Origin of the sequence: Microbispora siamensis (assembly GCF_016863095.1) — a bacterium.
In the GTDB taxonomy this organism is placed as follows: domain Bacteria; phylum Actinomycetota; class Actinomycetes; order Streptosporangiales; family Streptosporangiaceae; genus Microbispora; species Microbispora siamensis.
Genome location: NZ_BOOF01000031.1, coordinates 113,583 through 164,769 on the forward strand (window position 1 = coordinate 113,583; position 51,187 = coordinate 164,769).

Genomic DNA, 51,187 nt, shown 5'->3' on the forward strand with positions numbered 1-51,187 from the left:
TGATGGGCGCCATGTCGACACGGCGCTCTCCCCTGGCCACGGCCGTGCTCGCCCTGGTCTGCGAGTCGCCGATGCACGCGTACCGGATGCAGCAGCTGATCAAGGAGCGGCACCAGGACGACGTGGTCAACGTCGCGCAGCGCAACAGCGTCTACCAGACGATCGAGCGCCTGGTCCGCGACGGGCTGCTGGCGGTCCGCGAGACCACCCGCGAGGAGAACCGGCCGGAGCGGACCGTCTACGAGGCCACCGAGACGGGCCGGGAGACGCTCAAGCAGTGGATGCGCACCATGCTGTCCACCCCGGCCAGGGAGTTCCCCGAGTTCCCCGCCGCGCTCGCCTTCCTGCCCGTGCTGACGCCGGAGGAGGCGCTGGCGGCGCTGCGGCAGCGGATCGCCGCACTGGAGGCACGGCTGTCCGCGATCGACACCGAGATGGCCGACAGCCTGAGCTTCGTGCCCCGCCTCTTCCTCGTGGAGTCGGAGTATCAGCGGGCCCAGGTCGCCACGGAGCTGGAGTTCGTGCGCGGCATCGCCGACGACCTGAGCGAGGGCCGCCTCACCTGGGACTTCCACATCTGACGCGTGCCGGAACTCGCCTGGAGTCCACTCCAGGTACCTAGGGTGGAGGGCATGGAATACGGACACCTTGGCCGCACCGGCCTGCTGGTCAGCAAGCTCTGCCTGGGGACCATGAACTTCGGTCCGCAGACCACGGAAGAGGACTCCTTCGCGATCATGGATCGCGCCCACGAGCTCGGGATCAACTTCTTCGACACCGCCAACGTGTACGGCTGGGTGAAGGGCGAGGGGATCACCGAGAACATCATCGGCCGCTGGTTCGCCCAGGGCGGCGGCCGTCGTGAGCGTACGGTCATCGCCACCAAGCTGTACGGCTCGATGGGCGACTGGCCGAACGACGAGAAGCTGTCCGCGCTGAACATCAGGCGGGCGGCGGAGGCCTCGCTGCGCCGGATGCAGACCGACTACATCGACGTCTACCAGGCGCACCACATCGACCGGGACACCCCGTTCGAGGAGTTCTGGGAGGCCATGGACATCCTCAAGCAGCAGGGCAAGATCCTGTACGTCGGCTCGTCGAACTTCGCCGGCTGGCACATCGCCAAGGCCCAGGAGTCGGCCCGCCGCCGGAACACCCTCGGCCTGGTCAGCGAGCAGTCCCACTACAACCTGATCGTCCGCGCGCCCGAGCTGGAAGTCATCCCGGCCTGCGAGGACTACGGGCTCGGGCTGATCCCGTGGAGCCCGCTGGCGGGCGGCCTGCTCGGCGGCATCCTCCGCAAGATCGACAAGGGCCGCTCGGCGGCCGACCACATCGTCGCCCAGCTCGACAAGCACCGCGACAAGATCGAGCGGTACGAGGCGTTCTGCGACGAGCTCGGCGAGGACCCGGCCAACGTGGGGCTGGCGTGGCTGCTGCACCAGCGGGCGGTCACCGCGCCGATCATCGGCCCCCGTACGGTCGAGCAGCTCGACGGCACGATCCGGGCACTGGAGATCGAGCTGGACGACAAGGCGCTCGCCCGGCTCGACGAGATCTTCCCCGGCTTCAAGACCGCCCCGGAGGAGTACGCCTGGTGATCAGGCGTTGTTGAGGAGTGCGCCGACGATCACGATGAGCACGAGCAGCGCGAGCACCGTGGGCAACAGCCAGCGACGAGGACGATCCACGTCATGGAGCCTAGTCGCGGACTGCCAATGGGTAAGCCTCGACCTGCTCGTAGCGCACGCTCGCCCCGGTGTGGCTGCGCACGAGGTGCACCGACGACACCTCCCAGCGCCGCCCGCCGAAGGCGCTCAGGGCGCCGACCAGGGGGCGCAGGTCGTCGCCGTGGCGTGACCGGGTCCTGGAGCGGGCCAGGGTGAGGTGGGGATGGAACCGCTTGCGGTCCGTCTCCGCCGCCCCGGCCCGCCGGGCGCCGGCCGCCACCGACCCGGCGAGCCTCGTCAGCGCCGGCCCGGCGTCGAGGCCGACCCAGAAGATGCGTCCCCGTGAGGCGGAGGGGAAGGCCCCGGCGCCGCCGAACGACACCGTCTCGGGGGAGTATCGTGCGGCCGCGCGGGCCAGCCGTACGCGCAGCTCGGGCAGGACCTCGTCGGGCACCTCGCCGAGGAAGGCCACGGTCACGTGCCACAGCGCCGGATCGACCCAGCGCAGCTCCGACCACTCGGCGCGTACGGGATCGACCGCCGTGGCGATCTCCGCCAGCGCCTCAGGCGGCGGCAGCAGCGCCACGAACAATCTGCTCACGTGCCGATTCTTCCCTGCGCGCCACGCGTGCCGCGACCATCCGGGTCACCAGCACCGCCAGGCAGACGCCGCACATGCTCAGCACGCCGGCGGCCACGACCGAGACCCGGGGACCGGCCAGTTCGGCGAGCCAGCCCACGAGCGGCGCCCCGATCGGCGCTCCGCCGGTGAAGACCAGCACGTAGATCCCCATGACCCGGCCGCGCATCTCGGGCGAGGCGCCGAGCTGCACCATCGTGTTCGCGGTCGTGTTGACCGTGATCATCGCCATGCCCGCGGGGACGAGCATCAGCAGGAACGCGGCGTACGCGGGCGCGAGCCCGGCGACGACCTGGAACAGCCCGAAGCACAGCGCCCCGGCGATCAGGAACCTGCGGCTCGGCTTGACCCGGCGCGCGGCCAGCAGCGCCCCGCCGAACGCCCCGACGGCGAACGCGCTGGACGCCACGCCGAAGGAGGACGCGCCCGCGCCGAACGCCTGCTTGGCCATCAGCGCGATGCTGGTCGAGAAGCTCTGGGCGAAGATCGCCATGAACGCCACGAGCAGCAGCGGCAGCAGCAGGTCGGGCCGCCCGCCGACGTAGCGCAGGCCCTCCCGCAACTGGCCCTTGCCCCGCGGCACGGGCTCGGGCGAGCGCAGCTCGGACACCCGCATGAGCGCGAGCCCGGTGATCACGGCGGCGAACGACGCGGCGTTCAGCACGAAGATCGGGCCGGTGCCCATCCACGAGATCAGCAGACCGGCCACCGCCGGGCCGACGACCCGGGCGAGGTTGAAGGTCGAGCTGTTCAGCGCGATGGCGTTCGGCAGGTCCCGCCTGCCCACCATCTCGACCACGAACGACTGCCGCGTCGGCACCTCGACACAGGACACCAGGCCGAGCGTGAACGCCATGGCGTACACGTGCCAGACCTGGGCCGTCCCCGTGAGGACCAGCACGCCCATGGTGAGCGCCAGCAGCCCCATGAGCGTCTGGGCCACCATGAGGATCCGGCGCTTGGGGTAGCGGTCCGCGATCACCCCGCCGAACATCCCGAACAGCATCGTCGGCAGGAACTGCAGCGCCACGGTGACCCCGAGCGCCGAGCCGCGGCCGTGCGCGAGGTCGAGGACCAGCCAGTCCTGGGCGGTGCGCTGCATCCACGTGCCGACGTTGGAGATCACGCCGCCGGAGGCGAACAGGCGGTAGTTGTAGTTCCGCAGCGAGCGGAACATGCCGCCTACATCGTGGACAGCTTCTCCAGGATCGGCGCCGCCGCTCGCAGCGTCGCCCTCTCCTCCGGCGTCAGGTCCTTGAGCCGCTGCGCCAGCCAGGCTTCCTTGGTTCGGCGCTCCTCCTTGAGCAGCGCCGCTCCCTGCGGCGTCACGCTCACCGTCACCTGACGACGGTCGGTCGGATGAGGTTGGCGCTCCAGCAGACCTCGGGCCTCCAGCTTGGCGATCACGCGGGTCATCGAGGGCGGCTGCACCTTCTCGTGCTCCGCGAGCTCGCCGGGGGTCATCGCGGTGTGGCGCTCGACGGCGACGAGCGTCGCGAGCTGAGTGGGCGTCAGTGAGTGGTGCGCGGCCTGCTTGCGCATCCGTCGCGTCAGCCGGGCGAGGGACACGCGCAAGGCGGACGCGAGAGCGGCGTCGCTGCGCAAGTTCTGGGCGTTCGTTAGCATGACTCATTACCTTTGCTAACTATATGGCGCATGTCCGCATTCCTCCAAATCGTCCGGCTCTGCAGGCTGATCGCGACACACCGTACCGGCGCGTGGCCGATGACGATCGGGACGCCGGCACGGGGCGCGGAAAGCAGGAGAGGAAGCGTGGGCGACGGCGTACGACCACCTAAATTGGGATCATGTATTCGACAAAACGGGGGCGATGACCATGGCGACGTTCGTGCTCATCCCCGGGGCGGGCGGCGACGCCTCCTACTGGCACCGGCTCGTCCCGGAGTTGCGCGGCCGGGGTCACGAGGCCATACCCGTGGAACTGCCGGCCGCGGACGACTCCGCGGGGTTCGAGGAGTACGCCGACGCGGTGGTGAAGGCCGTCGGGAACACTCCCCGGCCGGTCCTGATCGCCCAGTCGATGGGCGGCTACACCGCGCCGCTGGTGTGCCTGCGGATGCCGGTCACCATGGTGGTGCTGCTGAACGCCATGACTCCGCGCCCGGGGGAGACGGCCGGAGAGTGGTGGGGCGCCACGGGGCAGGCGGAGGCGATGGCGAGGCAGGCCGCACGCGAGGGGCGCCCCGCGAGCGACGGCGTCGACCCGCTGATCCACTTCTTCCACGACGTGCCACCGGAGGTGACCCGGAAGATCCTGGCCGACGGGGAGACCGTCCAGTCCGGCACGCCGTTCACGCGCCCGTGGCCACTGGACAGGTGGCCGGACGTGCCGACGCGCTTCCTCCAGGGCCGCGACGACCGCCTGTTCCCGCTGGAGTTCCAGCGCCGGGTGGTCCGCGAACGGCTCGGCATCGAGGTGGACGAGATGCCCGGCGGTCACCTGGTCGCCCTCAGCCGCCCCGCCGAGCTCGCCGACAGGCTGGTGTCCTACCTCTGACCCCTCTGCGTACGGGAGGCCCGGCCCCCACGGTGGGGACCGGGCCTCCCGTACGCACATCGCGTCAGGCGAAGTCCTCCGGCGTGAACTCCTTCGGCTCGACCAGGACGAGCCAGTTGCCCTGGTTGTCGCGGATCACCGCCTCCACCCCGTACGGCCGATCCGAGGGCTCCTGAAGGATCGTCACGCCCTTGGCCGTGAGCTCCTGGCAGGTCTTGCGGCAGTCGTCCACGCGCAGCCCCAGGCCGCCCGCCTGGCCCTTGTCGAGTTGCCTGCGGTAGAAGTCGGTGCCCTCGTCGTCGAGCGGCGGCCCCGGCTTCATGAGCGTGATCTCGAGTTCCGGTTGGTTCGGGTGGTTGATGGTGACCCAGCGGAACCCGTCCATCTGGACGTCGGTATTGGGGACGAAGCCGAGGACGTCCACGTAGAAGTCCCGGGCCTCGTCCTGATCCTTGCAGTAGAGCGTGATCAAGGAAACGTTTTCAATCATGCGGAAGAAGCTACTTCTACCCCTCTGACCTGGGCTTCTCCAAAATTGCACAATCGTCGTCCCGCTTCGGCGCGCCACCCAGGGTGAGCACTCCGTTCATGAACAGGTAGCAGCCGGGGACGCGGGGGCCGCCGCGCGCCGCCCACCGGTCGCGGTACTCGCTCGGGCTCTCCCCCACCATCCGGCGGAATTTGGCCGAGAACGAGCCCAGGCTGCTGAACCCCACGGCCATGCAGATCTCGGTCACGGTCAGGTTGGCGAACCGCAGCAGGTCCTGGGCCCGCTCCAGCCGTCGCCGGGTGAGGTAGCGCATCGGCGTCTCGCCGTACGCCGCCTCGAAGCAGCGGACGAAGTAGAACTTGGAGACCCCGGCGACGGCCGCGAGCCCGTCGAGATCGAGCTCGCTCTGGTAGTCGCGGTCCATGCGGTCCCTGGCCAGGCGCAGCCGCGGCAGCAACTCCACGGGCACCGTCCGCCGTCCCCTCAATGCCACATCACGACCCTAACCTGGAAAAACGAGGAGGCCGCCACGGCGTGTCGCCGCGGCGGCCTCCGGGAAAGCGCGGGTCAGCCCAGGCCGAGCAGGCTCTTGATGGGCTCCAGCGCGAAATACACGACGAACAGCGCGCCCACCAGCCACATCAGCGGGTGGAGGTCGCGCGCCCTGCCGCGGAACACCTTGATGGCGATGTAGCTCACGAAGCCCGCGCCGATCCCGGCGGTGATCGAGTACGTGAACGGCATGAGCACGATGGTCAGGAACGCGGGGATCGCGGTCTCGAAGTCGCTGAAGTCGATCTCCTTGACCTGGGTCATCATCAGGAAGCCGACGACCACGAGGGCCGGGGTCGCCGCCTCGAACGGCACGATCTCCGTCAGCGGGGCGAAGAACATGGCCAGCAGGAACAGCACGCCGGTGACGATGCTCGCCAGACCGGTACGCGCGCCTTCGCCGACACCGGCCGCCGACTCGATGTAGGTGGTGTTGGACGAGACGCTGGCCGCGCCGCCGGCCGCCGCCGCGAGCGAGTCGACGAGCAGGATCTCCTTGGTGCGCTCGACGGTCCCGTCCTCCTGGACCAGGTTCGCCTGGCGGCCCACGCCGACGATCGTGCCCATGGTGTCGAAGAAGTCGGCGAGCATGAGGGTGAAGACGAACATCACGGCCGCCAGGCCGCCGATCTTGGCGAAGCTGCCGAACAGGCTGAACTGGCCGAGCAGCGACAGGTCGGGCAGTTCGATGAAGTTCTTCGGCCACGCGGGCACGTTGAGCGACCAGCCGTTGGGGTTGCTCCCGTCGGGGGTCTGCGCCCCGATCTTGCCGATCGCCTCGACGATCATGGCGAGCACGGTGGTGCCGACGATCCCGAGCAGGATGGCGCCCTTGACCCTGCGGGCGACGAGGAAGGCCGTCACCAGCAGGCCGACGACGAAGACGAGCGTCGGCCACCCGGTCAGCGAGCCGTTGCCCAGCGCGCCGAGCTTGACCGGGACCGTGGTGCCGCTCGCGTCCGGCATGCGCCGGACGAACCCGGCGTCCACGAACCCGATCAGCGCGATGAACAGGCCGATGCCGACGCTGATCGCGGTCTTGAGCTGTGCCGGGATCGCGTGGAACACCGCCACCCGGAAGCCCGTCACCACGAGGATCGCGATGACGATGCCCTCCAGCACCACCAGGCCCATCGCGTCCTCCCACGACATCTGGCTGGCGATGCCGAAGGCGAGGAAGGCGTTCAGTCCGAGGCCGGTGGCCAGGGCGAACGGCACCCGGCCGAAGACGCCCATGATGATCGTGAGGATGCCGGCGGCGAACGCGGTGGCCGCGGCGACCAGCGCGATGTTGGGGTTCTTCCCGTCGCCGAGGAACTGGCCCGTCTTGTCGGCGACGGTGCCGATGATGAGCGGGTTGAGCACCACGATGTAGGCCATCGTGAAGAAGGTGGCGAAGCCGCCGCGGACCTCCTGTCCGACGGAGGATCCACGGGCTGAGATGGAGAAGTATCGATCGAGGAAATTAGGGGTGTTCATGGGGTTCGCATTCACGCGCGCAGAGTCGCAGGCCCTTACCATCCGCGGAAAGAGCCAGGGGAGCAGCGTTGTCCTTTCGTGACCGGTTTGTCATGAAGATACCGGCTCACTGCCGCGACCTTCTAAGCTGGCTGGCGTGAGCGAGCGCCGGCCGGACCCCATGCCTCTCAGGACGAGGGACACCCTCACGATCCTGGTCGGGACGGCCCTGTGGGTGATCGCCCTGGCCGTCGTGCTGCTGGTGGTCAGACCGGCCGACCCGCGGCCGGTCTGGGTCTGCGTCGCGGGGATCGGCCTCGGCCTGTTCGGGGTCCTGTACATCCGCCGCCGCGACGCCCGGCTGCGCGACTCCGTCCCCGCCGCCGACGTCGGCGAGTCAGAACCCCGCCGCCCCTGAATTCGAAGCGGCCGAGCTCACAGTGACGCCGTGGGGTCGAGGTCGGCCTCGGCGAGCAGCAGGGGGACCCGGGCGGGATCGCGCAGGAGCGCGGCCACGGCGAGGCGGTCGCCCCACTGGCCGGCCGCCCACGCGAGACCCCTGGCCAGGCCGTCGACGCCGGTCGCGTGCACCGCGCCCTCGAAGAACCGCCACGGCACCGGCTTGCCGTCCACCAGCAACTCGTCGTGCTCGACGTACGTCGCGGGGGCGCCGGGCAGCAGCGAGCGCACCTCGGGCGGCACGGGCCTTTCGGTCCCGGCCGAGGTGACCGCCCCGGTGACCACCTCACCGGCGAGCGGCAGGTCGAGCACCTCGGACAGCGCCTCGGCGAGGTCGAACGGCGCGAGCACGAGCGGCCGGTCCTCGACCAGGGCGAGCAGGTCGGGCGCCTCCACCACCACCGGGCCGTCCCCAACGTCCGCGACCGTGACCGTGCCCTTCAGCACGGCCCGTACGGCCTCGGGCGGGCTCACCCGGGCGGGATCGACGGCCGCCAGCGCGATCCACAGGGACCGCAGCTGGGCCCGGTCGACCTCGAGCGACGAGTCGGCCAGCAGGTCGAGCAGCTCCTCCGGACCGCCGTGCGAGTCGAGCAGGTCGGCGAGGGTGGACCGGACGCCGATCATCTTCAGCGCGTCCTCGTCGATCCCCGCAGGCGCCTCGCCGTACAGGCCGAACAGCAGCGGGTCGCCCGTGGGGAGCCGCAGCTCCGTCGGCCGGCGCCCGCCGAGCACCGGATGCCGCGACAGCCACCAGGCCGTGTACGACGGCACCTCGACGGTTTCCCCCGCCGCGAGCACCCGCATGGGCCGCAGGGCGGCGCGCAGCGGAGGCCGCGACAGCAGCGCGAGCGCGCTCGGCCAGTCGGCGACGTACTCCAGGTCGCGTACGGCCGTGAACTCCCGGACCACCGGCGGCACGTCGAGGTCGGGTATCAGGTCGAGCACGGCTTCCAGCCACTCGTCCTCGAGGTCGAGGTCGTGGTCGCACTCGGCGGGGTCGAGCAGCACGTCGGAGTCGTTGACCACGGCGAAGCCGTCGAGCACCCCGGCCGCGGCCAGCACGTGCGGGCCGAACTTCTCCACCAGGTCGGGGGCGGCGACGCCGAACGGCACCTCGGGGTCGATCAGACCGGCCAGCGAGCCCTCGGCCAGCAGCAGCTCACCCGCCGCGTAAAGCTCGCCGTCGGCGCCGCGCAGCGCCAGGTCGGCCAGCCACGGGGCCTCCCCCGCGGTCAGGCCCGCCGCGTCGACCAGGGCCAGCACGGCCTGGGCCACCGGCTCGGGGTCGGCGCTGTTCAGCGACTCCGACACGGCCGCGTGGGTGAGCGGGTCCTCCAGCACCGTACGCGGGGTCGCCTCGGCCGCGCCCAGCCGCAGCAGCAGCGGGTGGGCGGCGTCCGGGTGGACGATCCGCAGCCCGAGCGGCGCCAGCGAGGCAGGATCGAAGGTCTCCGACTCCTGCGACAGCACGAGCGTGCCGCGCGGGCCGCGCACGAGGCGGCCGTCGGCCAGGGGCACCGCGATCGCGCCGACCGCCTCCAGGTCGTCGGCGGGCAGCACCTCGTAGAGCGACCGCCACCATGCCGGGTCCTTGTCCTCCACCGCCTCGCCGGACAGCATGTCCACGACGTCGGCCAGGTCGACCCGGCGTACGCCGAGCGTGGTCAGAGCCGGGTGCCGGGAGGCCCAGCCCGCCGGCAGCAGCCCGGGGACGATGCCGGCGATCTTCGCCAGGAACTCGGCCGACCCCTCGACCGCCCGCGCCTGGTTGCCAGGAACGACGCCTTCGGAGATCGTCGGCAGCAGCGGCGTCTCCGGCAGCGCCCTGACGATCTCCCGCCGGATCGCCGCGTCGAGCGCACCCTTGCCCATCAGGCCGGGCACGAGGTCGAGCAGGTCCGGGGTCGCCGGGAGCTCCCCCAGCAGCCGTACGTACGCCTCGGCGGCCCTGGCGACCAGGAAGTCGGTGAGCGGCCCGGGGGCGACGTGCCGCCGGTCGGTGGTCATCGGGAACGACGCGATCAGCAGGGCGGGCAGGTCGAGCGGCTCGTCGCTCGGCGTCGGCGCGTGCACCACCCTGTGCACAACCCCGCGGACGTCGCCGCGGCGGTCGCCGGGGACGGCCCAGCGGACCTCCCAGTAGGGCCGGGCCCGCTCCTCGGTCGGCCGGTCGGCGAACAGCTCGGCCACCTGCTCGGGAGTGAAGGTGCCGGACTCGGCGACCACGTGCCAGCCCTCGGCCGAGATCGTGCGGGTCCGCCCGTCCACCTCGATCTCGACGGTCTCCAGCGCCGGCATCGACAGCGGCAGCGCGGGCCCCGCCTCCTCGAGCATCCGCCGTACGGCCTGCTCGGCCGCCTGGTCGCGCAGCGGGAGCCGGACGAGAGTGTCGAATCCCTCGGGGACCTCGAGCGAGTCGTCGGAGAACGGCAGCCGCAGCAGCGGGACGTGTCCCTCGCGGCCCTCCAGCTCGGCGGCGAGCTCCGGCCGGGCGGCGACCAGCGCGGCGGTCTCCTCCCGGGACCAGCGCACTCCTCCGGTCGCTCTGGAGGCGATCGAGGGCGCGTCGGTGACCGACACCACGGCGGCGAAGCCGACGCCGAACCGGCCGGCCGCACCCGCCTCGTCCTTCTTGCCCGAGACGCGGAGGGTGGACAGACCCTCGATGCCGGTCTGGTCGAGCGGCGCGCCGACGTTGGCGGCCAGCAGCACGCCGTCGGCGAGCGTCAGCCGCAGGCGTCCCGGCACGCCGGCCCGCAGCGCGGCGTCGGCGGCGTTCTGGGCGAGCTCCACGACCAGCCGGTCGCGGTAGCCGCCGAGGGCGAAGTCCTCCTCGGCGTTGGCGTCCTCGCGGAAGCGGGCAGGCGAGGCCGTCCAGGCCGCGAGAACGGTGTCACGCAGGCGCGCGGTGTCAAACATGATCAGGCGTGACCCAGGGGTTCGGAGCCGGCCTCGTCCACGGAGCCCGACTCGATGATGTCGTATCCCATGTCGTCCAGGATCGGGGGCGCCGGGTCCATGACCATCGAGGGCACGGTGGTCGCCTCGGAGTGCGCCCCGCAACCGTGGTCGGCGGACACCACGCGGCCGTCGTCCGGCGCGTACTCGTTGGTGCAGACGCCGAAGCCGAGGCCCAGCGCTCCGGCGAGCGGCCAGTAGAAGCCGCAGGTGGAGCACTGCGCCGGGGCGGCGTGCGCGATCGGGGTGTGCGGTCCTGCCTCGCCGGCCCGCCAGCGCCGCGCGGCGAGGTCGCGGCCGAGCGCCGACAGGACGCGGGCGCGTCCCAGGCCCAGCTCGAAGATCGCCTGCTTGTCGATGTCCTCCTCGGCGGAGGCGAACCCGGGCACGAGCCGGTCGTCGTCGGCCTCGGCAGGCAGCAGGTCGCCCACGCCGAGATCACCCGGGCGCAGCCGCTCGTTCCACGGCACCCAGGCAGGAGCGAGCAGCGCGCCCGAGCCGGGCAGCAACACGGTCTCGCTCACGGTGACGATACGGGCGCGGGAAGCGCGGGTGACGGTGACCGCCCAGCGCCAGCCGCGGTAGGCGCGGTCGAGGCACTCGAAGTAATGGGTGACGACCCGGTCGCCCTCGTTGTCGAAGCCCAGGTGCTCTCCCACCTCCCCGGGGCGCGCGATCTCCTCCGCGGCCCGGCGGGCGAGGTCGACCGCCGCCGCACAGGCCTGGTCGACTGGAGTGCTACGGATTCGGGTACGACTCACACTCCATTTTCACCCACGCCGCGAGCGGACCGCACCGGCTCGATGGGCAAATCGTGGAAGGACCCTCGGTGCCTATGGTGAAGATTTGGGCGAAAGTTACGCGTGTTGTGAGAGCACCGGCGCGGGCGACGCGCCGGCTCACGCACGCCCAGGGAGCGGGGCGCACCGGCCTCGGCCGCCTCATCGAGTTGACGGCGGCGCATTCGGCCGGGGACGCGCTGGTCACCGTGGCCCTCGCCGGGGCGCTGCTGTTCGGGCTCCCGGTCGGCCAGGCCCGCGGCCAGGTCGCGGCCTACCTGCTGATCACCATGCTGCCGTTCGCGGTGGTGGCGCCCTTCGTCGGGCCGGTGCTCGACCGGCTCCGCTCGGGCCGCCGCTACATCATGGCCGGCACCCTGCTCGCGCGGGGCCTGCTGTGCTGGGGGATGGCCGGCGCCGTCCACACCTCCGACGCCGTCACGCTGTTCCCTTCGGCGCTCGCCGTGCTGGTCCTGTCGAAGGCCTACAACGTGTCCCGGGCGGCGATCATGCCGAGCGTGCTGCCCGCCGACATCCCACTGGTGACGGCCAACGCCAGGGTCGCGTTGTTCGCGCTGGTGTCGGCGGGCGTCGGCGCCGGCGTGGCCACCGGCCTGTCGGCCGCCGCCGGAGCCGACTGGGTGCTGCGCTGCGCCGTGCCGCTGTTCCTGCTGTCCGGGGTGTTCGCCGTACGGCTGCCGCGGCACGTGGACGCGCCCGACCTGGAGGACGCCGAGCCGCGCCCTCGATGGCGCACCGTGCTCAACCTGGGCCCGGTGGTGGGCGAGGCCATGGGCGCCAACGCCGCGATCCGGGTCCAGTCGGGCTTCCTTGTGTTCTTCCTGCTGTTCCTCGTGCAGGACGGCCACCTGCGCGGCGTGGACCCGAAGGTCGCGCTGGCGCTGCTGGCCGCCGCCGCGGGCGCGGGCGGCCTGGCCGGGGCCGCTGCCGGCTCCTGGTCCCGCTCCCGATCGCCGCACCTGACCGTCATGGCCACGCTCGCGCTGGCCACGGTCGCCACCGTCGCCGCCGCCTTCTTCTTCACCGTCTGGACAGCCGCCGTCGTGGCCCTCGTGGGCGCGTTCGCCCAGGGCCTCGGCAAGCTCGCGTTCGACGCCATCGTGCAGCGCGAGATCGGCGAGGAGGTGCGCTCCTCGGCGTTCGGGGTCGCCGAGACGCTGCTCCAGATCGCCTGGGTGCTCGGCGGCCTGCTGGGCCTGGTGATGTCGCTGTTCGTGGCCGGTCCGGCCGGGCTCGGCGTGATGTCCGCCGCCCTCGCGCTCTCCTTCGGCCGCCTCGTCATGCTCCGCCGCCGCAGGCTCGCCGCCCGCGCCGCCGCGGTCACCTGAACTTCCGAGGCCCGCCTCACCACACGGCACCCGCCGCCCGCCCCGGTTTGTCCGAGCGGGCGGGCGGGGACGCGCGATCAGGCGTCGAGGTCGTCTGCCACGGCGCGCAGCACGGTCGCGATCTTCTTGGCGTGCGCCGCGTCCGGGTGCTTGCCCCGCTGGTAGGAGTTCGAGATGTCGTCGAGCAGCTTGATCAGATCCTCGACGATCACGACCATCTCGTCGGGCTTCTTCCGCTTCGCCTTGCCCTTGACGGCCTTGGCCAGCGTCGGGGGCTGGTCGATCACCCGCACCGAGAGCGCCTGCTGACCGCGGCGGCTCTCGGCGACACCGAACTCGACCTTCTGCCCTGGCTTGAGCGCCTCGACCCCCTTGGGCAGGGCGGAGGAATGCACGAAGACCTCACCGCCGTCGTCGCGGGTGAGGAAGCCGAAACCCTTGTCGGCGTCGTACCACTTGACCTTGCCACTCGGCACAGGGGTGACCTCGTTCAGACTGTCGTGAAGGTGATGGATGTAGGTTATGCCCACAGACAGGCCCCGTGGACCCACCCGGAGGCGATTGAAGCGTCCCATGACCAGATTCGTGTGGATCTTCCGCCGCGGCGCCGCGCGAACGCGCGAAACCCCTGCCGTACGGGCGCTCCGGCGGCCGGATAACCTCTCCGCCCTACCATGGAGAGAATGACGGGCACGGACTTCAGCGAGTGGCTTCGCGGCCGTTCCGACGAGCGACTGCGGGCGCTCGTGGCGGCGCGGCCCGAACTCGTGACGCCCGTCCCCGCGCACATCGACGGTCTGGCCGCCCGCGCCTGCAGCCCTTCGGCCATCGGCCGGGCGCTCGACCGGCTCGACCGGTTCTCGCTCGCCGTGCTGGAGACGCTGGCCCTGCGGCCCGGCCCCGCCGATCGTGAGACGTTGCTGTCCCTGCTCCGCCGCGCCGTTCCCGATGATCGGGACGGCCAGGCGGTCGGGCCCGCCCTCGACGCCGCGCTCGACCTGCTGACCACCCGCGCCCTGGTCTACGGGACCGAGGACGCGCTGCTGCCCGCGCCGGGCGTGGCCGAGGCGCTCGAACCCCCGGCCGCCCTGGGGCCGCCGGCCGCCGAGGTGTTCCGCCACCATCCGCCGGAACGGCTCGACGTGCTCCTGCGCGACATCGACCCGGCGTACGAGGGCGGCGGCCGGACGGACGGTGAACGGCCGGACGGCGGACGGCCGGCCAGGGAGCGGCTCGCGGCGCTGCTGGCCGACACCGCGACGGTCGCCCGTCTCGTCGGCGAGGTGTCCCCGCAGGCGAGGGCGGCCCTCGACGAACTCGTGTGGGGCCCGGCCAGCGGACGGCTGCCGAACGCCCGCCGCGAGGTGGACGCGGCGAGCGCCCAGTCGCCCATCGAGCAACTGCTGGCCCGCGGGCTGCTCGGCGCGACCGGGGAGGAGACCGTCGCGCTTCCCCGCGAGGTCGCCCTCGTGCTGCGCGACGGCCGCGTGCACCGCGACCTGTCCCCCGGCCCGCCCGCCCTGGAGGGGCCCGTACGCGACCAGGACCTGGCCGACCGCACGGCCGCTGGGCAGGCGTTCACGTTCGTGCGCACGGTCGAGGAGCTGTGCGAGGTGTGGAGTGTGGACCCGCCGGGCGTGCTGCGCGCGGGCGGCCTCGCCGTACGCGACCTCAGGCGGACGGCCCAGCTCCTCGACCTGCCGGAGTGGGCGGCGGGGCTGGTCGTCGAGGTCGCGCACGCGGCCGGGCTGGTCGCGGCGGGCGAGGGGGAATGGCTGCCGACGGGCGGCTACGACGGCTGGCGGATCAAGGCCACCGAGGACCGCTGGGCGGTGCTCGCCGACGCGTGGGCCGTGATGGAACGCGCCCCCGGGCTGATCGGCGAGCGGGACGATCGCGACCGCCCGCTGAACGCCCTCCATCCCGATCTGCGCAGGCCGGGGGCCGCCCAGACGCGGGCGCGCACGCTCGCCGTGCTGGAGTCGGCCCCGCCCGGCCTCGCGCCGACGCCCGAGTCCGTGCTGGCCCGGCTCGCCTGGGAGCAGCCCCGCCGCCGTCCCGCGCTGCGCGACCGGCTCGTACGCTTCGCGCTGCGCGAGGCCGAGCACATCGGGGTGACCGGGCTCGGCGTGCCGTCCTCACACGGCCGGGCCGTGGCCCGGGGCGACGGCGCGGCGGCCGGGCTGCTCGGCCCGCTGCTGCCCGAGGCGGTCGACCACGTGCTGCTGCAGGCCGACCTCACGGCCGTGGCGCCGGGCCCGCTGACCACCGAACTCGGCCGCAGGCTCGCGCTCATGGCCGACGTGGAGAGCAAGGGCGGGGCGACGGTGTACCGCTTCTCCGAGCAGTCGGTCCGCCGGGCGCTCGACGCGGGGCATTCGGCCGACGACCTGCTCGCCGTGCTGGAACGCCACTCGGCGACCCCGGTCCCGCAGCCGCTGAGGTATCTGGTCACCGATGTCGCCCGCCGCCACGGGCGGATCCGGGTCGGCTCGGCGTCGGCCTACGTCCGGTGTGACGACCCGGCCCTGCTCGACGAGGTGCTCGCCGACAAGCGGGCCCACCTGCTGCGGTTTCGGCGGCTCGCGCCGACCGTGCTGGCTTCCAAGACGTCCCGGGCCGCGCTGGTCGACTCGCTGCGGGCGATGGGGTACGCGCCGGTGGCCGAGTCGCTGGAGGGCGACGTGGTCGTCGCGCGGGCCGACGCCCGGCGGACCGAGGGACAGCTCACCGCCCGGGTGTCGGCGAGCACCGCGCCCGACCCCGAGGTGGTCGCCGCGGCCGTGCGGGCGATGCGGGCGGGGGACGACCGGCGGCGGCCCGTGGAGGCGCCGGAGGGCCAGGTGCCCCGCTCCCCCGCGACCGCCACGATCAGCGCGCTCCAGGAGGCCATCCGGCAGGGGTCGCGGGTGTGGATCGGCTACCTCGACTCCCAGGGTCACGCCACCAGCCGCATCCTCGAACCGGCCCGTATGGAGGGCGGCTACCTCACCGCGTACGACGAGACCCGGGCGACGGTCCACCGCTTCGCCCTGCACCGCATCACCGGCATCGCCGAGATCGGCCGATGACTCATCCGTGGTAAACCTTGAGGTCCCCCGTAGTAAAGGATTTCAGGGTGACGACTCCAGAGCAGCCGGGGCAGGGACCCCAGGATTGGCAGACCCCCCCGTCCAACCCCTATGGGCCGCCGTCCGGTGCCAACCCCTACGGCCAGCAGCAGTACGGGCCGTACGGCCCGCCGCCGGGACCCGACCCCAACCAGCAGTACGGGCAATACGGTCAGCACGGCCAGGCGGGGCAGTACGGACAGCCGGGGCAGTACGGGCAGCCGGGGCAGTACGGGCAGCCGGGGCCGAATCCGTACCAGCAGCAGTACGGCTACTACCCGCCCGGCGGTTATCCGCCCAGGCAGGAGGGCCCGCGCACGCACGCGATCGTGGCCCTCGTCATCAGCCTCGTGCTGGCGTTGAGCTGCTACATCTCCCTGGGCGGCATCACCGGGGCGATCCTGTCCGGGATCGCGCTCAGCAAGGTGGACACCCAGCCGGACCAGTCCCGCAAGCTGCTGAAGTGGACGTGGATCGCCATCGGCATCAACGTCGTCCTGTTCGTGGCCGGGATCGGCGTGGTCATCTGGGCCGGGGTCAACGGCTACCTCGACGACTGATTCCCGCGACTGGGACTGATTCGGCCCGGCCTCGTGTTTGATATGCGGTAGCCGTACGAGGGGGAGCAGGCATTGAGTGACGGGCCGCTGATCGTCCAGTCCGACAAGACGCTGCTGCTGGAGGTCGACCACCCCAGGGCGGACGAGTGCCGCAAGGCCATCGCGCCGTTCGCCGAACTCGAACGCGCCCCCGAGCACGTCCACACCTACCGGGTCACCCCGCTCGCGCTGTGGAACGCCCGGGCCGCCGGGCACGACGCCGAGCAGGTGGTCGACGCGCTGATCGGCTTCAGCCGCTATCCCGTGCCGCACGCGCTGCTCGTGGACGTCGCCGACACCATGGCGCGGTACGGCAGGCTGCGGCTGGAGAAGCACCCCATCCACGGCCTGGTGCTCACCAGCACCGACCGCGCCGTGCTGGAGGAGGTGCTGCGCTCCAAGAAGATCCAGCCGCTGGTCGGGGAGCGCTTCGGCGCCGACATCGTGGCCGTGCACCCCTCGGAGCGCGGCAACATCAAGCAGACGCTGCTCAAGCTCGGCTGGCCGGCCGAGGACCTGGCCGGATACGTCGACGGCGAGCACCACCCCATCGACCTGCGCGAGGACGGCTGGTCGCTGCGGCCGTACCAGAAGGAGGCGGCCGACGCGTTCTGGCACGGCGGCTCCGGCGTCGTGGTGCTGCCGTGCGGCGCGGGCAAGACGATCGTCGGCGCGGCGGCGATGGCGCACGCCCGGGCGACCACGCTGATCCTGGTCACCAACACGGTCTCGGCCCACCAGTGGAAGCAGGAGCTGCTCAGGCGCACCTCGCTGACCGAGGACGAGATCGGCGAGTACACCGGCACCAAGAAGGAGATCCGCCCGGTCACGATCGCCACCTACCAGGTCATGACGACCCGGCGGCAGGGCACCTATCGGCACCTCGAGCTGTTCGACGCCCGCGACTGGGGGCTCGTCGTCTACGACGAGGTCCACCTGCTGCCCGCGCCGATCTTCCGGATGACCGCGGACCTGCAGGCCCGCCGGCGCATCGGCCTCACCGCCACGCTCGTACGCGAGGACGGCCGGGAGGGCGACGTCTTCTCGCTCATCGGGCCGAAGCGGTACGACGCGCCCTGGAAGGAGATGGAGAACCAGGGCTACATCGCCCCCGCCGAGTGCGTCGAGGTGCGGGTGACGCTGAGCGACGACGAGCGGCTGGCCTACGCCATGGCCGAGAGCGACGAGCGCTACCGGTTCTGCTCGACCACCCCCGCCAAGACGAGGGTGACCGAGGCCCTGGTGCGGCGGCACGCGGACGAGCAGGTGCTGGTCATCGGGCAGTACATCGACCAGCTCGACGAGCTGGGCGAGCACCTGAACGCGCCGGTCATCAAGGGCGAGACCAAGGTCAAGGAGCGCGAGCGCCTGTTCCAGGCGTTCCGCGACAAGGAGATCCGGGTGCTGGTGGTCTCGAAGGTCGCCAACTTCTCCATCGACCTGCCCGAGGCGGCGGTGGCGATCCAGGTCTCCGGCACGTTCGGCTCGCGCCAGGAGGAGGCCCAGCGGCTCGGCCGGGTGCTGCGCCCCAAGGCGGACGGCGGCGGCGCGCGGTTCTACTCGGTGGTCAGCCGCGACACGGTCGACCAGGAGTTCGCCGCGCACCGGCAGCGGTTCCTCGCCGAGCAGGGGTACGCCTACCACATCATCGACGCCGACGACGTGGGCGAGGAGGACCCGGCGCGCTGACCTCCTCCGGTCACGTACGGCGCCGGGCGCGGTAGGCGCTGGCCTTGGCCCGGTTCTGACAGGACAGATCGCAGAAGCGGCGCGAGGCGTTGCGCGTGGTGTCGAAGAAGACCAGGGAACACGACGCGGCCTGGCACGCGCCGAGCCGCGCCCCCTGGCCCACCCCGATGACCATGGCCAGCGCGGTGCCCATGTCGGCGGCCCAGGCGTCCACGAGCGTCGCGCCCGGCCGGTGGAAGGCCAGCTGGAGCGGCTTTCCCGGGTCGCCGTACAGGGTGGGCACGGCGCCGTGCCGCGCCAGGAGGTCGTTGAGCCGTTCGGCCGCCTCGGGCAGGCGGTCCCCCGCGCCGTACAGCGGGCGCAGCTCGGCGGCGACCTCCGCGAGCCGATCGGCGTCGGCCGCCGTGAGCCCGCTCGGAGGGCGACCGGCGGCGGCGAGGCCCGCGTGGATCGCGGCGAGCCGTTCGCCGCCTGTCTGCGGCGGTGTGACAGGGCGTCCGTGCACCGACTCGGCGGCGAGGGCGTTCACCAGGAGGACGGCGAGTTCCACCCTGCTCCCGACATAACTGTCTATCTCGGATTGACCAGTGATGCGCCATGGCTCTATCGTCACTGTCGTAGCTTAACTAGACAGTGAGGTTTGAGGCATGTCCGTACGCCTGGCCCGCACCATGTGGCATCAGATCGAGCCGGTCCACGCCACGCTCTACTTCAGCCCGGAGGCCTTCGAGGAGGCCGCCGCGCTCGGCTACGACGTCACGACGCGCTGGCCGAGCTACTTCGCCTGGCGCACCGCGCCGCTGGGCGCGGCGGGACCCGCCCTGGTGGCCGCCACCTACTACAGCTTCAGCCCGAGCATGATCGCCGAGCACGTGCCGGGCGTCTGGGAGACCGCGACGCCCGCACAGGTGCTGGAGGCGCGGCTGCGGGCGATGGACCGGACGTTGCGCGGGCTCCTCGGCGACCGGATCGACGACGGCGTCAAGGAGGCGGCCGAGCTGGCGATCAGGGCGGCGGAGAGCGTGGACGTCGCCCACCGGCCGCTCGCCGCGGCCAACCTCGACCTCCCCTGGGCGGAGGAACCGCACGTGGCGCTGTGGCAGGCGTACACGGTGCTGCGCGAGCACCGCGGCGACGGGCACCTGACGGCCCTGCACGCCGCCGGCCTGGACGCCTGCGAGGCCCTGGTCTCCTTCGCCGCCGTCGGGGCGGCCCCGGCCGAGAACTTCGCCGGCCGCGGCTGGAGCGACGAGGAATGGGCCGCCGCCCGCGACCGGCTCGCCGGACGCGGGCTGATCGACGGCGAGGGGACGGCCACCCCGGCGGGGCGGGCGCTGCGCGACCAGGTCGAGCGCATGACCGACGAGCTGGCGGCGGGCCCGTGGCGGGCGCTCGGCGAGGCGGGGGCCGAGCGGCTGGCCGAGCTCAACCTGCCGTTGCTCGGGGCCGTGTTCGAGGCGGGCCTGCTGCCCACCGTCACCACACTCGGCATCGGCAAGATCCAGGCCCCCGAGTGATCCCTTCCGCCGGTCTTCGTCAGGACCGGCGGCGTCACTAGGTCCAGGAGATGCCCTTGGGCCTTGTCACCACATCACCCCCTCGCGCCTTACCCGTCCATGATGCAGTCGTGATGGCGGCAATACCCAGCAGACAAGGCGAATCACGCAATATGCGCATTTTTCGTCTTGCTCCTGGTTTCTCGCTGCCCGCTACCTCGCCCTTGAGCACGCACGGCTCACATAAAGCGCCATATCGGGACAAATCACCCCACCACTGCATGTCGTTTCCCCGGCGGCCTGACCATGGAGCGCTCCATCGTCAGGTCGCCGGAAAGCTTTCCGTGCCGATCATCGGGGACGCGGTCATTGGGCGGCCAGGCCGCCGACGAACAGCACCACGAGCGCGACGACCCAGGCCCCCACGGCGACGCCGTACAGGGACTCGCGCCTGGCGAGCCAGGCGACCCCAGTGGCGCACGCCGCGACCACCGCGACCATCACGGACAGCGCGATCACCGAGGCGATCCGGTCCGCGCAGTCCGGCGACGGCCCCATGCTCGTCACGCAGAAGGCCTGCCTGCTCCAGTCGCCGAAGACCGCGAACCCCCACAGCGTGGCGAGCAGCAGGCTCGCCGCCGCCTGGATCGCCGGAGGAACCACGGTGCGCGTCACCCGGGTACAGATACCCGCCCCGGGAAACGGCGACACGCGAGAGAAATACCGTTTCGGCATTGCGGTGCCCATCGCTAAGCTCTTGTGCTTCCCGCTTCCACCAGTCCTGTCCCCGTCATGCCCGGAGGAGCTTCCGCATGCCCGGAAATGTGCTCGAAGCCGAGCGCGCCCATCTCGCGGCCTCCCGCGCCGCGCTGCGAGCGATGCGTGAGCACGCGCAGTCGCTGTCGGCGGACGCCGCCGGCGACTGGGTGTCCCAGCAGGTCCTGCAGGGCCTGCTCGACCAGCGGGTGGCCGCACTGGCCGACCACCCCGACGCGCCGCTGTTCTTCGGCCGGTTGGACCGCGCGGCCGGCGACGACCTGCCGAGCACGGTCTACGTCGGCCGCAGGCACGTCCACGACGAGAGCAGCCGGCCCCTCGTGATCGACTGGCGCGCCCCGATCTCGCGCGCCTTCTACCAGGCCAGTCCCGCCGACCCCATGGGGATCGCGCTGCGCCGCAGGTTCGGCTACCAGGGCGGCGACCTCACCGCGTACGAGGACGAACCGCTCGACGGCAGGGCGCTCGGGCAGAGCAGGCTGCTGACCGAGGAGATCGAGCGGCCCCGCACCGGCCCGATGCGCGACATCGTGGCGACCATCCAGCCCGACCAGGACGAGATCGTCCGCGCCGACCTCGGCGTGACCGTCTGCGTGCAGGGCGCGCCGGGCACCGGCAAGACGGCCGTGGGCCTGCACCGCGCGGCCTACCTGCTGTTCACCCACCGGGAGAAGCTGTCGCGCTCCGGCGTGACGATCGTCGGGCCCAACCGGGCCTTCCTCTCCTACATCTCCTCGGTGCTGCCCGCGCTCGGCGAGGTGAAGGTCGACCAGACGACGGTGGCCGGCGTCCTGGGCGGCCACGCCCATCCCGAGGACCCCGCGGTGGCGGCCGTGAAGGGCGACGCCCGCATGGCCGAGGTCGTCAAGCGGGCGCTGTGGCTGCACGTCACCAAGCCGTCCGAAGGGGTGCTGTTCACCAAGGGCATCAACCGCTACCGGGTGGCCGATCACGAGGTGCGTGAGATCGTCGCCTCGCTGCGCGGCACGACGAGGTACGGCCCGGGCCGCGCCACCCTGGCCCAGCGGCTCGCCCACGCCGTGCTCGTGCAGATGGAACGGCGCGGCGAGTCGCCCGACGACCGCGTGCAGGACGCGGTGGCCCGGTCGAAGCCGGTCAAGGCCGTGCTGGACGCCGTCTGGCCGAAGCTCACCCCCGAGCAGGTGCTGTTCCGGCTGCTGTCGGACCCCGAGTTCCTGGCCAAGGCGGCCCGGTCCGACCTCTCCCCGGAGGAGCAGCAGCTCATCGTGTGGCGCAAGCCGTACAAGTCGCACCGGTCGGCCAAGTGGACGGCCGCCGACGCGGCGCTGCTGGACGAACTCGGCGACCTGATCGAGCGGACGCCGTCGCAGGGACACCTCGTGGTGGACGAGGCGCAGGACCTGTCGGCGATGCAGTTGCGCGCGCTCGGACGCCGCTGCCGCACCGGCTCGGCGACCGTGCTCGGCGACCTCGCGCAGGGCACCACGCCCTGGTCGGCGCGTTCGTGGAAGACCGTGCTCGACCACCTCGGCCAGCCCTCGGGCGAGGTCACCGAGCTCACGCTCGGCTTCCGCGTGCCCCGCGAGGTCCTCGACTTCGCCGCGCGGCTGCTGCCCTCCGTGGCGCCGGATCTCGCCCCGCCGCGCTCGCTGCGTCCCGGCGCCGGCTCCCTGTCCGTACGCCGCGAGACCGACGTCGCCGCCGCCCTCCCCGAGGCCGTACGGCAGGCCCTCGCGCAGGAGGGCTCCATCGGCGTCATCGCGGCCGACTCCGGCCTTCCCGCGCTCTCGGCGGCCCTGGAGGCCGCCGCGGTGCCGCACACGGTGCTCGGCCCCGACTCGACGGGCGACGACCGGGTGCTGCTGGTGCCGGCGACGCTCGCCAAGGGCCTGGAATACGACCACGTGATCGTCGCCGAGCCGGCCGCGATCGCGGAGGCCGAGGAGCGCGGCCTCGCCCGCCTCTACGTGGTCCTCACCCGGGCGGTAACGTCACTGACCGTCCTACACAGCCGCGACCTGCCCGAGGAACTGCGATGAACCCGCCCGATGTACGCATCCGCCACGGAGCGCTCGACGACGTCCCCGCCGTGCTTCGGTTCTGGCTGGACGCCGCGGAGAACACCGACAGGCACGACGACGCCGGCAAGGTCGTGGCTCTGATCGAGCGCGACCCCGAGGCGCTGCTCATCGCCGAGATCGACGGCCGGATCGCCGGCACGCTCATCGCCGGGTGGGACGGCTGGCGCGCCCACCTCTACCGGCTCGCCGTGGACCCGGCCCACCGGCGCATGGGCATCGGATCGCGGCTGATCCGGGCCGCCGAGGAGCGGTTCAGGAAGTTCGGCGCGTTCCGCGCGGACGCGATGGTCCTGCACGACAACGCCCTGGCGCACCACGCCTGGACGGCGGCGGGATACGCGATGCAGACCGACTGCGCCCGCTGGGTCAGGCGCCTCACCTGAGGCGTACAACGGGAAAGGGCGGCTCCCCCGAGGGGGAACCGCCCTTCCGTTGAGACGAAGCAGGCAGATGGATCAGAAGTCCATGTCGCCGCCGCCGGGCATGGCGGGGGCCTTCTCCTTCTCGGGCTTCTCGGCGATGACGGCCTCGGTCGTCAGGAACAGCGCCGCGATGGACGCCGCGTTCTGCAGCGCCGAGCGGGTGACCTTGGCCGGGTCGATGATGCCGGACTCGAACATGTTGACGTACTCGCCGGTCGCGGCGTTGAGGCCCTCACCAGCCGGGAGGTTGCGGACCTTCTCCACCACGACGCCGCCCTCGAGGCCGGCGTTGACGGCGATCTGCTTCAGCGGCTCCTCGAGCGCCTTGCGGACGATCGCGGCACCGGTGGCCTCGTCGCCGTTGACCTCGAGCTTGTCGAACGCGTTGGCGCCGGCCTGCAGCAGGGCCACGCCACCGCCGGGGACGATGCCCTCCTCGACCGCGGCCTTCGCGTTGCGGACGGCGTCCTCGATGCGGTGCTTACGCTCCTTGAGCTCGACCTCGGTGGCCGCGCCGGCCTTGATGACGGCGACGCCGCCGGCCAGCTTGGCGAGGCGCTCCTGGAGCTTCTCGCGGTCGTAGTCGGAGTCGGTGCGCTCGATCTCGGCGCGGATCTCGTTGACCCGGCCGGCGATCTGCTCGGCGTCACCGGCGCCGTCGACGATCGTGGTCTCGTCCTTGGTGACGACGACCTTGCGGGCGCGGCCGAGCAGGTCGAGGGTGGCGTTCTCGAGCTTGAGACCGACCTCCTCGGAGATGACCTGGCCACCGGTGAGGATGGCGATGTCACCCAGCATGGCCTTGCGGCGGTCGCCGAAGCCCGGAGCCTTGACGGCCACGGACTTGAACAGGCCGCGGATCTTGTTGACGACCAGGGTGGCCAGGGCCTCGCCCTCGACGTCCTCGGCGATGATGACCAGCGGCTTGCCGGACTGCACGACCTTGTCGAGCAGCGGGAGCAGGTCCTTGTTCGCCGAGACCTTGGAGTTGACGATCAGGATGTACGGGTCCTCGAAGACCGCCTCCATGCGCTCGGGGTCGGTCACGAAGTAGCCGGACACGTAGCCCTTGTCGAAGCGCATGCCCTCGGTGAGCTCCAGCTCCAGGCCGAAGGTGTTGCTCTCCTCGACGGTGATGACGCCTTCCTTGCCCACCTTGTCCATCGCCTCGGCGATGAGGGCGCCGATCTCGGTGTCGGCGGCGGAGATGGAGGCGGTGGAGGCGATCTGCTCCTTGGTCTCCACGTCCTTGGCGAGCTTCGACAGCTCCTCGCTGACGCGCTCGACGGCGGCCTCGATGCCCTTCTTCAGCGCCATCGGGTTGGCACCGGCGGCCACGTTGCGCAGACCCTCGCGGACCAGCGCCTGGGCGAGCACGGTGGCCGTCGTGGTGCCGTCACCGGCGACGTCGTCGGTCTTCTTCGCGACTTCCTTGACGAGCTCGGCGCCGATCTTCTCCCACGGGTCCTCGAGCTCGATCTCCTTGGCGATGGAGACACCGTCGTTGGTGATCGTGGGGGCGCCCCACTTCTTCTCCAGCACGACGTTGCGGCCCTTGGGGCCGAGGGTCACCTTCACGGCGTCGGCGAGCTGGTTCATACCGCGCTCGAGACCGCGCCGGGCGTCCTCGTCAAACGCGATCATCTTGGCTGCCATTAGGCTAGACCTCCCAGTAGCAGGGTGTCTTCAACGGACCGAGCCGACGCCCGCGACGGCTTGGACCCGCTATCCCTGCGCGGGCCCCATCGCCCCGATCCCGGTTGTTGTCACTCTCGACCTCAGAGTGCCAAACAAGTATTTAGCACTCTACCCCTGAGAGTGCAAGCGGAAGCCGTTCTGACCAGCTTGGACGGTATGCCCAGACCAGTGCGAAGCGGGAGACACCGAGCGAGCCGTCGAGCGAAGCGGGAGACACGCGGAAGGCCCGGCACGCGGTGTCCGCGCGCCGGGCCTTCCAAGGTCGATGACGGGATCAGACGGCCCGTACGGCTTCCGCCTGCGGGCCCTTCTGACCCTGCGTGATGTCGAACTCAACCCGCTGACCCTGCTCGAGGGCCTTGTAGCCGTCCATCAGGATTGCCGAGTAATGGACGAACACGTCCTTACCACCGTCTACCGCGATGAAGCCGTAGCCCTTGTCCGCGTTAAACCATTTGACGGTGCCCTGCGCCACTTCCGACTCCTCTTGCTGGGCTGGGGACCACACCCAAGAAGCCCCCGGTTTTGTCGATCGTCCTCGACCATACCCGTGTCAAGGCGTAGGACAACAGAGTCAATCCGCAAACTACTACTTGGCGTTCGCTCAAAGCGGGATCGAAGAATATTCACTTTGCTGTTGAATAGTTGAGAGCTGCACCATTTGCCATGGCACCGCATGACTTCTTCACCGACAGAAGTGCATGTCAGGTGCTCGGCCCCGGCGCGGCGGCTCAGCCTCCGGCGACGGCAGGGATGACCGAAATCTGCACCCCGTCCGGCGTGGCGGTGTCCAGACCGTCGGCGAATCGGACATCCTCTTCCCCGACGTAGACGTTGACAAAACGCCGGATCTTACCCGTCTCATCCAGGATGCGCCCGCCGATGCCGGGGTAGTCCGCGTCCAGCTTCTGCAGGACCTCCCGGAGCGTTCCCCCCTCCCCGCTCACCTCCGCGGCTCCGTTGGTGTACGTCCGGAGAATCGTCGGAATCCGCACGGAAACGCTCATTGTTCGCTCGCTTTCTTACTACCGATGGGCCTGTTGAAACGCTTTCAGTTGGCGAATGCCGCACGGAACGCGTCGAGAGAGGGACGGATGACGGCGGCGGGACGGGCGTGCTCGGACACCGCGTCGAGTGTCTTCAGCCCGTCGCCGGTGTTCAGCACCACGGTCTCGGCATCGGGGTCGAGACGGCCCTCGCGCACCAGCTTGCGGAGCACGCCGACCGTGACGCCGCCCGCGGTCTCGGCGAAGACGCCCTCGGTCCTGGCCAGCAGGCGGATGGCCTCGACCACTTCCTGGTCGTTCACGTCCTCCACCGCGCCGCCCGTCCGCCGCGCGATGTCGAGCACGTACGGCCCGTCCGCCGGGTTGCCGATCGCCAGGGACTTGGCGATGGTGTCGGGCCGCACCGGCTGCACCACGTCCTGCCCGGCCTTGAACGCCCGGGAGACCGGCGAGCAGCCCTCGGCCTGCGCCCCGAAGATCCGGTAGGGCCGCTCCTCGACCAGCCCCAGCTTGATCAGCTCACGGAAGCCCTTGTCGATCTTGGTGAGCTGAGAGCCGGAGGCCACCGGGATGACGATCTGGTCGGGCAGCCGCCAGCCGAGCTGCTCGGCGATCTCGTACGCCAGCGTCTTGGAGCCCTCGGCGTAGAAGGGCCGGAGGTTGACGTTGACGAAGCCCCACTTCTCGCCCAGCTCGTCACCGATGAGCTCGGAGCAGAAGCGGTTGACCTCGTCGTAGTTGCCGTCGATGGCGACCAGGCGGCCACCGTACACGGCGGCCATGGTGACCTTGGCCGGCTCCAGGTCGGCGGGGATGAACACGCAGGAGTCCAGCCCGGCCCGGGCGGCGGCCGCGCTCACCGCGCCGGCGAGGTTGCCGGTGGAGGAGCACGACAGGGTGTGGAAGCCGAAGTTGCGCGCGGCCTCAAGCGCGATCGCGACGACCCGGTCCTTGAAGGAGTGGGTCGGGTTGCCGGAGTCGTCCTTGACGTGAAGCGACCGCAGGCCCAGCTCGGCCGCCAGCCTGTCGGCCTTCACGAGCTTGGTCCAGCCGGGCTGGAGGTTGGGCTTGGCCGCCACGCCGGCGGGAACGGGGAGCAGGGAGCGGTACCGCCAGATGTTCGCCGGGCCGGACTCGATGTCCTCCCGGCGAACCTCGCCGAAGTCGTACGCCACCTCAAGGGGGCCGAAACACTCCGTACAGGCGAAAATCGGACCGAGGTCGTAAAGAGCGCCACATTCGCGACACGAAAGGCCGGTGGCGGGGCCGAACTCGACGGTGTTCGCGGCAGTGTTAGCGGCAGTGCTGGTGTGCGCCATGAAGCGAGGCCTTTCCCTCATCTTCGCTCGCGACCACCTTGGCCGCGAGCCGGAATTGGCACCTGTCCCGGCCGGGCCTCGTGGGCACGAGTTCGACACCGGGGAGGTTGCCGGGGCTTCGCAGGGCCGGTCCCTCCACCCCTCTGGATGAGCATGTTCAGTTGTAGGACCTTCCGAGAAAGGTCTCTAGCACTGTACCCCGGCGTCCCCGGTGTCCGTTCCGACGTCTCACATGGCGAGACGTTTCGTATCAGCCGTACGCCTCGCCGAGCGCGCTCTGCACGTACTTGCGCGCCTGGTGGATACGGGACTTGACCGTTCCGAGGGGGATCTTGAGCTGGTCGGCGACCTCCGCGTAGTCGAGCTGGCAGATGTCGCGCAGCACGAGCGCCTGGGCGAGGTCGGGCCGCTCGGCCTCCAGCGCCTCCATCGCGTCGAGCAGGTCGAGCCGCGACCCGGCGATGACGCTCACCCGCCGGGGATCGGGCCGCTGCTCGGGCAGTTCCTCCGCCTGCTCCGACGAGCGCCGCTTGAGCGAGCGGTAGGTGGTCCTGGCGCAGTTCACGGTCACGATGTGCAGCCAGGTGCTGAACTTGGCCCGCCCCTCGAACCTCGCGATGTTGCGCGCCACGGCGAGCAGCGTGTCCTGCGCGGCCTCCTCGGCGTCCTGCCGATACGGTAGAAGGCGCTCGCAGTGCCGCAACACGTCGGGCTCGATGCGCCGCAGCAGTTCACCGAGCGCGCGGTGGTCCCCCTGGGCAGCCGATCGGGCCAGGTCCTCGGTCGTGTCGTCCAGTGCCATGCCGTATTCAGCCCTCCCGCGATCGGTTGACATCCTATTGACGGAGGTCGGCTTTTATTAATCTTCCGGCATGCGCGCCCGCTCTGATCGAGGGAACCCCAAGATGAGCAGCACCGTTCTGATCGCGTCCAACCGGGGTCCGGTGTCCTTCACGCTGTCGGACGACGGCGGCCTGACCATGCGCAGGGGCGGCGGCGGGCTCGTCTCCGGCCTGTCCGAGGTGGTCAAGGACACCGACGTCCTGTGGGTCTGCGCGGCGCTGTCGGACGGCGACCGGGGCGCGGTGCGTCACGCGCCCGGCGGGCGCCTCGACCGGGCCTTCGAGACGGGGCCGATCCGCATGCTGGACATCCCGCCCGCGGTCTTCCACCGGGCCTACAACGCCGTGGCCAACTCGACTCTCTGGTTCGTCAACCACCTGCTTTACAACACGCCCTTCTCCCCCGAGTTCGGCACGCGGTTCCGCCGCGAGTGGGAGTCGTACCGCACGTACAACGGGGCCTTCGCGCTGGCCCTGGCCGAGGAGGCGGCCCACCGGGCGCGCGTCATGGTGCAGGACTACCACCTGACGCTGACCCCGGCGATGCTCCGGGTCGAGCGGCCCGACCTGCGCATCGCCCACTTCTCGCACACGCCCTGGGCGCCGCCCGAATACTTCGCGCTGCTGCCCGAGGACGTCGTGGCCGAGGTGCTGACGGGCATCCTCGGCGCCGACCACGCCGGGTTCCTCACCGCGCGCTGGGCCCGCGCCTTCATGGACTGCTGCGAGACGCTGCTCGGGGCCCGGGCGGACCACGCCGCCCGCACGGTGACGTACGAAGGGCGGACCACCAGGATCGGCGTCCACCCGCTGGGGGTGAACGGCGAGGCGCTGCTCGCCCGGGCGGGCGAGCCGGACGTCGAGTCGCACATGACCGTGATCAGGGACCTCGTGGGCGACCGCAAGCTGATCGTGCGCATCGACCGCACCGAGCTTTCCAAGAACATCGTGCGCGGCCTGCGGGCCTACCAGGAGTTCCTGGCCGCCCATCCCGAGTGGCACGGCCGGGTCGTCCACCTCGCGTTCGCCTATCCCTCGCGGCACGACCTGCCCGAATACCGCGAGTACACGGCGGCCGTGCAGCGCTGCGCCAAGGAGATCGAGGACGAGTACGCGACCGAGGACTGGGACCCGCTGATCCTCAACGTGAACGACGACTACCCGCGCTCGCTGGCCGCCTACCGGCTGGCCGACGTGCTGCTCGTCAACCCGATCAGGGACGGCATGAACCTGGTGGCCAAGGAGGGCCCGATCCTGTCGCCCCGGTGCGCGCTGGTGCTGTCCCGCGAGGCGGGCGCGGCGGCCGAGCTGGGGGCCGACTCCCTGCTCGTCAACCCCTACGACGTGTCCGGCACGGCGGCGGCGCTGCACGAGGCGCTGACGCTGCCGGAGCAGGAGCGGCTCACGCGCGGCCTGCGGCTGCGGGAGGCCGCCACCGCCCTGCCGCCCCAGCGCTGGTTCGAGGACCAGCTCGCCGCGCTGATCTAGACGGGGCCGGCGCCGGGCGACCGGCTCTCGTGCCCGGATGATCTGCTGCGCTACCCTTGCCTGGTTTTGGACCGCAACATAAAGGTCACCAGGGACAGCCCCACCTGGTTGATCTATCTCCAGCTCGCCACCTTCGCCACCTACCTGTACGGCATGTCGGCCGCCCTGCCCCTCCTGCGCGCCGAACTCGGCGTGTCCCAGGCCGTCGGCGGGCTGCACGGCACGGGGATGGCGCTCGGCGGCATCGCCGGCGGGCTGGCCCTGCCCACGCTGACCAGGCGGTTCGGGCGCCGCGTCGTCACCTGGGCCGGTTTGGCCGGGATGAACGCCGGGGTGCTCCTCGTCCTGGTCGGGCACGCGCTCCCGTTCACGCTGGCCGGTTTCACGCTCGCCGGCGCCTGCGGTTCGACGGCGCTGTACGTGATGATGGCGGTGCTCAGCGACCACCACGGCCCGGCGGGGGCGGCCGTCATCAGCGAGGCCAACGCGGTCGCCGTCATCGCCGGAATCGCCGCCACCTACGCCTTCAGCGTGGTGGCCGAGTCGCCGGCCGGCTGGCGGCCCGCGCTGTTGGTGCCCGTGGCCTCCACCCTCCTGCTGGCCCTGTTCATGGGCCGGGTCTGGGTGCCGCCGGCGCCCGTTCCGCCGCGGTCGCCGTCGCCGTCCAGGGCCTCCGGCAGAATCCCGTACGGCTGGCGCTTCCACGTCGCCGGAGCGGTCCTGCTGTGCCGCGTGGCCCTCGAGTTCGCCTTCAACCTGTGGGCCGCCGAGTTGCTCTCCCAGCGGACCGGGCTGTCCCCCGGCGTGGCGGCGACCGGGCTGAGCGCGATGCTGGCCGGCATGGCCGCGGGCCGGTTCGGCGGCGCCCGGCTGGCCCTGCGCTTCGCGCCGGGGTCGGTGCTGCTGGGCTCGCTCGGGGTGACCCTGGCGGGCTGGGCGCTGTTCTGGGTGGGAACCTCTGCGCCGGTCTGCTACGCCGGGCTCGCTCTCAGCGGGCTCGGCATCTCGGTCCAGTTCCCCATGGGCCTGACGCGCATGATCGAGGTGTCGGGAGGCCGGCCGGACCAGGCGTCGGGCACGGCCTCGATCTGGGCGGGCATGGGCTCGGGCAGCGGGCCGTTCGTGCTCGGCGCGCTGGGCGACGGTTTCGGGACGCACACGGCGTTCCTGCTCGCGCCCGCCCTGATCGCGATAGCCGCGGGCGGAGTGGCCGCGTCCAGGACGCGTTCCTGAACGTCCGGGCCACTCTGAAGGCCGATCAGTTCCAGGTCGCGTTCTTGAGGATCGCGCTCAGCTGCGGGTGGTCCCACTGGTCGAGGACCAGGATCTTCGACGTGGGCAGATACCACTCGCGCTGGTTGTAGTGCAGCTTCACCCGCCACTTCTTGTCGACGCAGGTCGCCGCCCACTTGTGGTAGTCCGCCTTGTGGCCGGGGCCGACCTGCCGCAGCCCCTTCTCCGCGATCTTCCACTCGCCCTTGTACAGTTTGTAGCTCTTGGGACAGATGCTGACGTCGGTCGCGGGGTCGAAGCCGTACTTCGGCTTGTACGCCTGGAACGTGCGGAGCCCGATCTTGAGCGCCTTGGGACCCAGCACCCAGAAGCTGTGGCACCCCCAGTCGCGGAAACCGAAGTCCTCGGTGCCGTAGGTGGGGCACGAGCCGGTGATGACGCGCACCCAGTCCTTGTCGTCCTTGGCCACCTTCCACGACGTGGGGATCGTGAGGGTCAGACCGTTCCGCAGGTGGACCTGCTTGGTGCCGCCGCTTTCGCTCGCGAACGCCGCCGCCGGAGCCGTCAGGGTGGCCGCCAGCACGGCCAGGCCGGCCGCCGCGGCCCAGATCGTCTTTCTGAACATGTCCGGCACACTAGGCGCGGTCGCTTGCGGACGACTTGCGGCCCGATAGACAAATCACCAAGTGCGACGTCAGCTCCAGGTGGCGTTCTTGAGTATCGTGCTCAGCCCCGGGGTCCCCCACTGGTCGATCACCAGGATCTTCGACGTCGGCAGGTACCACTCGCGCTGGTTGTAGTGCGCCTTCACCTTGTAGGAGCTCATGGTCACGCAGGTCCCCGCCCAGTTGCGGTAGTACGCCTTGTGTCCCGGCCCGACCTGCCGCAGCCCCTTCTCGGCGAGCTTGCTCTGGCCCATGTAGAGGTTCTTCTTGACGGGGCAGGGCCCGACGTCGGTGGCCGGGTAGAACGGGCCGTCCGGCGTGTACTTCTGGAACAGCTCGTGGCCGATCTTGATGGCTCCGGGCCCCATGACCCAGAAGCTGTGGCACCCCGAGTCGCGGAAGCCGTACGTGTCCGTGCCCTTGGTCGGGCACGAGCCGGTGATGACCCGCACCCAGTCCTTGTCCTTGGCGTCGACCTTCCAGGACGACGGGATCCTGAGGGTCAGGCCCTTGCGCAGGTGCAGCGGCTTGGTGGCCGCGCTGTCGTTCGCGAACGCCGCCGCCGGAGCCGCCAGGGACGCCGCCAGCACGGCCAGGCCGGCCGCCGCGGCCGAGATCGTCTTCCTCATGCCCCGGACATTACGCCCGGCCGCTTGCAGACGGCTTGCCGAGAATTGCCACGAGGTCGCCGAGGAAGGCCACGACTCCGTCGGGGCCGTCCACCACCACGTCGGCGCGCTCCGCCAGGGCGGTCACCTCCGTGGACCCGCTGCACACCCGTACGCCGGGGATCCCGGCCGACTCGACCGCATCGAAGGCGGCGAGGTCCCCCAGGTCGTCGCCGACGAACATGACCGAGCGGGCGTCCCGCTCGGCGAGGAAGGCCGACAGGGCCCGTCCCTTGTCCATTCCGGCAGGCCGCAGCTCCAGCACCATGCGGCCCGGCTCGACCGCCAGCCCGGCCTCCTCGGCCAGCGCCGCGACCGGCCCGCGCAGCGCCTCCAGCGCCCCCGCGGGGTCGGCGCACCGCCGGGTGTGCACGGCGACGGCCCGGTCCTTGTCCTCGATCCACGCGCCGTCGAGGCCTCCCACCAGCTCGGGCAGCCGGGCGCGGACCAGGTCGAGCCCCGGCGGCGGGGGCGGAGCCGTCAGCCGGTTGTCCTCCCAGCGTTCCAGCCCGTAGTGGCCGAGGATCACCAGGCCGGGCACGTCGGCGAGGGACGGCCCGCCGGGGACCTCGCCGAGGGCGAGCGCCGTACGCGGCGGGCGGCCGGTGACGATCACGACGGCGCGCACCAGCGGGGCGAGCGCGGCCAGCACGCCGGGCACGCCGGGATGCACCCGGGCGGCGGCGGGGTCGGGCACGATCGGGGAGAGCGTGCCGTCGTAGTCGAGCCCGATCACGGCGCCGGCCGGATCGGCGACGATCGCGTCGAGTCCTGCGTGCGCGGGCAGGGTCATGGCCTCACTCCGAAGGGGGTCACGTGCGTACGCCTCGACGGCCTCATGCCCCGGGAGCGGGGCTCATGCGTGGAAGGGGAGAAACCAATGGGAATCAGGAGTTCAGTCCGAAACGGCGGGCCGAGCGGTCGCGCCGCCGGCCGGCTCTCATCCGGCGCAGCCGCTTGACGAGCATGGGGTCGTGCTCGAGCGCCTCGGGCCGATCGATCAGCTCCCCGAGTAACTGGTAATACCGGGTCGCCGAGATGCCGAAGGCCTCCCTGATCGCCTGTTCCTTGGCGCCCGCGTAACGCCACCACTGGCGCTCGAACGCGAGCATCTCGCGGTCGCGGTCCGAGAGGTCGAGCCCGTCGCCGCCGGCCGGTTCGGTGTCCATCCGCTCCTCCTCGATCGGCTCGCGAGCCCGTCCCATGGTAATGCCAAGCCCGCGAGACGAACCCGGGGTGTTCAGGCCGGGCAGGACGGACGTAATGTCACGTGGTGTGAGCTCTGTAATCACGCTTCTGACCGACTACGGGCTGGAGGACGGGTTCGTCGCCGCGTGCCACGGCGTGATCGCGGGCATCGCTCCGCAGGCTCGGATCATCGACGTGGGTCATCTCGTTCCCGCCGGGGACGTACGGCGCGGCGCGGCCATCCTCGCGCAGACCCTGCCCTACCTGCCGGCCGGCGTCCATCTCGCGGTCGTCGATCCCGCCGTGGGCGTGAACCGGCGCGCGGTCGCCGTGGAGGCGGGGGGACGGGTGTTCCTCGGCCCGGACAACGGCATCCTGTCGTGGGCCGTCCGCGCCGCGGGAGGCGCCGAGGCGGCCTACGAGATGACGAACAAGGACCTGTTCCTGGCTAGCGTCTCACCGACCTTCCCGGGACGGGACCTGTTCGCCCCGGTGGCCGCCCACCTGTGCACCGGACGCGCGGTCGCCGACGTGGGGCCGCCGATGCCCGTGGAGCGCCTGGTGACCCTGCCCGCGCCGACCTGCCGGTTGCGGGACGGCGCGGCCGAGGGCGAGGTGCTGTCGGTGGACAGGCACGGCAACGTCCAGTTGTCGATCACCGCCTCCGACCTGGCCGAGCTCGGCGTACGGCTCGGCGACACCGTCGCCGTTTGGCTCGGGCGCCGCCAGATCGCCGTGCCGTTCCGGGAGACGTTCACCGCCGTGCCGCCCGGCGACCTGGTGGCGTTCGCCGACTCCGCCGGCCTGGTCGCGATGGCGATCAACGCCGGGGACGCCGCCAACAGCCTGGGTCTGCCCCCGGGCGCGCACGTACGGCTGTCGCCCGGGCGCTGACCCGGCCGGTTGGTTCTACTGGGCGTTCACCACGTCGCGGGCCTCCGCGAAGTGGCAGGCGCTGGGGTGGCCGCTGCCCGGGCGCGCCTCCAGCGCGGGCGTCTGCTCGGCGCAGATGTCCTGCGCCTTCCAGCACCGCGTGCGGAAGTGGCAGCCCGAGGGCGGGTTGGCCGGCGAGGGCGGGTCGCCCTGCAGGATGATCCGCTGGCGGGTCTCCCGGCCCTCGGGGTCGGGCACCGGGACGGCCGACAGCAGCGCCTGGGTGTACGGGTGCGTCGGGCTGTCGTAGATCTCGGCGTCGCTGCCCAGCTCGACGATCTTGCCGAGGTACATCACCGCGACCCGGTCGGAGATGTGGCGGACCACCGACAGGTCGTGCGCGATGAAGATGTAGGCGAGGTCGAACTCGTTCTGCAGCCGCTCCAGCAGGTTCATGACCTGGGCCTGGATCGACACGTCGAGCGCGGAGACCGGCTCGTCGCAGATGATGATCTCAGGCTGGAGCGCCAGGCCGCGGGCGATGCCGATGCGCTGGCGCTGGCCGCCGGAGAACTGGTGCGGGTAGCGGTTGATGTGGTCGGGGTTGAGGCCGACCACCTCGAGCAGTTCCTGCACCCGGCGCCGCCGGCCGCCCTTCGGCACGACGTCCGAGTGGATCTCGAACGGCTCCCCCACGATGTCGCCGACGGTCATCCGCGGGTTCAGCGAGGTGTAGGGGTCCTGCATCACCATCTGGATGTTGCGGCGCATCCGCTTGAGCTCGGCGCCCCTGGCCGTGGTGATGTCCCTGCCGTGGACGCGCACGGAGCCCGACGTGGGCCGCTCCAGCGCCATCAGCAGCTTGGCCAGGGTGGACTTGCCACAGCCCGACTCGCCGACGATCCCGAGCGTCTCACCCCGGTGCAGGTCGAAGGAGACCCCGTCGACGGCCTTGATCGCGCCGATCTGCCGCTTGACGACGATGCCCTGGGTGAGCGGGAAGTGCTTGACCAGGTCGCGGACTTCGAGGATCGACTCAGTGTTCGCCTTCATCGATGACCTCCCTCCAGTAGTGGCAGGCGCTGCCGCGGGTGCCACTGATCGTGTACAGCGGGGGCACGTCGGTCACGCAGTTGTCCCGCCGGTACGGGCACCGCGGGTGGAAGGCGCAGCCCGTCGGCATCTCCAGCAGGTTGGGCGGCAGGCCCTTGATCGCGTAGAGCTCCTGGCCCTTGTGGTCCACCCGGGGGATCGACTCCAGCAGCCCCTTGGAGTAGGGGTGGGCCGGGTTCTTGTACAGGTCGTGCACCGGGGCGTTCTCGACGATGCGCCCGCCGTACATGACCGCGATCTTGTCCGCGACGTCGGCGACGACGCCGAGGTCGTGGGTGATCAGGATCAGGCCCATGTTGCTGTCGCGCTGCAGTTCCGCGAGCAGGCCCATGATCTGGGCCTGGACGGTCACGTCGAGCGCGGTGGTCGGCTCGTCCGCGATCAGGATCTCCGGGTCGAGCGCGATCGCCATGGCGATCATGATGCGCTGCCGCATGCCGCCGGAGAACTGGTGCGGGAAGTCGTTGACCCGGTCCTTGGCCGCCGGGATCCTGACCCGGTCCATCAGCTCGACGGCCTTCTTCTTGGCCTCGGCCCGCGACGTGCCGCGGTGCATGCGGAACATCTCGGCGATCTGCCAGCCGACCGGGAAGACCGGGTTCAGCGCGGACAGCGCGTCCTGGAAGACCATGGAGATGCCCTCCCCGCGGACCCTCCTGCGCTGGTCCTCGGGGAGCTTGAGCAGGTCGACGCCCCGGAAGCGGATCTCGCCCCCGGTGATCTTCCCCGGGGGCATGTCGAGGATGCCCATGATGGTCTGGGCGGTGACGCTCTTGCCCGAGCCCGACTCGCCCAGCACGGCGAGCGTCTCGCCGGCGTCCACGCTGTAGGTCACGCCGTTGACGGCCTTGGCCACGCCCGCCCGGGTGCGGAACTCGACGTGGAGGTCGTCCACCTCCAGCAGGGCGCCGCTGTGGGAGCCTCTGCCCACCTGCTCGGAAAGCACTTCCGTCACTCGCTGTGCCTCCTCATCGAAGCTTCGGGTCGAGGGCGTCGCGTACGGCTTCGCCGAGCATGACGAAGGTCAGCACGCACAGGGACAGGAACGCGGCCGGGAAGAACATGGCGTGCGGCGCGGTCCTGATGTACGAGGCGTGGTCGGCGATCGCGATGCCCCAGGAGATGACCGGCGAACGCAGGCCGATACCGAGCAGCGACAACGTGGCCTCGGCGCCGATGTAGCTGCCGATCGTGATCGTCGCGTACACGAGGATCGGCGCCAGCGAGTTCGGCAGGAGGTGCCTGAAGATGATCCGCAGCGGTCCGGCTCCGAGCGCCCTGGCGGCCTGCACGTAGTCCTGGTGCTTGGCCTGGATGACGGCCGAGCGGGCGATGCGCATCAGGATCGGCCAGCCCAGCAGGGCGAGCACGACGATGACGACCGCCATGATCGTCGCCTTGCCGGGGTTCGACTGGGCCGGCGCGATGGTGCCGAGGATGATGATCGCGCCCAGCACGTACGGCAGGCCGAGGAACATCTCGCCGACGCGGGAGATGATCGCGTCGAGCCAGCGCCCGAAGTAGGCCGCCAGCACGCCCGTCAGGCCGCCGAGCAGGACGGTGGCCAGCGTGGCCAGCACACCCACGATGATCGAGGTGCGGGCGCCGTACACCGCACGGGCGTAGACGTCGCGCCCCTGAAGGTCGTAGCCGAACCACGCGTCCGAGCTCGGCAGCTCCATGCTCTTGGCGAGCGTGGCGTACTCCGGGTCCTTGTGCGTGAACAGCGACGGGAAGGCCGCCATCAGGAGGAACACGACCAGCATCACGAGCGAGATCCAGAAGATCTTGCGCCGCTTCAGGATGTCCCACGTGTCGCGCCAGAGGCTGCGCTGGCTGTCCCGGACCGCGACCGGGCTCGCCGTCGGCTCGTCCGCGCCCTTGATCAGATCTTGCGTCGCGGTCGGGTCACTCATAGCGGATCCTCGGGTCGAGCACGCCGTAGAGGAGGTCGACGAGCAGGTTGGAGAGCAGGTACACGAGCACGAGCAGCGTGGCCACGGGGACCACGATCGTGTAGTCCTGGCCGTTGATGGCCCGCCACAGCAGGCCGCCGATGCCGTGGATGTTGAAGATGCCCTCGGTGATGATGGCGCCGGACATCAGCGAGCCGACCTCGGTGCCGAGGAACGTCAGCACCGGGATGAGCGAGTTGCGCAGCAGGTGGATCCCGACCACCCGCCGGTTGGTCAGGCCCTTGGCCACGGCCGTACGCACGTAGTCGGCGCGCAGGTTCTCCACGATGCTCGTACGGGTGAGCCGCGCGGTGAACGCCATGTTGAGGCTGGCCAGCACCAGCGCCGGGACGATCAGCTCGGGGATCGTCGCCTCGTCCGTCACGGTCGGCTCGATCACGTGGAACTGGACACCGAGGATCCACTGCAGCAGATAACCGGTGACGAAGATGGGCAGCGACAGCAGGAACAGCGTGGAGATCGTCACCACGTTGTCGAGGAAGCCGCCGCGCTTGAGCCCCGACAGCACGCCGGCGCCGATTCCGATGATCGCCTCGAAGAGCACCGCCATCAGCGCGAGCCTGATGGTGATCGGCCAGGCGTCGCCGAGCTGGGTCGCGACGGACACGCCGTTGAAGTCGGTGCCCAGGTTCCCGGTGAGCAGGTTCTTCAGGAAGCTCCAGTACTGCACCAGGATGGGCTGGTCCAGCCCGAACTGCTCGCGCATGGCCGTGACATAGCTGTCCGGACAGGGCCGCTGGCCGCATCTCCCGGCGAACGGGTCACCCGGGAGCTGCCAGACCATGTAGTTGATGATGAAGGTCGTGCCCAGCACGACAGGCACGAGTTGCAGCAGGCGCCGGATCGCGTATCGGCCCATGCGCACCTCCGATCTGACGCTAAAGGTCGTACATGCGCCCCCCGTGGGTCAACACGGGGGATCGCGAATGGACAGCCCACGAGGCCGGCCCCGGTGGGGAACCGGCCTCGGGGGGTTCACCTACGAGCTGTCCCTACGCTTCCTTGATCGCGATCGACAGCGGGTCGAGCACGCCGAAGGGGGTGACCTTCACGCCGGTCACCCACTTGGAGGTGCCGGCCTGCAGACCGTACGACCACAGCGGAATCGCGGGCATGTCCTGCTGCAGCATAGCCTCGGCCTGCTGGTAGAGGGCGTTGGCCTGGGCCGGGTCGGTGGCGGTGTCGGCCTCGTGGAGCTTCTTGTCGAGCTCCTTGTTGCTGTAGAGACCGTCGTTGGAGGAGGCGCCGGTCTTGTACAGCGGGTTCAGGAAGTTCTCGATGTGCGGGTAGTCCATCTGCCAGCCGGTGCGGAACGCGCCCTTGATCTTGTGCTGGGTGATGGTGTCACGCAGCTCGGCGAAGGTGGGCATGTCCTTGTGCACGAACTTCACGCCGGCGTCGGCACCGAAGGCCTGGTTGATGCTGTTGACCGTGGCCTCGATCCACTCCTTGTGAGTGCCGTCGGCGTTGGACCAGATCGGGAACTCGGCCGGCGGGGTGTAGCCCTCGGACTTGGCCTTGGCGAGGTACTCCTTGGCCTTGGCGGGGTTGTAGGTGCACAGGTCGCCGCAGGCGCCGTCCTTGAAGCCCTCGACGATCGGGGAGACCCAGCCGTTGATGGGCACGCGGCCCTTGTTGAAGATCTTGTCGGTGATCGTCTTCCGGTCGATCGCGTACGACACGGCCTTGCGGAAGTCCGCGTTGCCGCCGAACTCCTTGTCGTACAGCGGGAAGGTGATCGTCTGGATGACGCCCTGCTGGCCGTCGATCGCGCGGTCGCCGAGGTCGGTCTTCCACTTGTCGCCGGCGAGGGCCGACGGCGGGATCAGCTCGGTGAAGTCGAGGTTGTTGGAGACCAGGTCCGCGTACGCCGCGTTGTCGTCCTTGTACATCTTGTAGACGATCTTCTTGACCTTGGGCTTCTCCGGCCCGGGGTAGTCGGGGTTCGCCTCGACGATGATCTGCGAGTTGTGGTCCCACTGCACGAACTTGAAAGGACCGTTGGTGACCGGCTTCTGCGCGAAGCCCTTCGGGTCCTTGAAGAAGGCGTCGGGAAGCGCCGCGAAGCTCGTGTAGCCGAGCTTGGTGCGGAACACGGCGACGGGCGCGGTCAGCGTCACCTTGAAGGTGAGGTCGTCGACGACCTCCAGGCCCTCCAGCTTGTCGGTCTCCGGCTTCGGAGCCTCCTTCGGCCCGTCGGGGCCGTCGGGGTCGGCGGTGTTGACCTTGTCGAAGCCCACGATGTCGCCGAACCAGAAGCTGCCGAGCTGGGCGTTCGGCGAGTAGGCGGTGTAGTTCCAGGCGTCGACGTAGTTCTTCGCGGTGACCGGCGTGCCGTCGGTCCACTTCAGACCGGGCTTGAGCTTGATCGTCCACACCTTGTTGTCGGTGGTCTCGATCGACTCCGCCTGGTCGAGCTCGGGAGCGGCCGTGTCCGAGTTGTACTTGACGAGGCGGCTGTACACGAACTCGTTGATCGTGCCACCACAGGTCTCGTTGATGTTTCCGGGGACGAAGCCGGTCTGCGGCTCACAACCACGGATGTAGACGGTCCCCGTGGCGGCCCGGGGGTTGTCCCCGCCGCCGCTACTGGAGCCGCCGCCCCCGCCGCACGCGGCGACGCCGAGCGCAAGCAGCGCGGTGCCGGTGGCGATCTTTGCGCCCTTAGTCACGCGCATAGTGGATTGGTCCTCCCTCTAAGGATGGGCGTTCGCGCTGGTTGGCACCCGGTTTGCCGGGCATCGTCAAACCAGCTGACGTCCTGCCAGTCGTCCGGAGCATCCCTTACCGGACGCACCAGAGGAGTCTCCGGCACGTTGCAGTTCGGTCACACGTGCGTCAGTCGGGCGTCACACACATTCCTGTGAGCCCAACCTTAAATGCCCAGCACGGCATCAAACTCCCCTTTAGAGTACATATACCGACAGGCGGCGAGTCCTTTGGCCAAGGGTGAGGGCGACACCCGCGCCCCGGTCCCCGGATCAGGATGTCCTGGGCTACCTTTGACCAGTCGCAGCCACGTTCGGTGCGACAGCCGTCCCACCGACCTCCATCCAATAGAGTCCATGCCATGAGCCAGCCGGAATCCGCGCTCGCGGAGGCCCAGGGTGGCGGCCGAGCCCCGGAGTCGCTGGCCGCGCTCGCCGAGCGTCACGGACTACGACGCGCCATCGCACGCCCCAGCATGCCCGCCTACCTGCGCCAACTGTGGGACCGGCGGCACTTCATCCTCACGTACGCCACCTCGCGCAACGTCTCGAAGTATTCCGAGTCGATGCTCGGGCAGCTCTGGCAGGTGCTGACCCCGCTGCTCAACGCCGCGGTGTACTGGCTGATGTTCGGCGTCATCCTCGGGCAGAGCAAGTCGATCGAGAACTACCCGGCGTTCCTCATCACCGGGGTCATGGTATTCACCTTCACCCAGCGCACGGTGATCAGCGGCGCCAAGTCCATCTCGTCGAACCTCTCCCTCATCCGGGCGCTCCACTTCCCGCGGGGCGCCCTCCCGCTGGCGTACACGATCCAGGAGCTCCAGCAGCTCGGCTACTCCATGGCCGTGCTCGTCCTCCTGGTGCTCGTCACCGGGGAGCCGGTGAGCTGGCTCTGGCTGCTGATCCCCGTCACGCTGCTCATGCAGCTCGTCTTCAACATCGGCATGGGCATGTTCATGGCCCGCCTCGGCGCGTTCATGCGGGACATGAACCAGCTGCTGCCGTTCATCACCCGCACCTGGCTCTACGCCTCCGGCGTCTTCTACGAGATCGACGACCGCACCAAGGACCTGCCGGACTTCCTCCGCTGGGCACTGGAGTTCAACCCCGCCGCCGCCTACATCGAGTTCATGCGCGACCTGCTGATCTACCAGCGGTTCCCCGAGCGCTGGGCGTGGGTTACCTGTCTATTCTGGGCAGTGTTCGCACTGATCGTCGGCTTCTGGTACTTCTGGCGGGCCGAGGAGAGGTACGGCCGTGGCTGAGCTGACCAAGGAGCTGTCGCAGGTGGCGCCCCAAGACTCGAAGACGCAGCACCCCGAGACGCAGAACTCCAACGATGTCGAGGTCGGAACGCCGACCGTCATCGTCGACGACCTCCACATCGTCTACAAGGTGTACGGCTCGGCCGGCGACGCCGAGAAGGGCAACGCGGCCAGCGCGCTGATGCGCATCCTCCGGCGGCAGGGCCGGCCGCAGATGAAGGAGGTCCACGCCGTCAAGGGCGTGAGCTTCGTCGCCCACCACGGCGACGCCATCGGCATCATCGGCCGCAACGGCTCGGGCAAGTCGACGCTGCTGCGCGCGATCGCCGGTCTCCTGCCCCCGCACAAGGGCGCCGTCTACACCAACGGTCAGCCGTCACTCCTCGGCGTCAACGCGGCCCTCATGAAGGAGCTGACGGGCGAGCGCAACATCATCCTCGGCTGCTACGCGATGGGCATGACGCCGAACGAGGTGCGCGAGAAGTACGACGAGATCGTGGACTTCTCCGGCATCGGAGACTTCGTCCAGTTCCCCATGTCGACGTACTCGTCCGGCATGGGCGCCCGGCTGCGCTTCGCCATCTCCTCCGCCAAGACGCACGACGTGCTGCTCATCGACGAGGCCCTCGCCACCGGTGACCGCGAGTTCAAGAAGAAGAGCCAGCAGCGCATCAAGCAGATGCGCGAGTCCGCCGGCACGGTCTTCCTGGTCGCCCACAACCTCGACGTGATCGAGGAGACGTGCAACCGGGTGATCTGGCTGCACAAGGGAAAGATCAGAATGGAAGGCGACCCCCAGGAGGTCCTGGAGGCGTACAACAAGGCCTGAGAGAAACGGAGGGGCGACCGTGCCGACGCCGCCACCGATCCCGTACGACCATCTGCCCGAGGTGCCCGCGCTGACCGTCGAAAGCGACGACGTCCGCGACGGCGAGCGGCTCCCCGAGGCCCACGTGTTCAACGACTGGGGCATGAGCGGGCAGAACGTCTCCCCGCATCTGCGCTGGTCGGGCGCCCCCGAGGGCACCAAGAGCTACGCCGTCACCTGCTTCGACCCGGACGCGCCCACGGGCAGCGGCTTCTGGCACTGGGTGCTGTACGACATCCCGGCCACCGTCACCGAGCTGCCGGCCGGCGCGGGCAACGGCCCCGACTTCAAGGGGCTGCCGGAGGGCGCCAAGCACGCGCGCAACGACTTCAGCACCAAGGAGTACGGCGGAGCGGCGCCACCACCCGGTCACCCGCACCGCTACCTGTTCGCCGTGCACGCCCTGGGCGTGGAGTCCCTCGGTGTGGGCGCCGACACGCCGCCGGCCGTGGTCGGCTTCAACATCACCGCCAACACCCTCGCCCGCGGCTACATCGCACCTGTGTACGAAACCTGATGCGTGAGGGCCGCTCGTTCCACTATGATTCGAACGGAGATTCGACATAGGGGAGGGGCGGATGAGCGACCTGGCGACGGCGATCGACAATCTGGCCGCCGAAGATCCCTCGGAGCTTCCCGTCGGGCTGATCGCCGAGCAGCTCATCGAGCTGCACTGGCAGATGGCCCGCCTGCAGGCCCAGATCGCCAGGCGCACCCACCTGCGCGCCTGTTTCGACTCGCCGAACTCGCCTAACTGAGGGATCGGCTGAGCCCTGCCACGTGCGCCCTGGCGCCTGCCGCCACGGCATGAACGCACGACGACGTGCACATTGTCGCGTGCATCCTTGACACGCGCCAAGGATGCACGCGACAACGGACGGCCGGCACCCCCGAGGGGGCGCCGGCCGCTTTCGTCATCGACGTCTTTCCGATGGTCCTGCCGTACGCGGGACCTCCTGCGCCGGTCGGCATGCCGGCCTCGACGGCGACGGAGGCCTCAGGCGTGGGTCACCTGCCGTACCCACCCTGGCGCGCGGTCGGCGGCGCGACGTCGGCCACCGTGCCCGGGGCGGACGAGACCGCGCTCGACGCGGCGGCGTCGGCCGTGGCCGACGCGGAGGTGGCGAGCTCGGCCGCCGCCCCCGTCGTCGCGGCGGCTCCCTGCGCCGGAGCGTCCGTGGTGTTCCTGACGGTCCTGGTGACCGCGCCGGCGTGGGCGTCGGCCTGGGCGGCGGCCTCGGCGGCCGTCGTCTGGGTGCTGCTCATGGCGCGGTCGGCCGGAGTGTCGCACGGCACCAGCGCCAGCAGGCCGCCCGCGCTGCCGGCGGTCGCCGCGACGGCGCCCTTGAGGCTGAGCAGCGCGTTGAGCCTCGCGGTGACGTTGAGCCCGGCGCGGACCGCGGCACCGACGGTGGCGACGGCCGCGGCCGAGGCGTCCACGGCGGCGGCGGTCTGGCCGGAGACGGCGACGACCGGCTTGCCGACCTGGGCGACGACGCCCGCGGCGACGTTCGCCTTGGCGACGAGAGCCGCGTTGACGTCCGCGACCGCGACCAGGGCGGCCGACAGGTGGGCCTCAAGCCTGGCGACGACGTTGGCGTTGACGGTGACGGCGGCGTCGGCCACGATGTCGGCCGCGATGTCGGCGGCCGCGTTGATCTGCGCGTTGGCCTCGGCGGACAGGCTGGCCGTCACGGTGCCGCAGAGATTGGCGACCGCGACGAGGTCGGCCCTGATGTCAGCGGTCAGGTTCACCGCCACCTCGGCGGCCGCGTCGGCCTGCGCGACGACGCCGCCCGTCGCCCCGGCGACGGCCGTGCCCTGCAGATCGGCCAGAAGCCTCGCCAGCGTCGCGACCCGGTGCTCGGTGCACTTCTGAGCGCACACGTCGGCCTGTGCGGGCGCGGCCAGCATGCCGGCGATGCCGATCGTGACGGCGACGACGGCTGTCCTAACCACTCGTTTCATTGACTTGCCCCCGGTTCATATTCCTTTTCACGAGAGTGGGAATGACGAACCCAAGAACCCCCGTGCGTCGGCGAGCACGCCGACGAAGACGTCGGCATTTCTATCACTGCCGATCACGGCGGAAAGCCCTGCCGACCAGGGGATGCCCGGCGGACAGCCCGCCGGGAAAGTCGGTATATCGAGCACCGGACGACCACTTCGCGGTCACCCCAATCCCGCCTCAGGAGAAAGCGACGGTAAACACGGCGCCCAGGCGTTGCGACAGATCTTTCCGCTCACTTTTAGCGACGCGCCGACGGACCTCGCGACACGGCCGGACCGGGGCCGGCGATGAACCCGCCCTATCGCGACATATCTCGATAAGAGCTACGCTGGCGAGGTGACCTCCCTCACACCGTACGCGGGCGACGATCCCGCACAGCGCGCTTCGGACGCCGACCGCGACCGGATCGCGGCCGTCCTCGGCGAGGCGCTGGCCACCGGCCGTCTGACGAGCGTCGAACACGCCGACAGGCTCGACGCCGCCTACAGCGCCGTGACCATCGGCGACCTCGCTCCCCTGACCAGGGACCTGCCCGAGGCGTCCCACGCACCGGCCGCGCTCTCCACGGAGCGGCACCGGGTCTCCGCCGTGTTCAGCAAGATCATACGGCGCGGGCGCTGGGTCGCCGGGCGGCACACCGAGCTCAGCTCGGTCTTCGGCGCGCTGATCGTGGATCTCAGCGACGCGGTCCTGCCCGGCCGTGAGGTGACGCTGGAGCTGAACTCCTTCTGCGGCAAGCTCATCGTCACCGTCCCGGCCAACGCCAGGGTGGTCGACGAGGGCAGCGCGGTCTTCTCGAAGCGCTCGGTGACCGGAGGGAACGGCGACGGCGAAGGACCGCTGATCCGCGTCACCGGCAACGCGCGCTTCGGCAAGATCGTGGTCTACCGCGGGACCCCTCGCTGACGGCCTACGATGCGGCCATGCAGCCCGCCGGCCGTGCGCTGCCCGTGGCCCTCGACGCCATGGGCGGCGACAACGCGCCCGAGGAGATCGTCGCGGGAGCCGTACAGGCCGTGCGGGAGCGCGGCGTGCCCGTCGTGCTCGTCGGCCATCCCCGCCTGCTCTACCAGGAGCTGGCCCGGCACGACGCGGTCACCGAGATCCCCATCGTGCGCGCCGAGGAGGCGCTGGCGATGGACGAGGGCGCGCTGGCGAGCCTGAGAAGGCCTCGTTCCAGCATCGCCATCGCCTGCCACCTCGTACGCCGCGGCGACGCCTGCGCGGTCGTGTCCGCGGGGTCGACGGCGGGCGTCGTCGCCACCGGCCGGCTGCGGCTGCGAGCCCAGCAGGGGGTCGTACGCCCCGCGATCGCGGTCGGCCTGCCGACCCTGCCCCAGCCGACCGTGCTGCTCGACGCGGGCGCCACGGCCGACGCCAAACCGGAGATGCTGGTGCAGTTCGCCCACCTCGGCGTGGCGTACGCCGAGACGGCGCTCGGCATGCGGCGTCCCCGTGTCGGCCTGCTCACGATCGGCGCCGAGGTGGAGAAGGGCAACAAGCTCGCCAAACGGGCCCACGAACTGCTCGCCGCCACGCCCGGCATCGACTTCACCGGCAACATCGAGGGGCACGACCTGCTCATCCGGAAGGTCGACGTGGTCGTCACCGACGGGTTCACCGGCAACGTGGCGCTCAAGACCGTCGAGGGCACCGTGCGGTACGCCTTCGAGCAGCTCAGGGAGACGCTCGCGGAGAGCCGGATGGCCAGGCTCGGCGGGATGCTGCAGCGGGCCCGGCTCAGGGAGCTGGCCGGCCGGCTCGATCCCGAAGCGCACGGCGGTGCCGTACTGCTCGGCCTCAACGGCACCGTGGTGATCGCACACGGCTCGTCGCGGGCGCGCGGCGTGGCCGCCGCCTGCGAGCTCGCGGCCCGCCTGTCGGCCCAGGGCATCGTGGCGAGGATCGGTGAGCGGATCGCCTCCACCAACAAGTCGCACCGCCGCTGGTGACCGCCGATATGGAACGGCGGGTTGAAGGCGCACGCCGATAAGCTTGGTGCATGACCGACCCGCAGCTCGTGCTCACCGAGCGGGTCCAGCAGGCGCTGGGTTCCGCCTTCGGTCCGGAGCACGCCACCGAAGACCCGCTGATCAGGCCCTCCCAGTTCGCCGACTACCAGGCGAACGTCGCACTCAGCCTGGCCAAGCGGCTCCGATGTGCCCCGCGGGAGGTCGCCCAGGCCATCGCCGATCACCTCGACACGACCGACGTGAGCGTGGAGGTCAGCGGGCCCGGGTTCCTCAACCTGACGCTGCGCGACGGCTGGATCGCCGAGCAGGCCGCGCGGCGGCTGCTCGACGAGCGCATCGGCGTGCCGCAGCCGGCCCCGCAGACCGTGATCGTCGACTACTCCGCGCCGAACGCCGCGAAGGAGATGCACGTCGGCCACCTGCGCACCACGATCGTCGGCGACACCCTCGCGCGCACCCACGAGCACCTGGGCAACCAGGTGATCCGGCAGAACCACCTCGGTGACTGGGGCACGCAGTTCGGCATGCTCATCGAGCACCTCCTCGACATCGGCGAGGAGGAGGCGCTCGGCATGCTGGCCGCCGGCGACGGCAACGCCTTCTACCAGGCGGCGCGGCACAAGTTCGACAACGACTCCGAGTTCCAGCAGCGGTCCCGCCGCAGAGTGCCGCTGCTGCAGGGTGGTGACCCGGAGACCCTGCGTCTGTGGCGCGAGTTCATCGAGTACAGCAACCGCTACTTCCGGAAGGTGTACCGGACACTCGGCGTCACGCTCACCGACGAGGACATCGCGGGCGAGAGCATGTACAACCCCATGCTCCCCGACGTATGCGACGAGCTGGAGCGCACGGGCGTGGCCGAGATCAGCGAGGGCGCGCTGTGCGTGTTCCCGCCCGGCTTCAAGGGCCGCGACGACCAGCCGCTGCCGCTCATCGTCCGCAAGAGCGACGGAGGGTACGGCTACGCCACGACCGACCTCGCCGCGATCCGCTACCGGGTGCGCGACCTGAAGGCCGACCGCATCCTGTACGTCGTGGGCGCCACCCAGTCGCTCCACTTCCAGATGGTCTTCGCCGCGGCGCGGATGGCCGGCTGGCTGCACGACGACGTCAAGGCGGAGCACGTCCAGATCGGCAGCGTGCTCGGCAGCGACGGCAAGATGTTCAAGACCCGCAGCGGCGAGTCGATCAAGCTCACCGACCTGCTGGACGAGGCCGTCGTCCGCGCCGAGGCCGTCATCGCCGACCGCGGGTACGACCCGGAGGCCCGCCGGCAGATCGCGCGCCAGGTCGGCATGGGCGCCGTCAAGTACGCGGACCTGTCGGTCAGCCACGACAGCGAGTACGTGTTCGACTTCGACCGCATGCTCGCCCTCACCGGCAACACCGGGCCGTACCTCCAGTACGCCACCGCCCGCATCCGGTCGATCTTCCGCAACGGCGGGATCGAGCCGGAGTCGATCACCGGCCCGATCACGCTCGGCCACCCGGCCGAGCGGGCGCTCGCGCTGCAGTTGCTCGGCTTCGGCTCGGTCGTCGCCGCCGTCGCCCAGCTGTCCGAGCCGCACCGGCTGTGCAACTACCTGTTCGACCTGGCCCAGGCGTTCACCTCGTTCTACGAGAGCTGCCCGGTCCTCAAGGCCGAGGAGGAGTCCGTACGGCAGTCGCGTCTGGCTCTGTCGGCGCTCACCCTGCGTGTGCTGCTGCGCGGGCTCGACCTGCTCGGCATCGAAGTCCCCGAGCGGATGTGAGCGGGGTGCCGGATTCCGCTTCGGCGGACACGGAGAAAGGTCTTCCCGGCGCCTCCGAGGAGGCCGCAGGCGCCGTCTCCGATGCCCGGGATGGCGTCTGCGCGGCCGGGGTTAACGCCTGTGAGGCTGGGGGTGGCTCCTGTGAGGCTGGGGGTGGCTCCTGTGAGGCTCGGGATGGGGCCTGTGAGGCTGGGGCCGCCGTCCCCGCGCAACCTCCACGGCCGGCCGCTCGTACCGCCGCTCTCCGATGCAGGGCGGCCCGGCCTTCCGGTTTCCGCGGGTCAGGCTCGTCCACGGCGCGCCTCGTCCATGACTGTCGCACCAAGCGTCTAGTCTGGCGCGGTCAAGGGAGTGCCAGCCGACCCCTCGGGGAGCGTTCCGCGTGAGCATGGACCTGACCACGAGTCCGGACCCTGGAAACCTGGCCGAGGCCACAGAGCTGCACCGCTACGCCGAAGCGCTGATCGTCAGCCTGGCGGCGGACGGGACCGCGCCCGACCTGCCGCCGGGGATCACCGACGTGCCGGGCTACTGGCTGGGCCCCGCCGTCGAGGCCCTCGTCCTCATCATGTCCGGCAAGGACGCCCTGGAGCCGCTGGCCCTGGCCAACGAGTTGGACGAGCGGCGCACCGCCCTGTTCCTCTGTCTGGCCCTCGCCGTCTGCGGCCACGGCGACCGGATCCACGCCTCCTGGCTGGGCACCGCCTTCGGCGACCTGTCCGAGGACCGTCCCGTGACGCCCGGCCAGCGGGCGCTGTGGCTCGCCGCCGCCCGCGGGGCGTACGGACCGGTCGGCAAGATCTTCGTACTGCGCAAGCTCGACGCGGTGGACGCGCCGGCCACCGACGACCGGTGGCTGAAGGCCCTCGTGCCCGGTCCGCCGGAGACGTCCGTGCCCGCCTCTCTGGAGGCGTTCCCTGAACTGGCGAAGGTCACCGAGATCGAGCGGTCGCTTCAGGCGTCGGCCACCCTTCGCCGTCTGCGTGAACGCTGCACCGAGATCACCTCCACCCGGCAGGCCGGCGAGGTCACCAAGGTCGTACGCGGCACCGTGTGGGCCGAGGACGAGCCGCTGGCCGTGCTCCGCTCCCTGGCAGGCCACGGTGGCCAGGAAGGGCCGCTGAGCTCGCTCACCGGGCATCTCCTGCAGGACCTGGGTCCCGACGCCGATCCCCACATGGCCGCGCTCGCGCTGCACGTGGCGGCGCCGGCTGTCAGGGCGGCGGCGGAGTCCCTCGTCGAGGTGGTGAGCGAGCCGCCGCCCGACACCCTGGACGTGCCGATCCTCGGCTATCCGATCAAGCTCAGGCCCGAGGGCCCCGACCAGGAGTCGATGGCGGCGGCCGAGCAGCGGCTCGTCACCGAGTGCGTGCCGAAGCGCACCCGGCCCTGGCCCGGATACGTCCTCCTGGTCCTCGCCGTCGTCGTCCTCGCCGCCGGGTTCGTGGTCTCACCGCCGCTCGCCCTCGTCGGCCTGTTGATCGCCGCCGTGGGCGGGCATCTGCTGTGGCGGCACCGCGTCCGGGAGCACTCCGACGTGCGGTACGTCCAGAACCGGGCGGGCAAGCTCGCCGACCTCGCCGACAAGGCCGTCTGGGCCCTGCACGAGTACGCCAGGGAGTCGGAGGAACGCGCCTCCGCCGCCGCCCGGGACCTGGCCGAGGTGTCCACGCTCCTGCGACGGGGCCCACGGGCGGCGTAGGGACGCCTGAGCCGGCGCCCGCAAGCTGATTGCGTAGCGCCGGCTCCGCGGATGACTGTGCCCGCCGACCCAATGGGCGGCGGGCACAGGACTCGGACTCGCACCGGCCGGTTCAGGCGGTGGAGACCTCCACCGTCGCCGGAGTGATCAAAAAGACCTTGTCCGCGATCCGCTCGATACGTCCCTCACAGCCGTAGGCCAAGCCCGCGGCGAAGTCCACCATCCGCGTGGCCTCCGCCGTCGACATGCTCGCCACGTCCATGACCACCGTATGGCCCTCGCGGAAGTGACGGCCGATCGTCAGGGCGTCGTCATACTTCTGCGGGCGGACCATGACAATACGGGCCGGGTCGGTGTTGGGCTGCCAGCGCTTGGCGGCACGCTCGGCCGCCGGCATCCAGTCGTCCTCGTACTCGTCCTCGGCATAGGTCTCGTCGTCGTACTGCTCTGCCCCACCCAGGCCAAGGTAGCTCGCCACCTTGCGCACAGCCCCCATCGGTTCGTCCTTTTCCGGCTTGTCCTTTTCCGGGCTCGTCCCGACACGCGGGACCGTAATCGACGATTCAGCGAACCCCCGCCGACACGCCCGGCCGTTTAAGTGTTGTTGGCTGGATAATGTGGAGGCCGGCCATGTGTGTCTTCATCGTCAATTCCGTAAGCCCTTCCAGGGTAACTCGCGAAGCCGTCTACCCCATGGAACCCTTCGCAAACATTTCTCACAGTCACCTCGAACGACGGCACGCCTTCAGTAGATCACAACGGACGCCACCGATGCCCGGTTCCCGAAATAGGATCTTGCTGGTAGAGCCCGGTACGCCGCCCCGGAGAGACACGAATCAGGGCGGCGGCAATGAAGATCCATTTGCATGCCGAGACGCCCTGATTTCGTATTTCGAAAATATTTTCGACGGCGGCGCGAGTGAATGATCACCGCTCTCCGCGCGCCAGTCCGCGAACGGCAGTGACCCCAATTGAGGGGACCGACCAGGGGAAACTCTTTCCTCGCGGCGCCTCCCGCGGAACCGATATCGAGACCATTTCGACCGGCCCACGGTTTTCGAAGCGGCACCGATCCGCAACCTGCTCGCGTTCCACGAGGGCAGCACGGAGATGCCGGAGAGAGTTGTGAAGCCGGTGATGCCGGACCGCATCTCCGGCCTCGCGGCCGGTAAGAGACACCCGCGACGGCCACGGGCTGGTGACCGGTGCCAGTGCTCGGCGAGCAGGCCGTACAGGGCGTTGTCCGCCACTGTGCGGACGGCCGCGGCCGAGAACGGTAGGCACGAGTTGCCCGGGCTCTCTCAGGCAGGCAGCGGCGCACCCACAGCCGTGATCTCTCCAGAAGCACCCGCCGATTCTCTCGCGCGTACAGTCGACCGGTCGATGGCCCCCACCCCTGAATTTCGGGGGCTCGACACGGCGTGTCGGCTCACGGCGTCTGCGTGGACGTAGAAAAGCCGAAGAATCCCCAGCCGCCCGACGGAGGACGGGACGGGGCCGGGACGGGACGGGGGCTGAGGCGGGGCAAAGCTACGGGCGCAGGAAGGCTGGCATCCGCTTGCCGACCCCGGGCATGCCCACGGCTGTCGGTTCCGGCATCTCGCAGCCGCCGCAGTGGAGTGGGACGTCGCTTGGGCGGGACATCACGTGGGTCGGGACATCACGTGGGTTGGGACATCACGTGGGTTGGGACGTCACTGGGTTAGGACGCCGCTTGGGTTGAGGCGCCACTTGGGTTGAGGCGCCACTTGGGTTGAGGCGCCACTTGGGGTGGGACGTCGCTTGGGCGGGACATCACGTGGGG

At 70.6% G+C, this 51,187-nt stretch carries 49 protein-coding genes and 1 riboswitch; of the genes, 22 read left to right on the top strand and 27 right to left on the bottom strand.

All coding sequences use genetic code 11. The annotated features are described in order from the left end of the window. Nucleotides 1–11: 11 nt before the first annotated feature. Both Msi02_RS25825 and Msi02_RS25830 read left to right on the top strand, forming a co-directional pair. Entirely contained in the window at nucleotides 12–581 is a 570-nt protein-coding gene (locus tag Msi02_RS25825; RefSeq protein ID WP_239108707.1) for a PadR family transcriptional regulator, read from the top strand. A gap of 51 nt (nucleotides 582–632) precedes the next feature. Beyond that, nucleotides 633–1,601 (top strand): aldo/keto reductase, encoded by a 969-nt coding sequence (locus Msi02_RS25830; protein WP_204050652.1) that lies wholly within the window; start codon nucleotides 633–635, stop codon nucleotides 1,599–1,601. Between the two features lie 100 nt (nucleotides 1,602–1,701). Here Msi02_RS25830 and thpR read toward each other — a convergent pair whose 3' ends face one another. The 3 genes from thpR to Msi02_RS25845 are packed head-to-tail and all read right to left on the bottom strand — an operon-like array spanning nucleotide 1,702 to nucleotide 3,936. After that, the gene (gene thpR, locus Msi02_RS25835) at nucleotides 1,702–2,271 is read right to left on the bottom strand and encodes an RNA 2',3'-cyclic phosphodiesterase (protein WP_204050653.1); all 570 of its coding nucleotides are present in this window, start codon (nucleotides 2,269–2,271) and stop codon (nucleotides 1,702–1,704) included. Then, a complete protein-coding gene (locus tag Msi02_RS25840; RefSeq protein WP_204050654.1) occupies nucleotides 2,234–3,487 on the bottom strand; it encodes an MFS transporter in 1,254 nt (417 codons plus the stop codon). Before Msi02_RS25840 ends, thpR begins: the two co-directional genes overlap by 38 nt. Before the next feature lie 5 nt (nucleotides 3,488–3,492). Next, nucleotides 3,493–3,936, bottom strand: a complete 444-nt coding sequence (locus Msi02_RS25845) for a MarR family winged helix-turn-helix transcriptional regulator (protein WP_079319365.1) — start codon at nucleotides 3,934–3,936, stop codon at nucleotides 3,493–3,495. Nucleotides 3,937–4,141: 205 nt separating this feature from the next. Between Msi02_RS25845 and Msi02_RS25850 the strand changes: the two genes are divergently transcribed. Next, the gene (locus Msi02_RS25850) at nucleotides 4,142–4,828 is read left to right on the top strand and encodes an alpha/beta fold hydrolase (protein ID WP_239108708.1); all 687 of its coding nucleotides are present in this window, start codon (nucleotides 4,142–4,144) and stop codon (nucleotides 4,826–4,828) included. Between the two features lie 64 nt (nucleotides 4,829–4,892). Here Msi02_RS25850 and Msi02_RS25855 read toward each other — a convergent pair whose 3' ends face one another. From Msi02_RS25855 to Msi02_RS25865, 3 genes are all read right to left on the bottom strand, one after another. Then, entirely contained in the window at nucleotides 4,893–5,318 is a 426-nt protein-coding gene (locus tag Msi02_RS25855) for a VOC family protein (RefSeq protein ID WP_204050655.1), read from the bottom strand. A gap of 16 nt (nucleotides 5,319–5,334) precedes the next feature. Next, complete coding sequence (locus tag Msi02_RS25860; RefSeq protein WP_239108709.1) at nucleotides 5,335–5,811, bottom strand: helix-turn-helix transcriptional regulator; 477 nt, start codon at nucleotides 5,809–5,811, stop codon at nucleotides 5,335–5,337. Nucleotides 5,812–5,885: 74 nt separating this feature from the next. Further along, the gene (locus Msi02_RS25865; protein ID WP_204050656.1) at nucleotides 5,886–7,349 is read right to left on the bottom strand and encodes an NCS2 family permease; all 1,464 of its coding nucleotides are present in this window, start codon (nucleotides 7,347–7,349) and stop codon (nucleotides 5,886–5,888) included. Nucleotides 7,350–7,485: 136 nt separating this feature from the next. Between Msi02_RS25865 and Msi02_RS25870 the strand changes: the two genes are divergently transcribed. Further along, entirely contained in the window at nucleotides 7,486–7,746 is a 261-nt protein-coding gene (locus Msi02_RS25870; RefSeq protein ID WP_204050657.1) for a DUF2530 domain-containing protein, read from the top strand. Nucleotides 7,747–7,763: 17 nt separating this feature from the next. Here Msi02_RS25870 and Msi02_RS25875 read toward each other — a convergent pair whose 3' ends face one another. Both Msi02_RS25875 and Msi02_RS25880 read right to left on the bottom strand, forming a co-directional pair. Beyond that, the gene (locus Msi02_RS25875) at nucleotides 7,764–10,709 is read right to left on the bottom strand and encodes a sacsin N-terminal ATP-binding-like domain-containing protein (RefSeq protein WP_204050658.1); all 2,946 of its coding nucleotides are present in this window, start codon (nucleotides 10,707–10,709) and stop codon (nucleotides 7,764–7,766) included. A 2-nt stretch (nucleotides 10,710–10,711) separates the two neighbouring features. Then, entirely contained in the window at nucleotides 10,712–11,509 is a 798-nt protein-coding gene (locus Msi02_RS25880) for a DUF3027 domain-containing protein (RefSeq protein ID WP_079319361.1), read from the bottom strand. Nucleotides 11,510–11,616: 107 nt separating this feature from the next. Here Msi02_RS25880 and Msi02_RS25885 point away from each other — a divergent pair, with 107 nt between their 5' ends. Next, nucleotides 11,617–12,876, top strand: coding sequence for an MFS transporter (locus Msi02_RS25885; RefSeq protein WP_239108710.1), 1,260 nt, complete (start codon nucleotides 11,617–11,619; stop codon nucleotides 12,874–12,876). A 77-nt stretch (nucleotides 12,877–12,953) separates the two neighbouring features. Here the strand turns inward: Msi02_RS25885 and Msi02_RS25890 are convergent, their stop codons facing one another. Further along, nucleotides 12,954–13,352 carry a cold-shock protein gene (locus tag Msi02_RS25890; RefSeq protein WP_079319360.1) on the bottom strand — a complete coding sequence of 133 codons (399 nt, stop codon included), beginning with the start codon at nucleotides 13,350–13,352 and terminating at the stop codon, nucleotides 12,954–12,956. 207 nt (nucleotides 13,353–13,559) lie between these two features. On the opposite strand from Msi02_RS25890, the gene Msi02_RS25895 reads away from it, so the two are divergent. The 3 genes from Msi02_RS25895 to Msi02_RS25905 all read left to right on the top strand — a co-directional run bounded on the left by Msi02_RS25895 (nucleotide 13,560) and on the right by Msi02_RS25905 (nucleotide 18,274). Then, entirely contained in the window at nucleotides 13,560–15,947 is a 2,388-nt protein-coding gene (locus Msi02_RS25895) for a helicase-associated domain-containing protein (RefSeq protein WP_204050660.1), read from the top strand. Nucleotides 15,948–15,994: 47 nt separating this feature from the next. Beyond that, nucleotides 15,995–16,546, top strand: a complete 552-nt coding sequence (locus Msi02_RS25900; protein WP_204050661.1) for an MgtC/SapB family protein — start codon at nucleotides 15,995–15,997, stop codon at nucleotides 16,544–16,546. 72 nt (nucleotides 16,547–16,618) lie between these two features. Continuing rightward, the gene (locus tag Msi02_RS25905; RefSeq protein ID WP_204050662.1) at nucleotides 16,619–18,274 is read left to right on the top strand and encodes a DNA repair helicase XPB; all 1,656 of its coding nucleotides are present in this window, start codon (nucleotides 16,619–16,621) and stop codon (nucleotides 18,272–18,274) included. A 10-nt stretch (nucleotides 18,275–18,284) separates the two neighbouring features. Here Msi02_RS25905 and Msi02_RS25910 read toward each other — a convergent pair whose 3' ends face one another. Next, a complete protein-coding gene (locus Msi02_RS25910; RefSeq protein WP_204050663.1) occupies nucleotides 18,285–18,824 on the bottom strand; it encodes a CGNR zinc finger domain-containing protein in 540 nt (179 codons plus the stop codon). Nucleotides 18,825–18,921: 97 nt separating this feature from the next. On the opposite strand from Msi02_RS25910, the gene Msi02_RS25915 reads away from it, so the two are divergent. Beyond that, on the top strand, nucleotides 18,922–19,791 hold the full coding sequence (locus Msi02_RS25915; protein WP_204050664.1) for an SCO6745 family protein: 870 nt from the start codon (nucleotides 18,922–18,924) through the stop codon (nucleotides 19,789–19,791). 345 nt (nucleotides 19,792–20,136) lie between these two features. On the opposite strand, the gene Msi02_RS25920 is transcribed toward Msi02_RS25915, so the two are convergent. Then, nucleotides 20,137–20,445 (bottom strand): hypothetical protein, encoded by a 309-nt coding sequence (locus tag Msi02_RS25920; protein ID WP_204050665.1) that lies wholly within the window; start codon nucleotides 20,443–20,445, stop codon nucleotides 20,137–20,139. A 137-nt stretch (nucleotides 20,446–20,582) separates the two neighbouring features. On the opposite strand from Msi02_RS25920, the gene Msi02_RS25925 reads away from it, so the two are divergent. Both Msi02_RS25925 and Msi02_RS25930 read left to right on the top strand, forming a co-directional pair. Further along, nucleotides 20,583–22,568 (top strand): HelD family protein, encoded by a 1,986-nt coding sequence (locus tag Msi02_RS25925; protein ID WP_204050666.1) that lies wholly within the window; start codon nucleotides 20,583–20,585, stop codon nucleotides 22,566–22,568. Continuing rightward, nucleotides 22,565–22,993, top strand: a complete 429-nt coding sequence (locus Msi02_RS25930) for a GNAT family N-acetyltransferase (protein ID WP_079319300.1) — start codon at nucleotides 22,565–22,567, stop codon at nucleotides 22,991–22,993. Before Msi02_RS25925 ends, Msi02_RS25930 begins: the two co-directional genes overlap by 4 nt. Before the next feature lie 72 nt (nucleotides 22,994–23,065). On the opposite strand, the gene groL is transcribed toward Msi02_RS25930, so the two are convergent. The 5 genes from groL to Msi02_RS25955 form a co-directional block, all read right to left on the bottom strand. Further along, nucleotides 23,066–24,688: a chaperonin GroEL gene (groL, locus tag Msi02_RS25935; protein WP_079319299.1), complete on the bottom strand. Its 1,623-nt coding sequence runs from the start codon at nucleotides 24,686–24,688 to the stop codon at nucleotides 23,066–23,068. A 316-nt stretch (nucleotides 24,689–25,004) separates the two neighbouring features. Continuing rightward, nucleotides 25,005–25,205, bottom strand: coding sequence for a cold-shock protein (locus Msi02_RS25940; RefSeq protein WP_079319298.1), 201 nt, complete (start codon nucleotides 25,203–25,205; stop codon nucleotides 25,005–25,007). 256 nt (nucleotides 25,206–25,461) lie between these two features. Beyond that, nucleotides 25,462–25,737: a MoaD/ThiS family protein gene (locus Msi02_RS25945; RefSeq protein WP_030509193.1), complete on the bottom strand. Its 276-nt coding sequence runs from the start codon at nucleotides 25,735–25,737 to the stop codon at nucleotides 25,462–25,464. A gap of 44 nt (nucleotides 25,738–25,781) precedes the next feature. Then, complete coding sequence (thrC, locus tag Msi02_RS25950; protein ID WP_204050667.1) at nucleotides 25,782–27,056, bottom strand: threonine synthase; 1,275 nt, start codon at nucleotides 27,054–27,056, stop codon at nucleotides 25,782–25,784. Nucleotides 27,057–27,070: 14 nt separating this feature from the next. Next, nucleotides 27,071–27,210: riboswitch (SAM riboswitch) on the bottom strand. A gap of 96 nt (nucleotides 27,211–27,306) precedes the next feature. Continuing rightward, a complete protein-coding gene (locus tag Msi02_RS25955) occupies nucleotides 27,307–27,858 on the bottom strand; it encodes an RNA polymerase sigma factor (protein ID WP_079319296.1) in 552 nt (183 codons plus the stop codon). A 103-nt stretch (nucleotides 27,859–27,961) separates the two neighbouring features. Here Msi02_RS25955 and Msi02_RS25960 point away from each other — a divergent pair, with 103 nt between their 5' ends. Beyond that, the gene (locus Msi02_RS25960) at nucleotides 27,962–29,386 is read left to right on the top strand and encodes an alpha,alpha-trehalose-phosphate synthase (UDP-forming) (RefSeq protein ID WP_079319295.1); all 1,425 of its coding nucleotides are present in this window, start codon (nucleotides 27,962–27,964) and stop codon (nucleotides 29,384–29,386) included. A gap of 66 nt (nucleotides 29,387–29,452) precedes the next feature. Next, nucleotides 29,453–30,619, top strand: a complete 1,167-nt coding sequence (locus Msi02_RS25965) for an MFS transporter (protein ID WP_204050668.1) — start codon at nucleotides 29,453–29,455, stop codon at nucleotides 30,617–30,619. A gap of 25 nt (nucleotides 30,620–30,644) precedes the next feature. Here the strand turns inward: Msi02_RS25965 and Msi02_RS25970 are convergent, their stop codons facing one another. The 4 genes from Msi02_RS25970 to Msi02_RS25985 form a co-directional block, all read right to left on the bottom strand. Next, entirely contained in the window at nucleotides 30,645–31,244 is a 600-nt protein-coding gene (locus Msi02_RS25970; RefSeq protein WP_204050669.1) for a hypothetical protein, read from the bottom strand. Nucleotides 31,245–31,313: 69 nt separating this feature from the next. Beyond that, nucleotides 31,314–31,913, bottom strand: coding sequence for a hypothetical protein (locus tag Msi02_RS25975; protein ID WP_204050670.1), 600 nt, complete (start codon nucleotides 31,911–31,913; stop codon nucleotides 31,314–31,316). Nucleotides 31,914–31,923: 10 nt separating this feature from the next. Next, nucleotides 31,924–32,745, bottom strand: coding sequence for a trehalose-phosphatase (gene otsB / locus Msi02_RS25980; protein ID WP_204050671.1), 822 nt, complete (start codon nucleotides 32,743–32,745; stop codon nucleotides 31,924–31,926). Nucleotides 32,746–32,839: 94 nt separating this feature from the next. Next, nucleotides 32,840–33,121, bottom strand: a complete 282-nt coding sequence (locus Msi02_RS25985) for a DUF3263 domain-containing protein (RefSeq protein WP_079319307.1) — start codon at nucleotides 33,119–33,121, stop codon at nucleotides 32,840–32,842. A 106-nt stretch (nucleotides 33,122–33,227) separates the two neighbouring features. Between Msi02_RS25985 and Msi02_RS25990 the strand changes: the two genes are divergently transcribed. Further along, nucleotides 33,228–34,034 carry an SAM hydrolase/SAM-dependent halogenase family protein gene (locus Msi02_RS25990; RefSeq protein WP_239108711.1) on the top strand — a complete coding sequence of 269 codons (807 nt, stop codon included), beginning with the start codon at nucleotides 33,228–33,230 and terminating at the stop codon, nucleotides 34,032–34,034. A gap of 15 nt (nucleotides 34,035–34,049) precedes the next feature. Here Msi02_RS25990 and Msi02_RS25995 read toward each other — a convergent pair whose 3' ends face one another. From Msi02_RS25995 to Msi02_RS26015, 5 genes are all read right to left on the bottom strand, one after another. Then, nucleotides 34,050–35,066 carry an ABC transporter ATP-binding protein gene (locus tag Msi02_RS25995; protein ID WP_079319290.1) on the bottom strand — a complete coding sequence of 339 codons (1,017 nt, stop codon included), beginning with the start codon at nucleotides 35,064–35,066 and terminating at the stop codon, nucleotides 34,050–34,052. Continuing rightward, nucleotides 35,050–36,081: an ABC transporter ATP-binding protein gene (locus tag Msi02_RS26000; RefSeq protein WP_204050673.1), complete on the bottom strand. Its 1,032-nt coding sequence runs from the start codon at nucleotides 36,079–36,081 to the stop codon at nucleotides 35,050–35,052. The genes Msi02_RS25995 and Msi02_RS26000 overlap by 17 nt, the downstream gene beginning before the upstream one ends. A 13-nt stretch (nucleotides 36,082–36,094) precedes the next feature. Further along, entirely contained in the window at nucleotides 36,095–37,042 is a 948-nt protein-coding gene (locus Msi02_RS26005) for an ABC transporter permease (protein ID WP_079319289.1), read from the bottom strand. After that, nucleotides 37,035–37,961, bottom strand: coding sequence for an ABC transporter permease (locus Msi02_RS26010; RefSeq protein ID WP_204050674.1), 927 nt, complete (start codon nucleotides 37,959–37,961; stop codon nucleotides 37,035–37,037). Before Msi02_RS26010 ends, Msi02_RS26005 begins: the two co-directional genes overlap by 8 nt. Nucleotides 37,962–38,094: 133 nt before the next feature. Next, a complete protein-coding gene (locus Msi02_RS26015; RefSeq protein WP_204050675.1) occupies nucleotides 38,095–39,774 on the bottom strand; it encodes a peptide ABC transporter substrate-binding protein in 1,680 nt (559 codons plus the stop codon). A gap of 398 nt (nucleotides 39,775–40,172) precedes the next feature. Here Msi02_RS26015 and Msi02_RS26020 point away from each other — a divergent pair, with 398 nt between their 5' ends. The 4 genes from Msi02_RS26020 (at nucleotide 40,173) to Msi02_RS26035 (ending at nucleotide 42,704) form a co-directional block, all read left to right on the top strand. Then, nucleotides 40,173–41,078, top strand: a complete 906-nt coding sequence (locus Msi02_RS26020) for an ABC transporter permease (protein WP_204050676.1) — start codon at nucleotides 40,173–40,175, stop codon at nucleotides 41,076–41,078. A gap of 100 nt (nucleotides 41,079–41,178) precedes the next feature. Next, nucleotides 41,179–41,907, top strand: coding sequence for an ABC transporter ATP-binding protein (locus Msi02_RS26025; protein ID WP_239108713.1), 729 nt, complete (start codon nucleotides 41,179–41,181; stop codon nucleotides 41,905–41,907). A gap of 19 nt (nucleotides 41,908–41,926) precedes the next feature. Beyond that, nucleotides 41,927–42,463 carry a YbhB/YbcL family Raf kinase inhibitor-like protein gene (locus Msi02_RS26030; protein ID WP_204050677.1) on the top strand — a complete coding sequence of 179 codons (537 nt, stop codon included), beginning with the start codon at nucleotides 41,927–41,929 and terminating at the stop codon, nucleotides 42,461–42,463. A gap of 61 nt (nucleotides 42,464–42,524) precedes the next feature. Continuing rightward, nucleotides 42,525–42,704, top strand: coding sequence for a hypothetical protein (locus Msi02_RS26035; RefSeq protein WP_079319283.1), 180 nt, complete (start codon nucleotides 42,525–42,527; stop codon nucleotides 42,702–42,704). A 250-nt stretch (nucleotides 42,705–42,954) separates the two neighbouring features. Here Msi02_RS26035 and Msi02_RS26040 read toward each other — a convergent pair whose 3' ends face one another. Then, the gene (locus Msi02_RS26040) at nucleotides 42,955–43,905 is read right to left on the bottom strand and encodes a hypothetical protein (RefSeq protein ID WP_204050678.1); all 951 of its coding nucleotides are present in this window, start codon (nucleotides 43,903–43,905) and stop codon (nucleotides 42,955–42,957) included. Nucleotides 43,906–44,293: 388 nt separating this feature from the next. Between Msi02_RS26040 and Msi02_RS26045 the strand changes: the two genes are divergently transcribed. The 4 genes from Msi02_RS26045 to Msi02_RS26060 all read left to right on the top strand — a co-directional run bounded on the left by Msi02_RS26045 (nucleotide 44,294) and on the right by Msi02_RS26060 (nucleotide 49,383). After that, nucleotides 44,294–44,863, top strand: a complete 570-nt coding sequence (locus tag Msi02_RS26045) for a DUF1707 SHOCT-like domain-containing protein (RefSeq protein ID WP_204050679.1) — start codon at nucleotides 44,294–44,296, stop codon at nucleotides 44,861–44,863. Nucleotides 44,864–44,880: 17 nt separating this feature from the next. Then, complete coding sequence (gene plsX / locus Msi02_RS26050) at nucleotides 44,881–45,909, top strand: phosphate acyltransferase PlsX (RefSeq protein ID WP_239108712.1); 1,029 nt, start codon at nucleotides 44,881–44,883, stop codon at nucleotides 45,907–45,909. Between the two features lie 50 nt (nucleotides 45,910–45,959). Continuing rightward, entirely contained in the window at nucleotides 45,960–47,681 is a 1,722-nt protein-coding gene (gene argS / locus Msi02_RS26055; RefSeq protein ID WP_204050680.1) for an arginine--tRNA ligase, read from the top strand. A 388-nt stretch (nucleotides 47,682–48,069) separates the two neighbouring features. Further along, on the top strand, nucleotides 48,070–49,383 hold the full coding sequence (locus Msi02_RS26060; protein ID WP_239108714.1) for a hypothetical protein: 1,314 nt from the start codon (nucleotides 48,070–48,072) through the stop codon (nucleotides 49,381–49,383). 112 nt (nucleotides 49,384–49,495) lie between these two features. Here the strand turns inward: Msi02_RS26060 and Msi02_RS26065 are convergent, their stop codons facing one another. Next, on the bottom strand, nucleotides 49,496–49,879 hold the full coding sequence (locus Msi02_RS26065) for a cell division protein SepF (RefSeq protein ID WP_079319278.1): 384 nt from the start codon (nucleotides 49,877–49,879) through the stop codon (nucleotides 49,496–49,498). Between the last annotated feature and the right edge of the window lie 1,308 nt (nucleotides 49,880–51,187).

What these genes read in the sequence shown, in the direction of transcription:
- Msi02_RS25825 (WP_239108707.1), top strand. Translation starts at nt 12, where the DNA reads ATGTCGACACGGCGCTCTCCCCTGGCCACGGCCGTGCTCGCCCTGGTC.
- Msi02_RS25830 (WP_204050652.1), top strand. Translation starts at nt 633, where the DNA reads ATGGAATACGGACACCTTGGCCGCACCGGCCTGCTGGTCAGCAAGCTC.
- Msi02_RS25840 (WP_204050654.1), bottom strand. Translation starts at nt 3,487, where the DNA reads ATGTTCCGCTCGCTGCGGAACTACAACTACCGCCTGTTCGCCTCCGGC.
- Msi02_RS25845 (WP_079319365.1), bottom strand. Translation starts at nt 3,936, where the DNA reads ATGCTAACGAACGCCCAGAACTTGCGCAGCGACGCCGCTCTCGCGTCC.
- Msi02_RS25850 (WP_239108708.1), top strand. Translation starts at nt 4,142, where the DNA reads ATGACCATGGCGACGTTCGTGCTCATCCCCGGGGCGGGCGGCGACGCC.
- Msi02_RS25855 (WP_204050655.1), bottom strand. Translation starts at nt 5,318, where the DNA reads ATGATTGAAAACGTTTCCTTGATCACGCTCTACTGCAAGGATCAGGAC.
- Msi02_RS25865 (WP_204050656.1), bottom strand. Translation starts at nt 7,349, where the DNA reads ATGAACACCCCTAATTTCCTCGATCGATACTTCTCCATCTCAGCCCGT.
- Msi02_RS25875 (WP_204050658.1), bottom strand. Translation starts at nt 10,709, where the DNA reads ATGTTTGACACCGCGCGCCTGCGTGACACCGTTCTCGCGGCCTGGACG.
- Msi02_RS25895 (WP_204050660.1), top strand. Translation starts at nt 13,560, where the DNA reads ATGACGGGCACGGACTTCAGCGAGTGGCTTCGCGGCCGTTCCGACGAG.
- Msi02_RS25915 (WP_204050664.1), top strand. Translation starts at nt 18,922, where the DNA reads ATGTCCGTACGCCTGGCCCGCACCATGTGGCATCAGATCGAGCCGGTC.
- Msi02_RS25925 (WP_204050666.1), top strand. Translation starts at nt 20,583, where the DNA reads ATGCCCGGAAATGTGCTCGAAGCCGAGCGCGCCCATCTCGCGGCCTCC.
- Msi02_RS25930 (WP_079319300.1), top strand. Translation starts at nt 22,565, where the DNA reads ATGAACCCGCCCGATGTACGCATCCGCCACGGAGCGCTCGACGACGTC.
- groL (WP_079319299.1), bottom strand. Translation starts at nt 24,688, where the DNA reads ATGGCAGCCAAGATGATCGCGTTTGACGAGGACGCCCGGCGCGGTCTC.
- Msi02_RS25945 (WP_030509193.1), bottom strand. Translation starts at nt 25,737, where the DNA reads ATGAGCGTTTCCGTGCGGATTCCGACGATTCTCCGGACGTACACCAAC.
- thrC (WP_204050667.1), bottom strand. Translation starts at nt 27,056, where the DNA reads ATGGCGCACACCAGCACTGCCGCTAACACTGCCGCGAACACCGTCGAG.
- Msi02_RS25955 (WP_079319296.1), bottom strand. Translation starts at nt 27,858, where the DNA reads ATGGCACTGGACGACACGACCGAGGACCTGGCCCGATCGGCTGCCCAG.
- Msi02_RS25960 (WP_079319295.1), top strand. Translation starts at nt 27,962, where the DNA reads ATGAGCAGCACCGTTCTGATCGCGTCCAACCGGGGTCCGGTGTCCTTC.
- Msi02_RS25970 (WP_204050669.1), bottom strand. Translation starts at nt 31,244, where the DNA reads ATGTTCAGAAAGACGATCTGGGCCGCGGCGGCCGGCCTGGCCGTGCTG.
- Msi02_RS25975 (WP_204050670.1), bottom strand. Translation starts at nt 31,913, where the DNA reads ATGAGGAAGACGATCTCGGCCGCGGCGGCCGGCCTGGCCGTGCTGGCG.
- otsB (WP_204050671.1), bottom strand. Translation starts at nt 32,745, where the DNA reads ATGACCCTGCCCGCGCACGCAGGACTCGACGCGATCGTCGCCGATCCG.
- Msi02_RS25985 (WP_079319307.1), bottom strand. Translation starts at nt 33,121, where the DNA reads ATGGACACCGAACCGGCCGGCGGCGACGGGCTCGACCTCTCGGACCGC.
- Msi02_RS25995 (WP_079319290.1), bottom strand. Translation starts at nt 35,066, where the DNA reads ATGAAGGCGAACACTGAGTCGATCCTCGAAGTCCGCGACCTGGTCAAG.
- Msi02_RS26005 (WP_079319289.1), bottom strand. Translation starts at nt 37,042, where the DNA reads ATGAGTGACCCGACCGCGACGCAAGATCTGATCAAGGGCGCGGACGAG.
- Msi02_RS26010 (WP_204050674.1), bottom strand. Translation starts at nt 37,961, where the DNA reads ATGGGCCGATACGCGATCCGGCGCCTGCTGCAACTCGTGCCTGTCGTG.
- Msi02_RS26020 (WP_204050676.1), top strand. Translation starts at nt 40,173, where the DNA reads ATGAGCCAGCCGGAATCCGCGCTCGCGGAGGCCCAGGGTGGCGGCCGA.
- Msi02_RS26035 (WP_079319283.1), top strand. Translation starts at nt 42,525, where the DNA reads ATGAGCGACCTGGCGACGGCGATCGACAATCTGGCCGCCGAAGATCCC.
- plsX (WP_239108712.1), top strand. Translation starts at nt 44,881, where the DNA reads ATGCAGCCCGCCGGCCGTGCGCTGCCCGTGGCCCTCGACGCCATGGGC.
- argS (WP_204050680.1), top strand. Translation starts at nt 45,960, where the DNA reads ATGACCGACCCGCAGCTCGTGCTCACCGAGCGGGTCCAGCAGGCGCTG.
- Msi02_RS26060 (WP_239108714.1), top strand. Translation starts at nt 48,070, where the DNA reads ATGGACCTGACCACGAGTCCGGACCCTGGAAACCTGGCCGAGGCCACA.
- Msi02_RS26065 (WP_079319278.1), bottom strand. Translation starts at nt 49,879, where the DNA reads ATGGGGGCTGTGCGCAAGGTGGCGAGCTACCTTGGCCTGGGTGGGGCA.